The organism is Denitrobaculum tricleocarpae, assembly GCF_007004665.1.
In the GTDB taxonomy this organism is placed as follows: Bacteria; Pseudomonadota; Alphaproteobacteria; order Kiloniellales; family Kiloniellaceae; genus Denitrobaculum; species Denitrobaculum tricleocarpae.
Map to the genome: position 1 here is coordinate 57,019 of NZ_ML660062.1, position 57,671 is coordinate 114,689.

50 protein-coding genes and 1 riboswitch (1 of these 51 running past the window's edge) are annotated in these 57,671 nt (G+C 60.3%); of the genes, 27 read left to right on the top strand and 23 right to left on the bottom strand.

The window, feature by feature from the left end; translation table 11 throughout:
* Positions 1–126: 126 nt before the first annotated feature.
* A riboswitch (TPP riboswitch) is annotated at positions 127–265 on the top strand.
* Positions 266–393: 128 nt separating this feature from the next.
* Both FKG95_RS24915 and FKG95_RS24920 read left to right on the top strand, forming a co-directional pair.
* Positions 394–1,380: an ABC transporter substrate-binding protein gene (locus tag FKG95_RS24915; RefSeq protein ID WP_218940360.1), complete on the top strand. Its 987-nt coding sequence runs from the start codon at positions 394–396 to the stop codon at positions 1,378–1,380.
* A 198-nt stretch (positions 1,381–1,578) separates the two neighbouring features.
* On the top strand, positions 1,579–2,274 hold the full coding sequence (locus FKG95_RS24920) for a TenA family protein (protein ID WP_142899165.1): 696 nt from the start codon (positions 1,579–1,581) through the stop codon (positions 2,272–2,274).
* 544 nt (positions 2,275–2,818) lie between these two features.
* Here FKG95_RS24920 and FKG95_RS24925 read toward each other — a convergent pair.
* From FKG95_RS24925 to FKG95_RS24935, 3 genes are all read right to left on the bottom strand, one after another.
* Positions 2,819–4,195 (bottom strand): AAA family ATPase, encoded by a 1,377-nt coding sequence (locus FKG95_RS24925; RefSeq protein WP_142899166.1) that lies wholly within the window; start codon positions 4,193–4,195, stop codon positions 2,819–2,821.
* Positions 4,196–4,383: 188 nt separating this feature from the next.
* Positions 4,384–5,316: an alpha/beta fold hydrolase gene (locus FKG95_RS24930; RefSeq protein WP_142899167.1), complete on the bottom strand. Its 933-nt coding sequence runs from the start codon at positions 5,314–5,316 to the stop codon at positions 4,384–4,386.
* Positions 5,317–5,548: 232 nt separating this feature from the next.
* Positions 5,549–6,640 (bottom strand): glycerol dehydrogenase, encoded by a 1,092-nt coding sequence (locus FKG95_RS24935; protein WP_142899168.1) that lies wholly within the window; start codon positions 6,638–6,640, stop codon positions 5,549–5,551.
* Positions 6,641–7,304: 664 nt separating this feature from the next.
* On the opposite strand from FKG95_RS24935, the gene FKG95_RS24940 reads away from it, so the two are divergent.
* The 11 genes from FKG95_RS24940 to FKG95_RS24990 all read left to right on the top strand — a co-directional run bounded on the left by FKG95_RS24940 (position 7,305) and on the right by FKG95_RS24990 (position 19,420).
* Positions 7,305–8,297, top strand: coding sequence for a sodium-dependent bicarbonate transport family permease (locus FKG95_RS24940; protein ID WP_142899169.1), 993 nt, complete (start codon positions 7,305–7,307; stop codon positions 8,295–8,297).
* 1 nt (position 8,298) lies between these two features.
* Positions 8,299–8,610: a P-II family nitrogen regulator gene (locus FKG95_RS24945; RefSeq protein ID WP_142899170.1), complete on the top strand. Its 312-nt coding sequence runs from the start codon at positions 8,299–8,301 to the stop codon at positions 8,608–8,610.
* Between the two features lie 172 nt (positions 8,611–8,782).
* Positions 8,783–9,226, top strand: coding sequence for an SRPBCC domain-containing protein (locus FKG95_RS24950; protein ID WP_179954273.1), 444 nt, complete (start codon positions 8,783–8,785; stop codon positions 9,224–9,226).
* A gap of 273 nt (positions 9,227–9,499) precedes the next feature.
* Positions 9,500–10,183: a hypothetical protein gene (locus tag FKG95_RS24955; RefSeq protein WP_142899172.1), complete on the top strand. Its 684-nt coding sequence runs from the start codon at positions 9,500–9,502 to the stop codon at positions 10,181–10,183.
* Positions 10,184–10,624: 441 nt separating this feature from the next.
* Positions 10,625–12,721, top strand: a complete 2,097-nt coding sequence (locus FKG95_RS24960; RefSeq protein ID WP_179954274.1) for a calcium-binding protein — start codon at positions 10,625–10,627, stop codon at positions 12,719–12,721.
* Positions 12,722–12,875: 154 nt separating this feature from the next.
* Entirely contained in the window at positions 12,876–14,669 is a 1,794-nt protein-coding gene (locus FKG95_RS24965) for a type I secretion system permease/ATPase (RefSeq protein ID WP_142899174.1), read from the top strand.
* Positions 14,666–16,009, top strand: coding sequence for an HlyD family type I secretion periplasmic adaptor subunit (locus FKG95_RS24970; RefSeq protein ID WP_142899175.1), 1,344 nt, complete (start codon positions 14,666–14,668; stop codon positions 16,007–16,009). The genes FKG95_RS24965 and FKG95_RS24970 overlap by 4 nt, the downstream gene beginning before the upstream one ends.
* A gap of 199 nt (positions 16,010–16,208) precedes the next feature.
* Positions 16,209–17,195 (top strand): hypothetical protein, encoded by a 987-nt coding sequence (locus FKG95_RS24975; RefSeq protein ID WP_142899176.1) that lies wholly within the window; start codon positions 16,209–16,211, stop codon positions 17,193–17,195.
* 198 nt (positions 17,196–17,393) lie between these two features.
* Complete coding sequence (locus FKG95_RS24980; protein WP_142899177.1) at positions 17,394–17,996, top strand: LemA family protein; 603 nt, start codon at positions 17,394–17,396, stop codon at positions 17,994–17,996.
* 23 nt (positions 17,997–18,019) lie between these two features.
* Positions 18,020–18,784 carry a TPM domain-containing protein gene (locus FKG95_RS24985; protein WP_142899178.1) on the top strand — a complete coding sequence of 255 codons (765 nt, stop codon included), beginning with the start codon at positions 18,020–18,022 and terminating at the stop codon, positions 18,782–18,784.
* A gap of 18 nt (positions 18,785–18,802) precedes the next feature.
* A complete protein-coding gene (locus FKG95_RS24990; RefSeq protein WP_142899179.1) occupies positions 18,803–19,420 on the top strand; it encodes a TPM domain-containing protein in 618 nt (205 codons plus the stop codon).
* Between the two features lie 69 nt (positions 19,421–19,489).
* Here FKG95_RS24990 and FKG95_RS24995 read toward each other — a convergent pair whose 3' ends face one another.
* The 7 genes from FKG95_RS24995 to FKG95_RS29785 form a co-directional block, all read right to left on the bottom strand.
* Positions 19,490–21,880 (bottom strand): methyl-accepting chemotaxis protein, encoded by a 2,391-nt coding sequence (locus FKG95_RS24995; protein ID WP_142899180.1) that lies wholly within the window; start codon positions 21,878–21,880, stop codon positions 19,490–19,492.
* A gap of 416 nt (positions 21,881–22,296) precedes the next feature.
* Positions 22,297–22,815: a cytochrome c family protein gene (locus FKG95_RS25000; protein WP_142899181.1), complete on the bottom strand. Its 519-nt coding sequence runs from the start codon at positions 22,813–22,815 to the stop codon at positions 22,297–22,299.
* A gap of 224 nt (positions 22,816–23,039) precedes the next feature.
* Positions 23,040–23,597: a PEP-CTERM sorting domain-containing protein gene (locus FKG95_RS25005; protein WP_142899182.1), complete on the bottom strand. Its 558-nt coding sequence runs from the start codon at positions 23,595–23,597 to the stop codon at positions 23,040–23,042.
* 532 nt (positions 23,598–24,129) lie between these two features.
* Positions 24,130–25,110 (bottom strand): HpcH/HpaI aldolase/citrate lyase family protein, encoded by a 981-nt coding sequence (locus FKG95_RS25010; protein ID WP_142899183.1) that lies wholly within the window; start codon positions 25,108–25,110, stop codon positions 24,130–24,132.
* Between the two features lie 258 nt (positions 25,111–25,368).
* A complete protein-coding gene (locus FKG95_RS25015; RefSeq protein ID WP_142899184.1) occupies positions 25,369–26,385 on the bottom strand; it encodes a site-specific tyrosine recombinase XerD in 1,017 nt (338 codons plus the stop codon).
* 3 nt (positions 26,386–26,388) lie between these two features.
* The gene (locus FKG95_RS25020; RefSeq protein ID WP_142899185.1) at positions 26,389–28,551 is read right to left on the bottom strand and encodes a hypothetical protein; all 2,163 of its coding nucleotides are present in this window, start codon (positions 28,549–28,551) and stop codon (positions 26,389–26,391) included.
* Positions 28,532–28,672, bottom strand: coding sequence for a hypothetical protein (locus FKG95_RS29785; RefSeq protein ID WP_179954275.1), 141 nt, complete (start codon positions 28,670–28,672; stop codon positions 28,532–28,534). Before FKG95_RS29785 ends, FKG95_RS25020 begins: the two co-directional genes overlap by 20 nt.
* A 536-nt stretch (positions 28,673–29,208) precedes the next feature.
* Between FKG95_RS29785 and FKG95_RS25025 the strand changes: the two genes are divergently transcribed.
* The 4 genes from FKG95_RS25025 (at position 29,209) to FKG95_RS25040 (ending at position 33,324) form a co-directional block, all read left to right on the top strand.
* Positions 29,209–29,853: a shikimate kinase gene (locus FKG95_RS25025; RefSeq protein ID WP_142899186.1), complete on the top strand. Its 645-nt coding sequence runs from the start codon at positions 29,209–29,211 to the stop codon at positions 29,851–29,853.
* 5 nt (positions 29,854–29,858) lie between these two features.
* Positions 29,859–30,989: a 3-dehydroquinate synthase gene (gene aroB / locus FKG95_RS25030; protein WP_142899187.1), complete on the top strand. Its 1,131-nt coding sequence runs from the start codon at positions 29,859–29,861 to the stop codon at positions 30,987–30,989.
* Positions 30,990–31,103: 114 nt separating this feature from the next.
* The gene (locus FKG95_RS25035; RefSeq protein ID WP_142899188.1) at positions 31,104–32,414 is read left to right on the top strand and encodes an HlyC/CorC family transporter; all 1,311 of its coding nucleotides are present in this window, start codon (positions 31,104–31,106) and stop codon (positions 32,412–32,414) included.
* Between the two features lie 289 nt (positions 32,415–32,703).
* Positions 32,704–33,324, top strand: coding sequence for a DUF2889 domain-containing protein (locus FKG95_RS25040; protein ID WP_142899189.1), 621 nt, complete (start codon positions 32,704–32,706; stop codon positions 33,322–33,324).
* 162 nt (positions 33,325–33,486) lie between these two features.
* On the opposite strand, the gene FKG95_RS30370 is transcribed toward FKG95_RS25040, so the two are convergent.
* Both FKG95_RS30370 and FKG95_RS25050 read right to left on the bottom strand, forming a co-directional pair.
* Complete coding sequence (locus tag FKG95_RS30370; RefSeq protein ID WP_281281500.1) at positions 33,487–33,849, bottom strand: ribbon-helix-helix domain-containing protein; 363 nt, start codon at positions 33,847–33,849, stop codon at positions 33,487–33,489.
* A 142-nt stretch (positions 33,850–33,991) separates the two neighbouring features.
* Positions 33,992–34,270, bottom strand: coding sequence for a BolA family protein (locus FKG95_RS25050; RefSeq protein ID WP_142899190.1), 279 nt, complete (start codon positions 34,268–34,270; stop codon positions 33,992–33,994).
* Between the two features lie 462 nt (positions 34,271–34,732).
* Between FKG95_RS25050 and FKG95_RS25055 the strand changes: the two genes are divergently transcribed.
* The 3 genes from FKG95_RS25055 to cobT all read left to right on the top strand — a co-directional run bounded on the left by FKG95_RS25055 (position 34,733) and on the right by cobT (position 38,341).
* Positions 34,733–35,302 carry a J domain-containing protein gene (locus FKG95_RS25055; RefSeq protein WP_179954276.1) on the top strand — a complete coding sequence of 190 codons (570 nt, stop codon included), beginning with the start codon at positions 34,733–34,735 and terminating at the stop codon, positions 35,300–35,302.
* 48 nt (positions 35,303–35,350) lie between these two features.
* Positions 35,351–36,346: a cobaltochelatase subunit CobS gene (cobS, locus tag FKG95_RS25060; RefSeq protein ID WP_142899192.1), complete on the top strand. Its 996-nt coding sequence runs from the start codon at positions 35,351–35,353 to the stop codon at positions 36,344–36,346.
* 120 nt (positions 36,347–36,466) lie between these two features.
* The gene (gene cobT / locus FKG95_RS25065) at positions 36,467–38,341 is read left to right on the top strand and encodes a cobaltochelatase subunit CobT (RefSeq protein WP_142899193.1); all 1,875 of its coding nucleotides are present in this window, start codon (positions 36,467–36,469) and stop codon (positions 38,339–38,341) included.
* A gap of 103 nt (positions 38,342–38,444) precedes the next feature.
* Here cobT and FKG95_RS25070 read toward each other — a convergent pair whose 3' ends face one another.
* Positions 38,445–39,212: a dienelactone hydrolase family protein gene (locus FKG95_RS25070; protein WP_142899194.1), complete on the bottom strand. Its 768-nt coding sequence runs from the start codon at positions 39,210–39,212 to the stop codon at positions 38,445–38,447.
* 208 nt (positions 39,213–39,420) lie between these two features.
* Between FKG95_RS25070 and FKG95_RS25075 the strand changes: the two genes are divergently transcribed.
* Complete coding sequence (locus tag FKG95_RS25075; protein ID WP_179954277.1) at positions 39,421–40,440, top strand: esterase-like activity of phytase family protein; 1,020 nt, start codon at positions 39,421–39,423, stop codon at positions 40,438–40,440.
* 101 nt (positions 40,441–40,541) lie between these two features.
* Here FKG95_RS25075 and rpmB read toward each other — a convergent pair whose 3' ends face one another.
* The 7 genes from rpmB to FKG95_RS25110 form a co-directional block, all read right to left on the bottom strand.
* Positions 40,542–40,838: a 50S ribosomal protein L28 gene (rpmB, locus tag FKG95_RS25080; RefSeq protein WP_142899196.1), complete on the bottom strand. Its 297-nt coding sequence runs from the start codon at positions 40,836–40,838 to the stop codon at positions 40,542–40,544.
* Between the two features lie 209 nt (positions 40,839–41,047).
* Complete coding sequence (locus FKG95_RS25085) at positions 41,048–41,473, bottom strand: VOC family protein (RefSeq protein WP_142899197.1); 426 nt, start codon at positions 41,471–41,473, stop codon at positions 41,048–41,050.
* Between the two features lie 31 nt (positions 41,474–41,504).
* On the bottom strand, positions 41,505–43,421 hold the full coding sequence (locus FKG95_RS25090) for an ABCB family ABC transporter ATP-binding protein/permease (RefSeq protein ID WP_142899198.1): 1,917 nt from the start codon (positions 43,419–43,421) through the stop codon (positions 41,505–41,507).
* Between the two features lie 48 nt (positions 43,422–43,469).
* Complete coding sequence (locus FKG95_RS25095; RefSeq protein ID WP_142899199.1) at positions 43,470–45,836, bottom strand: coiled-coil domain-containing protein; 2,367 nt, start codon at positions 45,834–45,836, stop codon at positions 43,470–43,472.
* A 143-nt stretch (positions 45,837–45,979) separates the two neighbouring features.
* Positions 45,980–47,791, bottom strand: coding sequence for an adenylate/guanylate cyclase domain-containing protein (locus tag FKG95_RS25100; protein ID WP_142899200.1), 1,812 nt, complete (start codon positions 47,789–47,791; stop codon positions 45,980–45,982).
* Positions 47,792–47,905: 114 nt separating this feature from the next.
* Entirely contained in the window at positions 47,906–48,775 is an 870-nt protein-coding gene (locus FKG95_RS25105; protein WP_246116891.1) for a TIGR01459 family HAD-type hydrolase, read from the bottom strand.
* A 160-nt stretch (positions 48,776–48,935) separates the two neighbouring features.
* On the bottom strand, positions 48,936–50,366 hold the full coding sequence (locus FKG95_RS25110; RefSeq protein WP_142899201.1) for an EAL domain-containing protein: 1,431 nt from the start codon (positions 50,364–50,366) through the stop codon (positions 48,936–48,938).
* A gap of 212 nt (positions 50,367–50,578) precedes the next feature.
* On the opposite strand from FKG95_RS25110, the gene arsC reads away from it, so the two are divergent.
* A complete protein-coding gene (arsC, locus tag FKG95_RS25115) occupies positions 50,579–50,926 on the top strand; it encodes an arsenate reductase (glutaredoxin) (protein WP_142899202.1) in 348 nt (115 codons plus the stop codon).
* 61 nt (positions 50,927–50,987) lie between these two features.
* Here arsC and FKG95_RS25120 read toward each other — a convergent pair whose 3' ends face one another.
* Complete coding sequence (locus FKG95_RS25120) at positions 50,988–52,052, bottom strand: quinone-dependent dihydroorotate dehydrogenase (protein WP_142899203.1); 1,065 nt, start codon at positions 52,050–52,052, stop codon at positions 50,988–50,990.
* On the bottom strand, positions 52,045–52,458 hold the full coding sequence (locus FKG95_RS25125; protein WP_142899204.1) for a DUF952 domain-containing protein: 414 nt from the start codon (positions 52,456–52,458) through the stop codon (positions 52,045–52,047). The genes FKG95_RS25120 and FKG95_RS25125 overlap by 8 nt, the downstream gene beginning before the upstream one ends.
* 234 nt (positions 52,459–52,692) lie before the next feature.
* Between FKG95_RS25125 and FKG95_RS25130 the strand changes: the two genes are divergently transcribed.
* The 4 genes from FKG95_RS25130 (at position 52,693) to FKG95_RS25145 (ending at position 55,607) form a co-directional block, all read left to right on the top strand.
* Complete coding sequence (locus tag FKG95_RS25130; protein ID WP_142899205.1) at positions 52,693–52,911, top strand: hypothetical protein; 219 nt, start codon at positions 52,693–52,695, stop codon at positions 52,909–52,911.
* Positions 52,912–53,299: 388 nt separating this feature from the next.
* Positions 53,300–53,932 (top strand): S24 family peptidase, encoded by a 633-nt coding sequence (locus tag FKG95_RS25135; RefSeq protein WP_142899206.1) that lies wholly within the window; start codon positions 53,300–53,302, stop codon positions 53,930–53,932.
* Between the two features lie 220 nt (positions 53,933–54,152).
* A complete protein-coding gene (locus tag FKG95_RS25140; RefSeq protein WP_142899207.1) occupies positions 54,153–54,989 on the top strand; it encodes a branched-chain amino acid aminotransferase in 837 nt (278 codons plus the stop codon).
* A gap of 213 nt (positions 54,990–55,202) precedes the next feature.
* Positions 55,203–55,607 carry a hypothetical protein gene (locus tag FKG95_RS25145; RefSeq protein WP_142899208.1) on the top strand — a complete coding sequence of 135 codons (405 nt, stop codon included), beginning with the start codon at positions 55,203–55,205 and terminating at the stop codon, positions 55,605–55,607.
* Positions 55,608–55,658: 51 nt separating this feature from the next.
* On the opposite strand, the gene FKG95_RS25150 is transcribed toward FKG95_RS25145, so the two are convergent.
* Positions 55,659–57,239, bottom strand: a complete 1,581-nt coding sequence (locus FKG95_RS25150; RefSeq protein ID WP_142899209.1) for a lysine--tRNA ligase — start codon at positions 57,237–57,239, stop codon at positions 55,659–55,661.
* A 269-nt stretch (positions 57,240–57,508) separates the two neighbouring features.
* Between FKG95_RS25150 and FKG95_RS25155 the strand changes: the two genes are divergently transcribed.
* On the top strand, positions 57,509–57,671 hold the beginning of the coding sequence (locus FKG95_RS25155; RefSeq protein ID WP_342779275.1) for an ATP-dependent DNA helicase. Its footprint extends 2,693 nt past the window's final position; only the first 163 of its 2,856 coding nucleotides appear in the window; its start codon is at positions 57,509–57,511; its stop codon lies off the right edge, out of view.

The following is a 57,671-nucleotide window of genomic DNA, read 5'->3' on the forward strand; positions in this document are numbered from 1 at the left end:
ACCCATCGGAATGATCATGTGGGTGGCCGGGTGGGGGTGCGGGCCGGAACCGCATCTAGACCAACCTAACAAGGACCGGCACAAAAACCCAAGCTTGACGCAAGGCCGCGGGCGGCTGATGATCGGAGCCGTTCCTAGGGGGGCCTTTTATCAGCCTGCGGGTTGATATTGACGGGCTGAGATACTGGGCAGGCGGCAACGCCCCCAGTGACCCTTCGAACCTGATCCGGGTAATGCCGGCGCAGGGAAGGAAACCGGTTCTCACCACGAGAGAACACTCCGCAAAGACCCTCCGCTACTCACTCCCGGATCTCCTGGTGACTTTTCGAATGGAAAAGCACTGATCGTCTGAGTCTCGCACGCGAGGCGCATAACGGATTAAGGAGGTCCGCCATGTTGTTCCGTTTTTCATCCAAGCCGCTCTTGCGCGCTTTCCGCCCGACCCTCGCCGCCCTGGCGCTGGCGATGGTCTCAAGCCTTTCCATCACCCCGGCCCAGGCCGCCGAGAAGACCACGATCCTGCTGGACTGGTTCCTGAACCCGGACCACGGGCCGCTGGTGGTGGCGCAGCAGCGTGGTTACTTCGCCGAGGAAGGCCTGGAGGTCGAGCTGATCGAGCCCGCCGATCCCAACGATCCGCCCAAGCTGGTCGCCGCCGGCCGGGGGGATCTGGCCATTTCCTACCAGCCGCAGCTGCATCTGCAGATCGAGGCCGGCCTGCCCCTGACGCGCATCGGCACCCTGGTCGCCACACCGCTGAACACCCTGCTGGTGCTGGACGACGGCCCGATCAAATCCATCGCGGACCTGAAGGGCAAGAAGGTAGGCTTTTCCGTCGGCGGTTTCGAGGACGTGATGATGACCGCCATGCTGGCGCGCCACGGCCTGACCACCGACGACATCGAACTGATCAACGTGAACTTCTCGCTCAGCCCGGCGATCCTCTCCGGCCAGGTTGACGCGGTGATCGGCGCCTACCGCAACTTCGAGCTCAACCAGATGGACATCGAAGGCCACAAGGGCCGGGCCTTCTACGTCGAGGAGGAGGGTGTCGCCACCTACGACGAACTGATCATGGTCGCCAACAACGCCAAGCTCGACGACCCGCGCTTCCCGAAAGTCCTGCGCGCCATGGAGCGGGCCGTGACCTTCATGATCAACCACCCGGACGAAGCCTGGAACGACTTCATCAGCTACCGCAAGGAACTGGACGACGAGCTGAACCGCCGCGCCTGGCGCGACACGCTGCCGCGTTTTGCATTGCGCCCCGCCGCCCTGGACAAGGGCCGTTACGAGGCTTTCGCCGCGTTCCTGCAGGAGCACAAGATGATCGGCAAGCTGGTCCCCGTGGAGAGCTACGCGGTCGAGTTGGAGAGGTAGGCCCAGTTTTGGCTGACGCCTAGTTCGGTGCCGGCCCGCACCCCCTCCCGGCCACTTGGCGTGGTTTGATTAGGTTTCGACTGACGCCGAAACCGGCACCAGCCCGCTCCCCCTCCCAACCACCCAATGCGATTATCCTGTGGGTGGTTGGGAGGGGGAGCGGGCCGGCACCGAAACTCCATTCAAGAGTGAGAACCTATGAGCTCGTCAAACAACGAGAATGAATTAACCACCACCCGCTTTACCGACCGCCTCCGCGACGAATCAGAACCCTTCTGGACCCAGGCCACCACCCACCGCTTCACCCGGCAGCTCGCGGACGGGACCCTGCCGGACGAAGTTTTCATCCGCTATCTGATCCAGGACTATCACTACGTGGACTGTCTGGCGCAGGCGGTCGGCTTCGCGGTCGCGCTGGCCCCCGACATGGCCACCCGCCGCCCTCTGGCCGGTTTCCTCTCGGTCCTGACCAACGCCGAAAACGATTTCTTCCTGAAGTCCTTCGCGCGCCTGGGTGTGGATGAGGCCACCTGGCGCAACACCCCGCCCTCACCTGTTACGCAAGCCATCTCGGAGGCCATCGTCGGCGGCGCCAGCGGCCACGCTGGATCAGGCCAATACCCCGAAGCCATGACCGTCCTGCTCTGCTCCGAATGGGTCTACCAGGCCTGGGCCGAGCCGGTCGCCGACGCCCAGCCGCCCCAGCCACAATACCGGGAATGGATCGAACTGCATGCGACGGCCGAGTTCATCGGCTTCGTGGAGTGGCTACGGGAAGAGACCGACCGGGCCTGCGAGGGATTGGATGCAGAGCGGCAGGAGGCTCTGGTCGCGCTCTTCCGGAAGGTGACGGAGCTGGAAGCGGCGTTTTTTGAGGATGCTTTTGGAAGTTGAGTAAGCTTGGGACCCACTAGCCGGTGGCGGACCAGATCGGGTTTTGCTGCTTCAAAGGTCCCTCCCAGTCTCCGGAACGCCCCCATAACGTTTCTCGAATTATGCAGCCCTCATTTGCAGTATTTGCAGTTCGGGCACTTCAACAATCTGCGATGCTCTGGGCGCTGGTAAATATGTCCTCTAGGGTTATTTACAATTCTTGGATTTCGAAAATCATCGTGAAGATTAGTGTCTCTCGAAAAAAGCACTCTAGCGCCTGACACCAACGCAAGCGCAAGTATATGTTGGTCATCAGATTTTACGCCATCGGGAAGTGTATTTTTTTTGTTTTCCACCAAATCATCATTCACTTCTCTTAATCTTCCAGATTTCAAGAGTTGAATGTATAAACCTCTAAATTTGCACCTTAACATTTCCTTCTTATGATCATGTCCAGAAACACATCTTATTGTGTCTCTTTGTAGCGCCTCGATTATCGGCTTCGCTGCTTCGGAAGGCCTGATGCACTCATCTGCTACATTCGCATCAATAATCAGACACATATTTAAATTTCCAAGCCCAAAGATCGCATTTCCTCGTCAAGAAAAAACTGTCTATATCCTTTTGGGGCATTCACCAAATTTCCACTACTATCGATCGATATTTCATGAATAATTACATCGTGGCCAATTCGTTCAAAATACAGAATTCCAACGTCTTTCGGTGACAATACAACACCCTCCCTCACTTCCATTCTTATTCTGTCCAGCAAATGATCACTATGAGTTTCAATAAAAATACTGTGCCTTCTCGACTTAGCCATGTGTGAGAAGAAGCTACCTAATTCTGCCTGTGCTTTAGGATGTAAATGGACTTCAGGTTGCTGAAACAAAAATAACGTTTTTCGATTTGCTCTCAGTATATCGGTCAGAATGGGCAACGCTTGGCTAACACCGTAGCCCACATCTACGAGATTGGACGCACGTTTCTCCATTTTTACGATGATTTGAAATGGCCCACCTGTGGAAGCACCAACTTTCTTGACAACGACATCTTGAAACAAACCTGAAGCACGCCCAAACTCGATAAGGCTTTTTCTTATTCGCAGCCATTTGTCAGCATCAAAATAGTTTAGCTGAGCAAGCACGAAAGGCATGTGGCCGCCATCTGGCGTTTGAGAGATATCCGAAGGATTATAAGTTCTTTCGGGCCTAGAACGAACAGGAGCAGAGGAATAAACCCCCGACGGCAACAATCTAAGAGCACTTCTATACATACGACCAAGAACTGACATCTCGGATCGAAGCGCTCTTGCATGCCCTTGCGAAGACATCACGTCTTCATCGCTCAAGCTCTCAATCTCGTCATACAAAATATTTCTAAGAAAAAACTCTATTATAGACAAATCTAGGTTCCCATAATCTGACGACAAAATTGGAAACTCAGGCTCAAAGTCGACAATTTTAGCTGAAGGCAAATTCACCCTAAAATTTGTTCGCTCCTCTGACCGCAATTCAAATCCGTAAGACCCAGCGCTAAAAGACACTTCTCGCAAGTGCGGTTGAGATTTTTTATCTGAAAATTCAATAAATAGCTTAAATGGAATCTTCCTGTTTTCTCCATCCTCCTTGCCAAACAAGTCCGCCTCAACACCTCTACTCCTACTAGCCACTAAAACATCTTCAACTTCAAAAGAAAACGAATCTGCTCTACCGAATCTCCCACCTCTGTAGTGCGCAATATTTTCGTAGGCCCCCAAGTGGAAAGGCTCTTTATTGAAAGATGCTTTTGATTTTCGATCAAAGAGGTCAAATATAAATCGGGTCGCCGCCAAAAAGGATGTTTTGCCAGCGCTGTTTTCACCCACAAGCAGGTTAATTGGGCGAACCTCGACAACCTGCTGCTCATGAAAACACCGGAAGTCTGAAATTTTAATTTGCAATTTTTATCCTCTTACTTCATTCGCCGGGCATCGATGTATTTACACTGAGCACAATACACGACTCGTATCGTCAAATACACAAACAACCGGTGGCAGGTTGCGCTGACCCATTTACACTTGCTTGCCGCCTATGTAATGAGTGTCAGATTGAACTATCCCACCCGGCGCAGCCACGGAGCGATCAGAGGTCACTCCACCACATCACGAAAGAATTCGCTGCACACCAGGGCAACCTCTTTCGGGGCTTCGACCATGGGGACGTGACCGACTTTCTCCATGACGATCTTTCGGCTGTTGGTGATCTCTCGATGTAAAAATTCGGCGTTGTCGACGTGGAAAATTTTATCCATCGCGCCCCAGAGTATGAGAGTTGGTGTGGTGATTTTTGGAAGATGCGCCGTTTGATCCAAATCCTGCGCGATATCTTCGGCAATCTTGCGGTTGATGGCGGTGCGTTTGACAAACTCTCTGGCCAAGGCAGAGACCATAATGCCGGGGATATAGGGTGGAGCCTCCATACCAATGCGCATCATCGCCCGATAGTCTGAAGCATCGCGCACCTCAAGCATTGGATTGATGCCGGTCTTTTCCACATGCTGTCGTAACCAGCTCGGGGTTACGTCTGCCCCGGCGGTGTCGATCAGCACCAGGGATGCGACAAGAGCGGGTGATGTTGCGGCGAGCTGGATTGCAATGGCGCCGCCCATGGAATTGCCGATCAGATGTGCCCGCTTGATCCCGAGTGCAGCCAAAAACTCTTTGAGCCGCGCCGCCTGATACTGGATGCCATAGTCCAGCCCAATATCCGAGACGCTTTTGCCATGTCCCGGTAGATCCGGAATGATCAGAGGAAGGCCGCTTTTGAGGTGCTGCGCAAAACGAAGCCAGGATGTTTTGTCTGCAGCCGCGCCATGCAGCAGGACGAGGGCTTCCGATAAAGCGCCGGACGCGCTGTTCGCGCTGCGGAGGAATTCGACATCGCCAAAGGAAAGTTGAAGGGAGTCTCTCACCAGACCAGCGCGCCTGGACTCTGCCGCAATCGCTTTTTCCAGGAAAAAATCACCGATGGAATTTAAAAGGGTACCCATAGCCGCCAGGATGTTCGTTACTTCATCCCACATATCACAGTCTGGATGGATAGTAAGGCCCTGAATTTCGGGTCAGGAGTGCAATCGAACCAGGCGGCCTGACGCAGGCTCAAGGCGCCTGCGGCAGAGCGAAGCAAGCGCTATTCCAACGCCTAGCCGCTGTCAGAGTCAGGTCTCCGCTCGCACGTTATCGGCGATGACAGCAGACACACACACGACCCTGCGAACCTGTTCGGCGTACTCACCCCAAAAGAAATGACCACGCCTAACCCTTACGGCGCAGCCCTTCCGCGTTGGCGGCTTTCAAGGCCCAGAGAACAATCTGGGGCGAAACCTCGGTCGGTTCGTTGTGGATGGTCTCGCCGGAGGCACAGGCCGCTGTCGCGGCAATCATCAGTTGCTCGTCATCGGCACTTTCCAGGCCGATGTCGGCGAGAGTCGTCGGCAGGCCGATCGCCTCGCAGAAGCCGTAAACCTGATCGATCATGTCTCTTGGCTTATCGGTCAGGAACAGAGAGGCGAGAACGCCAATGGCCACTTTCTCCCCATGCCAGTAGCTGTGGGTTTCTTCCAACGCCGTCAGGCCGTTGTGGATGGCGTGACAGGCGGCCAGACCGCCGCTCTCGAAACCCAGGCCGCTGAGCAGTGTGTTCGCCTCAATCACATGCTCCAACGCCGGAGTCACGGCTTTCGCCTCACAGGCCGTCAGCGCCAGAGGGCCGTACTCCAGCAGGGTGTCGAAGCACAAACGGGCCAGGGCATTGGCGGTCATGGTCCCCGGGCGGCCCGTCATATTCGCGGCCATGCGAATCCGGCAGGATTCCGCTTCCAGCCAGGTTGCGAGCGCATCGCCCATGCCGGCGATCAGGAAACGCGGCGGGGCCTTTACGATGATCGTCGAGTCGACAATGACCACGTTCGGGTTCTGCGGCAGGACGAGATATCTGGCGAACGCGCCAGCCTCTGTGTAGATGACCGAGAGCGCACTGCAGGGCGCATCGGTCGAGGCTATGGTCGGGACAATGACGATCGGCAGGACCGCCTCATGGGCCACCGCCTTGGCGGTATCCAGGGTCTTGCCACCGCCAACACCCACAATCACGTTCGCCCCGGCCGACTCCGCCACAGCCTTGATCCGCGCAATTTCGGGATCACTGCACTCGCCGCCGAAGACATCGATGACGGCGTCCGGCACCCCTTTCAAACCGGCCGAGACCTCGTCGTTCAGGTTCGCCTGGACGAAGGGATCGACCAGAACGAGCGGCTTGGATCCCAATCGCTTTACTTCTTCGCCCAGCACGCCGAGAGCGTTGGCGCCCTGGACGTATCGCCCTGGAAAAATCGACGTGGTGATCATGTTCGACTTGTCTCCCAATTGTCAGCTGTTGCGTACCGGATGTGCTGCGTCCCCGATGTTCAGCGTCCCGGTACATCTTTGATATCGCTTATGCACAGGCATCTCCTTGCGGTAAATCAAGTGAAGCGGGCGCTCCAGCATCGCCTCGCCCGTTCCGCTTTGCGGCAGATCTTTGGTTGGGCGTCCTCAACGAGGATAAAGGTTACTTGGGGTCGGCTCCAAGTCTGTGCGCGGTACACAACGGCTCTCGTGCTCAAACCTTAGAACGCGTCAAACAACTCCGACCTGCGCTGATCCGGGGCGCCGCCGTGCCGCACCCGACCGATTACGGCCCGCCGGACTGAAGCTGCCGCGCTATGAACCTTCGAGTGCAGAAGTTCTTGACGCCGGGCGGGATTATGCCAAATGCTAGGTGCCGTCGCCCGGGCAGTTGCCGGGGATCGGCGAAACCGATTGAACTCCTGGGTAATGTATCGCGTCTGCTCCTCCCGCGGCGGCATCCGGCCGCGAGAAACCAAACCTGTCCTGAAGAGCCCCCCAGCCCCCGGAAGCGGGTGCAGGAACTTTGGCGGTGTCACGGTCTGGCGGTCTGGTGATCTGGCGGAATGATACCGATCCTTGGAACTTGAGCTGAAACCGACCGCAGACGACTGGGAAACTGAAAATGACCGAGGTGTTTTCCCTCGCCGCGGAGAATCTGGTCTCTCCGATGGTCCTCTCCTTCGCGCTCGGCCTCGCGGCTGCGCTGGCGCGATCCGACCTCTCCATACCGGAAGCCGCCGCCAAGACTCTCTCCGTCTATCTTCTCTTCGCCATCGGCTTCAAGGGAGGCGTCAGCGTCGCCGAACACGGGATCGATGCATCCCTCGTTCAGTCGCTGATCGCCGGTATGATGCTCTCGGCGGCGCTGCCCGTTCTCGCCTTCCTGCTGCTGCGCGTGCTCACGAAACTGGACCGTCTGAACGCCGCCGCGGTCGCGGGACACTACGGATCGATCTCGATCGTTACCTTCGTCGCGGCCACATCCGTGCTGGAAAGCCAGGGAATCATTGCCGAAGGCTATATGGTGGCGGTTGCGGCGGCCATGGAAGCGCCGGCGATCCTCTCGGCGCTCTGGCTCGCGTCAAGTGGCGGTAGTAAGGAGGGCGGCAGCAAAGGGCGCATGGACTCGGAGCTCTGGCGCGAAGTCCTGCTCAATAGCTCGATCGTTTTGCTGATCGGGGCATTCCTGATCGGCTGGATCACCGGCCCCAAGGGCCTGGAGGACATCGAAAGCTTTATCGTGGCCCCCTTCAAGGGCGTTCTCTGCCTCTTCCTCCTGGACATGGGGCTGCTTGCGGGACGCGGCATGAGGTCTGGCCATGGCGCGATCGGCATCGGCGCGATCGTCTTCGGCATCACCATGCCGGTGCTGGGCAGTGTCGCGGGTCTGTCCGCCGCTCTGCTGCTGGGCCTCTCGACCGGCGGAATGCTGCTGATGATGGTTCTTTCGGCCTCGGCCAGCTATATCGCCGTTCCGGCTGCCATGCGCGTGGCATTGCCGGAGGCGAACCCTTCCATATATCTCACGTTATCACTGGGCGTGACTTTCCCCTTCAATCTGATACTGGGGATCCCGCTTTACCTTGCCATGGCGCAGGCTACGACCGGAGGCTGATATGGATACGCACAAAGCCAGAAGGGTGGAAATCACCATCGAAAGAGTCATGCAGTCGCGGCTGACCGAAGCGCTAAAGTCCGCGGATGTCACCGGCTACTCGGTGCTGCCGGTCCTCGGCGGCTCGGGCCGGTCCGGGGAGTGGAGCCGTGCCGGACAGGTGAGCGAGGCGGGCGATATGGTGCATGTGGTCTGCATCGTCCGGCCGGACCGCCTTGACGCCCTGCTCGATGCCGCCTTCGCCGTGGTCGAGCGTCATATCGGGGTCGTCTGCGTCACCGATTGCGACGTCCTGCGCGCCGAGCGCTTTTAGCAGCGAAGCTCCGGACTTTCGGCGGTCGGTCGGACAATCCTGGATAAATTGCCGAACCTGCTGAGTGCCCGGCTGCATCCGCGACGTCCTCTGAGCCGCCATCCTCCCGGGTACCTGACCTCTCCCGCGCGGCGGCCTATTCTGGTAAGGTTCCGCCGCGGAGGGTATGGAAATGGCACGCGTCAGCCACAGAGTCGGTATTGCCGGTGAGATCGGGGAAATCTACCGCGCCATGCATGAGCCCGCTGGCCTGGACGGCTGGTGGTCGACACGGAGTGAGGGCACGCCGGAAATCGGGCGGGTTCTGGACCTGCACTTTTCCGATGTGGTCACCCTGTCGTTCAGGATCGAAGCATTGGAAGAAAATACGCGGATCCGCCTGCACTGCGTTTCCGGGCCAGGGCCGTGGCGGGACTGCAGGCTGGAGTTTTCCTTCGAGCAGGACGCCGGTCAGGTCTGGGTCAGGCTGGAGCATGAGAACGCAGCCGCGTCCGAGGAAGACTTTCTTTACTTCAGCACGAAGTGGACCTGCTACCTGCTGAGCCTTCGGGACTTCATCGAGACCGGAAGGGGCCGTCCCTATCCCAATGACGTCAAGATTCATCTTGGGGACTAACAGACTCATGGCATCAGGACCCAGCACGTGAGCTCGGCGCAAGAGTTCGGCGCAAGAACTCGGCAAAAAGCCGGAAAACCTAGCGCCTGAAGGCGGCAAACCGGCCGTTGACCTGCCTGAGAGAGGATGAAAGACCTCGTGCGGGCAAGTTTTCCCGCGAAACTGTCGTTTTTAACGGAATAAAACGAACGCGTGAGTTGTTGACCCTCTGTAACGGGCCCATTGCCCGTCCTCGAGCCGGCGCAAATGCCGGAGAGAAGAAGCAGGGATATCATGGCAACGCGTTTATTTGCATGGGTTTTGGCAGTCCTCGGGCTGTACGCACCTGTCACAGCCCAGGCTGCTTCCTTCGCAATTTCCAACATCGTGTTCAGCAACGAAGCCGGGAACGACCAGGGCTTCAAATGGTCTGTCGAGTGGGCCCCGGATTCCCGCTTCGATCTCGAGACGGGCGAAGAGGCGGTCGTTATCTATGGCGCGTTGATCATTCACGATCTTCGCCTGCCGCCCGCCCTTGCTCACGATAGCGGCGCTCACGATAGCGGCGCCCAATACAGCGATGCCCAATATAGCGGTGGCAGCTTCCAGGTCTCATTCGACATCTCCCCTGCGGATGGGACCGTTTCGATGCAGGGTTCTCCAGTGGCCCGGTTTTTACCGAACCCTCTCTCGGTCTCCGTGGATTTCGACAACACACCCCGTGCCTTTTCCTTCGGAGAGGGCGGCGTGTTTTTACTGACTTTCCTGGACAGCACCCGCGTTGAGAACAGCGGCCTCTTTTTGCTTTCGGCGAAAATCGAGCTCATCTCGGACAGCCGGCCTTCCAACCCGGCTAAAGACAAGGCGCCAGAGGCGCAGGTCACCAACATTCCGGAGCCGGCAAAACATGCGCGTCTCGAGTCAACACCCATCGGCACGGATGCCGCGAGGTTCCATAGTAGAACTCTTCCTTTCTAAAAAAGGGACAGCATAATAATATACCATTTCTGAGAAGTTTTTTTGCGTCACATGAATCATATTTTTGACTTTCCTGATTCAGATAAAGCTATCCATCAGCACAAAGCAGTCGCCTGAAGAAATAAGGTGACACTATGAAAATAAATTACAATCCGCGAGATAAAATTCTAAATATATTATATTTTTCAGTATTTTATAATTTTTTTCACAACACCGAACTTCAGCGCTTTGTGACTTACACCCAATCGAAATGATATTTTTCCAATCATTCGACACGTCTCCAGAACGCATCTCCAGGCCGAATCGAGAGCGCCCATTTCACTAAATAAAATTTATCGAAAATATTTCGGAATAAAGTTAACGGCTCGATTGTTCCATCACTACCAAGCGCTCGAGCCTAGCATGCGCTAGAGCATTAAGAGCCAAATTATGGAGTATGGAATGCCTTTCAAAATTAATTTCGTGATTGGTAGCAACAAAGACGACACGCTCAAGGGTGGAGAGGGCACAGACGTTATTTTTGGTCTGGGCGGAGACGACACCATCGAAGCCAATGGTGGAAATGACATCGTATTTGCCGGAAATGGCGACGACACTGTGAGCGGTGGCGACGGCGTCGACGCGATCTTCGGACAGTCGGGTGACGATGTGTTGATCGGTGACAAAGGCGACGACTTTGTCTTCGGCGGTTACGGCGACGACCGGATGATCTGGAACAACGGTGACGGCTCCGACTTGATGGACGGCGGTGCCGGATACGACACCACGGAAGTCAACGGCGCCGATGGTGCCGGAGACGAATTCGAAGTCGCAGCCAAGGGTTCCAATGTGGAATTCCAGCGTGTCAACCTGGGCCCGTTCAAGCTCGACATCAGGAACACCGAGGAACTGGACGTCAACGGCGGCGGCGGAGACGACAGCTTCAAGGTCGGCGATCTGGAAGGTACCGACCTGCAGGTCGTCAACTTCAACGGCGGCAAGGGTGACGACACCCTGGACGGAACCGAAGCCACACGCACCATCAACGCTGATGGCGGTGAGGGCGACGACCTTTTGAAAGGAAGCTCGGTTGCCGACCATCTGAAAGGCGGCAAGGGTGACGATGTCATCATCGGCAACAAAGGCGATGACACCATGGAAGGTGGTGAAGGCGACGACCTGATGATTTGGAACAACGGTGACGGTTCCGACTTCATGGACGGCGGCGAAGGCTACGACACCACGCAGGTCAATGGTGCCGACGGTGCCGGAGACAACTTCGAAGTGGCCGCCGGCGGGTCGGACGTCGAGTTCAAGCGCACCAACCTGGGTCAGTTCAAGCTCGACATCCAGAACACCGAGACCCTGGAAGTCAACGGCCAGGCCGGAGACGACACTTTCAAAGTCGGCGATCTCGAGGGCACCGACCTTGAGACCGTGATCTTCAACGGCGGCAAGGGCAACGACACCCTGGACGGCGACGAAGCCACCCGCAGCATCATCGCCGACGGCGGCGAAGGCGACGACCTTTTGAAAGGCAGTTCGGTTGCCGACCATCTGAAAGGCGGCGAAGGCGACGATGTCATCATCGGCAACAAAGGCGATGACACCATGGAAGGCGGTGAAGGCGACGACCGCATGATCTGGAACAACGGCGACGGCTCCGACTTCATGGATGGCGGTGCCGGGTTCGACACCGTGGAAGTCAACGGCGCGACCGCGGCCGGAGACAACTTCGAAGTCGCAGCCGGTGGCTCGGACGTCGAGTTCAAGCGCACCAACCTGGGCCTCTTCCAGCTCGACATCCAGAACACCGAGAGCCTGGAAGTCAACGGCGGTGGCGGTAACGACAACCTGAAAGTCGGGGACCTCTCCAAAACCGACCTGAAGACAGTCACCTTCGATGCTGGCGACGGCGACGACTTCCTCGACGGATCGGAAGCCACGACCCGCATCGAGGCCTTCGGCGGCAACGGCGACGACGTCCTGATCGGCGGCTCCGCGCAAGACCTCCTCAAAGGCGGTAAAGGCGACGACGTGCTTGAGGGCGGTGCCGGAAACGACGTGCTCGAAGGCGGCGCCGGAGACGACGTGCTTGAAGGCGGCCGTGGAAACGATCTCCTGAAAGGCGGTGCCGGAGACGACCAGCTCGAAGGCGGGCGTGGAAACGACATCCTGAAAGGTGGCCGCGGCGACGACCAGCTGGAAGGCGGACGTGGAAACGACGTGCTCGAGGGCGGTGCCGGAAACGACGTCCTCGACGGTGGTCGTGGCAACGACGTGCTCAACGGCGGTGCCGGCAATGACGAGCTTGAAGGCGGAAGTGGAAACGACGTCTTCATCTTCGAGCAGGGCACCGGCGACGACACCGTGCTCGACTTCGAGGTCGGCCGCGATGAGCTCGACCTCTCCGATTTCGGCTTCGAATCCTTCCAGGATGTTCTGGACGCAGCCGAAGACCAGGGCGACGACACGGTCATCGATCTTGGCAACGGTGACTCGGTCACCCTGGTCGGCGTGTCCGAAGCCGACCTGAGCGAGAACGACATCGCTATCTAGGCGACATGACGTGGGCCCGGTGTAACGCCGGGCCCACCCCCTTTTCCAAACATCAATCCATTCATTCGGCGCCGTGTTCCTTCGGCGCGTCTGCGGGCAAGTCCACGGGCGCGGCATTACCGCAGGCGCAGACTTAAAAGATCGGGAGTGTGACATGAGCAAGAAGCGAAGCGGTTTATCCGAACTCCAGGCCGCATTCCGAAGCTGCAACGGCGGCTTTTTCATGACCGGCACCTTCAGCCTGATCATCAATCTGCTGATGCTGAGCGGCCCGCTTTACATGATGCTGGTCTACGACCGCGTTCTGACCAGCCAGAGCACATCCACCCTGGTTTATCTTTCCCTCCTGATCGCGGGCCTCTTCGTCATCATGGGGCTGCTGTCGGCGGTGCGGTCCAAGATTCTCATCCGGATCGGCAGCCGGATCAACCTGCGCCTCAGCGAGCGGGTTTTCGAGGCGCAGATCAAAAAGTCCGCGGCCCGGAACAACAAGGGCCAGGACGGTGTGCGGGACCTGCAGACCCTGCGCGAGTTTCTGTCCGGCACCGGTCCCAGCACCCTCTTCGATGCCCCCTGGACGCCGGTTTACATCGCCGTCGTCTTTCTGCTGGACCCACTGCTGGGCTGGATTGCGACCGGCGGCGCGGTTTTGCTGCTGCTGCTGGCCCTGATCAACGAATTCATGACCCGCGGCAATCTGGCCAAGGCCACGCACGCCCTGGCTGAAAGCAATGAAATCGTCGCCGACAGCCGGAACAATGCCGAGGTCCTGGCCTCCATGCACATGCTGCCCGGCCTTTACCGTCAGTGGCAGAAGCTGCAGCACCGGGCGCTGCGTTTGCAGAACAAGGCCAGCGACCGCTCCGCGAGCCTTACCTCCATGACAAAGACGATCCGCCTGATGCTCCAGTCCGCGATCCTGGGCGCCGGTGCTTACCTCGCCATCAGTGGTGTCATCAGCCCGGGTGCCATGATCGCCGCGTCGCTGATCATGGGCCGTGGCCTCGCGCCGGTCGAGCAGGCCATCGGGTCCTGGCGCCATTTCATTGCGGCGCGCGGAGCCCACCGCCGGATCAGGCAACTGCTGGAAGACGTGCCCGCGGAGGAGCCGCGCACCTTGCTGCCGGCCCCCTCAGGCAGGCTGAGCGTGGAAAAGCTGTTCGCCGGTATTCCGGGCAAGGAAGGCAACAGCCTGATCCTCTCCAACATCTCCTTTTCTCTGAACGCCGGTGAGGTCCTGGCCGTGATCGGTCCGAGCGCTTCGGGGAAATCGACCCTCGCCCGTCTGCTGGTCGGTGCCTGGCCGCCGCACCACGGGCATGTCCGTCTGGACAGCGCCGATCTCTGGCAGTGGGACCGCGAGCAGCTCGGCCAATACATCGGCTATCTGCCGCAGGACGTGGAGCTGCTCAACGGCACGGTGAAGGAAAACATCGCGCGCTTCAGCGAAGAGATCGACGACAGCGCCGTCGTGGCGGCCGCCATGAACGCCGGTGCCCATGAAATGATCCTGGGACTGCCGGAGGGTTATAACACCACGATCGGCGCGGGCGGACGCCTGTTGTCCGGCGGTCAGCGGCAGCGGATCGGCCTGGCCCGCGCGCTCTACGGCGATCCGGCCCTGGTCGTGATGGACGAACCCAACGCCAGCCTCGACGCGGTCGGGGAGGAAGCGCTCAGCGAGGCCATCAAACACATGAAGACACGCGGACAGACCGTTGTGGTCGTCGCGCATCGTCCCTCGGCCGTGAAGCAGGCCGACAAGGTCCTGGTGCTCGACCGGGGCAGGGTTTCGGCCTTCGGGCCCAAGTCCGAGGTTTTCGCGGCCCTGTCCGAGCGCAACGCAGGCGATGGAAAAGCCGCCACTTCCACAAATGCCATCACAGGTCCCGGCGCAGGTCTCAGCACCGGCCCGAGGATCGTTGTTCAGCAAAGGAAAGCGTCATGACCCAACTGACCACAGAGCTTAAACCCGCCCCACGGTCAAACAAACCACCTGCCCCCTCCGACCGGATGACCGGACAGGTTGTTTTCGGACTGCTGGTCGTGGTCCTGATGTTCGGTGGCATCGCCGGCTGGACCATCGGCACCAGCATCGAAGGCGCGGTGGTCGCGCCGGGCATGGTGGCGGTCGAGAGCAACCGCAAAACCGTGCAGCATCTCGAGGGCGGCATCGTGGGTGAAATCTACGTCCAGGAAGGCGATTACGCGCAGGCAGGACAGCTGCTCATGCGGCTCGACGACACTCTGACCCAGGCAAACCTGTCGATCGTCGTCAATCAGCAGAACGATTTTCTGGCCCAGCGGGCGCGTCTGACCGCCGAGCTGACAGGCAGGGAGAGTATCGTCTACCCCACGCAGTTGCTGGACCGCAGTGCGGAGAGCGAAGTGGCGGAGATGATCGTGGCCCAGGATCAGCTCTTTACCGCGCGGCGCGAAGCCCGGGCGGCGGAAGCGGCCTCGGTACAGCAGCGTATCGCGGCCTTTAGCGAGCAGATCAAGGGCCTGAAGCAGCAGGGTAGTGCCGTGACCAAGGAACTCAAGCTCTCCCGTGACGAGCTGGAGGTCCTGGAGGGCCTGCTGCGCAAAGAGCTGGTGCCCGTGACCCGGGTTCTGGAACTGCGGCGCAGCCTTGCGCGGCTGGAAGGCCAACGGGCCGGCGGCCGGGCGCAGATCGCCAGCTTGAAAGCACAAATCCACGAAGCGGAAGCGCAGATCGCCCGCGCCGACAAGGATTTCCGGGAACAGGTGAGCCGGGACCTGACAACGGTTCAGGCGCAACTCTACACTGTGACCGAACAGCGGGCAGCCGCCGAAGACCGGCTGGAGCGCGGTGCAATCCGGGCACCGCAGGCCGGGCGGATCCTGGACCTGCGGGTCCACACCAGGGGCGGCGTGATCACGGCGGGCGATCCGATCATGAACATCATCCCCAGCGAAGACGAGCTGGTGCTGATGGCGCAGATCCCACCTGCGGACGTCGACCGGGTGAGCACGGGGCTCGACGCGACCATTCGCCTGACCGCTTTCAATCAGGACACGACCCCGGAAATCACCGGCAAAGTCCAGACGATCTCGGCGGATAGCGTGTACGACGAAGTCAAGCAGACCTCCTTCTTCCGGACCCAGATTTCCATATCCAAGGCCGAACTCAGCAAAATCGGCGGCCTGCAACTGGTGCCGGGTATGCCGGCGGAGATCCTGATCAAAACCGGCGAACGGCAGGTCATTTCCTACCTCATCAAACCCCTGCTCGACAGCTTCGCGCGCACATTCCGCGACGAGTGAGGATCCCCGGCGCCACGGCAAACAGGCCTGTCGTGGTGCCGGCCGGGTTACAAAGGCTTTTGTATCACCCGGATCCCGTCGGCTCTCTCCCATGGCAAATCAATACCCGGGATAGTAATTTTCCCTGCCGCTACACCAATTATTAAGCACTCTACTGTGTCATGACCTTGCAACCTGAGGTATCGACCGGAGTGATCTGATGAGAGGTTTGAAGACACTGGGCGCAATTGCGCTGGGGGTGTTACTGGCGGGCTGCGGCGACGACAATGCCAAGCCCGAGGGTTTCCCGGAATCCCGGGTACGTAACGACATTTACGGGGCGATATACAAACGCCCGGCGGTCACGACCGAGAATCGTGACGTGAGCTACTGGGCGCAGGATCTCGCGCTTGACTACAGCGCACCGCGTTTGAGTGATGCCCCGGCGCAGCTGGTGAAGGCCCGCAAATCAGCGGGCTGTTCGTTGCCGAAACCCTCTGCCGACGCCGAGGTGGTCTATGTGGAAATTTATTCGGGCCGGGATGATGCGCCGCTGTTTCTCGTCACCCCCAAGGACGTCGAAGGCGTTAAACGCTATATCGAGGCCAAGAATAAACGCCCCGATCTCGATCGCCTCTTGAGCTCCGGCAATGCCCGCCAGGTGGATGTTTTCGTCACAGAGGTGGAAAAGCCGGTCTATCTTGTCCTGGCCGCCTACGACACCACGATCTGGTCGCTTCAGCTTGCCGAGGGCGTCAAGCTCGACGGCGTCGCGGTTATCGCTTACGAAGCCCAGGCCCTCGCCCACGCCCCCAAACAGGCGCGTGTCAGCTATATCGTGCACGAGGATTCGCCGCAGTCACGCTGCATGACCGTTCCCCATCGCCCCGTCAATGAGAACTGGAAGGCGGTCGAGCGGGCGGCAAAGCAAAACCACGACCGGGGGTTCAATAAGATCCTCAAAGACGCCCGGCGGGACCATAGAAAATTCCGGAGCTGGATGCTCGGACGTGTCGGGCCGCCCGACCGGAACATCGATGCCTATCAGACGGCCCACGTCCTGATCGGCCCGAAACCGGCCACGCCCCTGCGCTATAAGCCTTTGACCGGCAGCGCGCTTGCCTACAGTGCGAATGCCATTGCGATCTGGGGAGACGAGAGCGATGCCGCCGCGGTCATCTACGACCTGGCGGAGAAGGGGAAGTAGGATCCTCGGAGATGTGCGAAGGAGCCGTGTGGAGGGGCCGGACAGATGGAAGCAGGCAGGTGTCGCAGTCTGTAGCGCTCCGGAAACCTGACCGCATCCGGCGATTCTACCTAAACGTGATCTGTCCTAGAACTCGGCCCAACCCAGTGATAGATTCGAGATCTGTTTGCACGACCGAGATTTACCGAAAGCCCCTCCATGCATGTTCTTCGCCGTTTCTTTCCGCGCCTGCTTGCCTGCGGGCTGCTGCTGTCCCTTCTGAGCGGTTGCGGGGTCAATGACATCCCGACCTACGACGAGGCGGTCAAGGCGGCCTGGGCCCAGGTGGACAATCAGTACAAGCGCCGGGCAGATCTGATTCCCAATCTGGTGGAGGTGGTCAAGGGCTTTGCGGCGCAGGAGAAAGATACCCTGACCGCTGTGGTCGAGGCACGGGCGAAAGCGACCCAGACGCAGCTCCCCAGCGATATCCTCTCCAACCCGGAGGCCTTCAGACAGTTCGAGGCGAACCAGGGCGCCATAGGCCAGGCGCTGTCCCGGCTTCTGGTGGTGGTGGAACGCTATCCTGATCTGAAATCAAATCAGAACTTTCTGAGCCTGCAGGCGCAGCTGGAAGGGACGGAAAACCGCATCGCCGTGGCGCGGCGCGATTACATTCAGGCGGTCCAGGTCTACAACACCGAGCTGCGCACCTTCCCGGGCCGGATCTGGGCCTCGCTGCTCTATTCCGAGATGGAAATCCGCGAGACCTTCACCCAGCCCGAGTCCCTGGCGGAACCGCCGCAAGTCACGTTCAACTGAGTGTCTTTGGTAAGTTGAACAGCATGCGTAACCTCAAGCCTTTTTCGCGCCCCCCGTTTCTGCTGCCGGCCCTGCTGATGCTTGCTGCCCTGCTTTTGCCGCCGGCTGCTGCTGAGGCTCTCGAATTCCCGGCGTTAACAGGGCGGGTCGTGGATAACGCCAATTTGCTGCCCCCCAACCAGGAACGCGGGCTGACCCGGCAGTTGGAACGGCACGAAGCGGAGACGTCCAATCAGGTCGTGGTCGTAACCCTCCCTTCCCTGCAGGGCACAACGATCGAAGACTACGGTTATCAGTTGGGCCGACACTGGGCGGTCGGACAGGCGGATCGCAACAACGGGGTGCTGCTGATCGTCGCCCCCGCATCGCGGAAGGTGCGCATCGAAGTCGGCTACGGACTGGAGGGGGACCTGCCCGATGCTATTACGAAGGCGATCATCGAACGGGAGATCCTGCCGGCCTTTCGGGACGGCGACTTTCCCCGTGGCATTGCGGCGGGCGTCAATGGAATCCTGGCCGCCATCGCGGGCAGCTACGCCCCGCAACCGCGATCCGCGTCGCCGCAGGAACGCTTCGGTCCGCTCATTCTCTTTTTGCTGGCCCTGGCGGTTATTCTTTTCGCCTATCTCGAAAAAGTCGGCGGCAGCAGCGGGACCGGAACCGGTTATCGCCGCAGCGGCTGGGGCGGCAGCAGCACCGGCGGCTTTGGCGGCGGCGGTGGCGGCGGTGGCGGCTTTAGTGGCGGTGGTGGAAGTTTCGGTGGCGGCGGATCGTCGGGAAGTTGGTGAGATGGGGGCGTTGGTGAGATGGCCTTTCTGAACGCGGAAGAGAAGCAGCGGCTGCGGGCTAAAATCAAGGAAGCCGAGCAGAAGACCAGCGGAGAGCTGGTGACGGTGATCGCGCGCGAGAGCGACCCTTACTCCTACATCCCGCTGCTTTGGGCCGCCGTGGTGGTCCTTGCTGTCCCGGTTATGGTCGTGGTTCTGGGTCTTTCCTGGTCGCTGTCACTGGTTTCGGTCCTTCAGATGGGGCTCTTTGTCGTCCTGGGCCTCGCCCTGCGGTGGCCACCGGTCAAGCTGCTGCTGATCCCGGCGAAAGTGAAACAACGCCGGGCCGCGCGCACAGCCCGTGAGGTTTTCCTGGAGCAGGGTCTCCACCACACCGAGGGGCGCTGCGGTCTTTTGCTCTTCGTTTCGGTCGGCGAACGCTATGTGGAGATTCTGGCCGACAAGGGAATAAGCGACAAAATCAAGCAAACCCAGTGGGATGCCATCGTCGCCGATTTTGTAAAGGCCGTGAAGGCGGGCCGCCACGCCGAAGGCTTCGAGCAGGCGGTGGAGGCTTGCGGGGCCCTGCTGGCCGAACACTTCCCAATCCAGCCCGGCGATAAGAACGAACTGCCAGACCATCTGATCGAGATCTAGGCCAGCTTTACAAGCATGATCAGCCGCCGCCAGCGATTCACCTTAAACCTGATCAGATCCCGGTGCTGATCAGGCCGCACTCTTCGCCTGCACCTTGAGGAACCTGCGGATTTCCTCCTTACAGCTCTCGCCGATATCGAACTGGATGTGCAGGCCTCTCGGCGACGAGGCGACGACGGAGGCGTCCAGTTCCGCGCGGAGGCCTTCGACGATCAAGGTCATTGTCTCGCCGGCTTCCTGAGCACCCATTCCCTCCAGCAGCGCGCCGCCAGCAGAGAGATTTGCAATTCGGCAGGTCTGCGCCGTGCCCTTGACGCGGGCATCTCCCTGCCAGGACCCCTCGATCCGCTCCTCCTTGCGGCGGTTTCCGGACTCGCGCAGGGACGACATGATCATCTCCATGCGCTGATCCAGCTGCGTGATGTTTTCCGAGGTTGAATTGGCGTTTTCCATCAGGCTGCCCGAATGTCCGCGTACCTGCTCGGTCTCACTGGCCACGTCGGAGATCTGATTCGAAATATCGTTCATATGTTGAACCGAAGACTGAACGCTCGCGCTGATCTCCTGTGTGGCCTGACTTTGCTGTCCGACCGCTTCGGTAATGGACTCCGAAATTTCGTTGATCTGTTTGATGGTCCCGCTGATCGAGCGGATTGCTTCAACCGCCCCTTCGGTTTCGTTGCGGATACTGCCGATCTGGCTGCTGATTTCCTCGGTGGCCTTGCCGGTCTGATTGGCGAGATTTTTCACCTCGGCGGCGACAACGGCAAAACCCTTGCCCATCTCGCCTGCGCGTGCCGCCTCGATGGTGGCGTTAAGCGCCAGCAGGTTGGTCTGCTCCGCGATGTCCTGGATCATGCTGATGACATCGCCGATCTTCTCGGCAGCTTCGGCCAGGCCGCCCACCGTCTGATCGGTGCGCGCCGCCTCTTCCGCCGCAGACTGGGCAATGCTGGAAGACTGATCAACCTGCCGCGTGATCTCGCTGATCGAGGCGGAGAGCTCTTCGGTGGCCGAGGCAACGGTCTGGATCGACCCATTGGCCTGCGTCGCGCCCTCGGAAACAACCGTCGTGCGCTCGTTCAAGCGGCTGATCACGTCGTTCATTTCAGAGGAGCTTCCCCGCATGTCTTCGGCTTGAGTGTTGATCTGCGAGACCGCCACCTGAACCTCGTCATTGAGTTCCCGGGCCAGCTCGTTCAGCTTTTGCTTGAGCTCCAGCTCCTGACGTGCCGCCCGCTCCTGTTCTTCGAGCTTCAAGCGCTCGACTTCACTGGCGTTTTCCTTGAAGACCTGGACTGCTTTCGCCATGACGCCGATTTCGTCGCCGCGGCCCTGGGCCGGAATCTCCGAGGTGATATCGCCGGCGGCAAGGCGCTCCATAGCCCCGGTCATTTGGATAATCGGACGCGAGATGGCCCGCCCGATAAATACCGCAAGAACCACGCCGAGCAGGATTGCGATGCCGGATACAACCTCGACCAATATCACGGCATCCTGCATATGGTTGGTCGCCAGCGGCCCCAGTTCGTCCTGCTTTCCCTTGTTGGAGAGTTTGATCTGCTCCATCTGATCGGCCAGCCTGGGACCGATGACGTCGAGGGTCCCCCGGATGATGTCGTTGCGTTCAAAGATCACATCGACAACCTGACCGAAAGTGCTCTGGTAACTTGTCGCCAGTTCGACGACCCTGGTCGCCAGCTCCCGGCGCGTCGGGTTCTGAAGTTCAGCAAGCATGTCCGTCGCAGAGTCTTTGAAGTCGCCGAGCTCCTGATTGGAACGGTCCGCGCTTGCCTGCTGGTTATCGACCAGGAAACGGTTCGAATAGAGCCGCGCCAACAGAAGATGACGCAAAGCAATGCCTGCACGATAGGCGGCCGTCGCATCGCCATCGTTGAAGGCGCTCTCCATGATCTTGGTCAGCGTGCGCTCGGATTCCGGACCGATGGTGTTGAGCTGGTCGACCAATTGATTCCGCTGAATGACCAGACCGGTCACCCCCTCAAAGGAAGAGCGGTAGTCCGCGATCTGCGCTGCCGCACCGACAATCGTCGGCAGATGCTGGCTGCCCTGGAACAGGGCTTGGGCGTCCTGGATGATTTGTTCGGTGGTCTCCGCCCGCTGGCGGACAGTATCCGCCGCTTCCTTGGTGTTCTTGAGGATATAGTCCTTCACACCCAGACGTGCCGACAAGAGGTTGGCCTGGATCCTGCCCATCTCATTGGTTTGCCGCGCCAGTAACCGGTAATCTCCGAACTCCTGGTTCGCACCGGAGAGGCCGAAATAGGACACGCCGCTCGCAATCGTCAGGAAAATCAGGATCGCGCCGAACCCAAGACCCACTTTCTTGCCGACCTTCAAATTGGAAAAGAGCCCATCGGCAGTGCCGCCGCGCGGCAACGCGGCCTCGGTTTCGGATGATGTTGTGGCACCTGCAGTGGTCTGATCATTAACAGCCATGATGGCCCCTCTTTGTGAATGAAGTTTTTCAACCCAGTTGTCCGTGGTTGAAACAAATAAACCGACAGTATAAAAACAGAGTTAAAATTCACGCGCATTGCGTTTATACTATGATTTCTCAGTGTTTTTCACATAACCATAGTAATCAAATAGAACAATAGCTGCGCATGTTTTCTAAAAATTGGATTCTGCACGCAACCTTGAAACGGCGCGCGCGACAAAAGCCCCTCTCGCCGCTTCATTGAAACAGGATGTGACCGAAGCACCTATGAGGTTGCACTATGATGAGGCCCGTTCATCTTCACGGCGGCGGCAGGAGCTTCCGGAACTCCGCACAGGGTTCGCGCGGGCGCAGCGGTCCCCTTCGGCTCCACATGAATTTCGGCGCGCTGCCGGATCAGGTTTAGGTTACGAGATCAATTGAGACGGTAGGTCTCGCCCGTCACCTGGTTGGACAGCGCTTTCACGACAGCCGAGATTTCGGATCCCTCCAAACGGCCGTGAGACTTCAAGAAGTCGTCCACCGCACGGTCCGAGTAGCGGCCAACCAGAACACCGTCCTTCATCCCCAGATGACTGCGCGCAAAAAGTACCGCACGCCCGTGACAGATAACGCAGTTGTCGCGGAACAGCGCGCCCGCATCGAGAATCTCATGAAAATGCGCCAGCACCACCTCGACCTGGGCAGGCGTAAGCTTACCGTGTCCGCGCGAGAGCAGGGCCCGAACACTCATGCCGCCATCGCGGCCCATGAGCTTTCCATCTTCACGCAGAACAGACTCCTGAACGAATTCACCGGCGTGTTCACTGTGGCAGCCGGCGCAGCGCTGTTCATAGAGATCATGTGGATCGGCCGACTGTGCCACGGCACTTGGGCCGGCAGCGGCCAAGAACGGGAAAAGCAAAGCAAGAACGATTGAAAACCGCGGTTTCATGATCACGCAACTCCAGTAGCGTATCCGGGAGATTAACGCGCTCCGGCCCGTGAGCTATTGACGGATGTCAACTGCCGGACCGTTTTTTGAAAAGAAACAGCGCAGGGTCTCTTCCTCAGGACGCGGGCAGTCACGGAAAGACAAAAAAGGGCCCCGCCAAGAATGGGACCCTTTTCACCTGGACTGCCCGCCGCTTGATACGGCGGCGCCTATGAGGCGTTTTATCAGGCGAGCTGCTTACGCCGCGCAAACCCGAAGGCGGCGAGGCCGAGACCGAACAGCGCCAGGGTACCGGGCTCGGGGATGGCCGGTGTGAAGACCGCAAAGGCGAAGCTGAGCCGGCCAAAGCCCGGATTATCCCGGCCGCCGGTAAGGGTCCCGCCCCGCACCCAAGGCAAGGGTTCGCTCAACTGCGTGATCGCCGCCAACATGTTCGTATCGAAGAAATAGGGCACAAAGACGACGTTACCCGTTGCGCCCGTCTCGTCAGCGACCAAGGGCGCAGCAGCGCCGTTCAGTTCCGCGACGATCGCCTCGATGGCCGTGAAGGGAGTCATGTTGTCACCGGCAAAGGTCGGCGTCAGAGCCGGCGCAGGGTCCGACCCGAAGACATCGTCGAACGAACCGATCTTGAAGGAAACGTTATAAAACCCACCCGAAATTTTAAGTCCTGTAATCCCAGTGGCATGCCCTGAAGCATTGGTAATAACGCCTGCCTGCGCAAACGATGCGCCTGATAGCAGCGCCACCGCAAGAACGAACGCCGAAAGAAACTTTTGCATGACTCATACATCCCCAATTCATGAGGCCGAACACGGCCCGATTTCAAGAACCCGGGGTTGTGCAATAACCATGCCGACGTGAAAGATCGTTAAGCCGCAAGGCGTTAGATCATGCGCGGATCGAGAGCCCGTATCAATTGTAAACAATTCCGACATTTTTGCGCGAAAATTCCTTTTCTTGAGAGCGTGAAAACATATTTTAATAATTGTTTTAATTTATTTTTCTTGAAATTATAATCTGTAAGATTTAACGACACTTTGTTGTGTAAAATAGAGCGGAAATAAACTCCTGCACACAAAAGAAACATTCTGTTCAGGAAACAATACAAAATACTCTTATGGTTGTTTTTTTATGTTTTAGCCGGCTCGACTAACCTTGCCGTCACTTCAACGAGAAAAGCGCTGCATTAAAAATCAAACCCGCTTCCCATGTCCGGCAAAGCCGCGGGACAAGACCCTACTCAGGGCTCCCGCCGAAACAAAAAGGGCCCTGCCTTCCGCAGAGCCCTTCTCCTGCTGATGTGCTGTGGCGTCACCCCGCGGCGGCGATCTGCTCGGCTTTCTTGACCATGACCTCGGCCTGTTTGATCGAGGCGATGTCGATCAGGCGGCCGTCGAGAGAGACGGCGCCCTTACCTTCCGCCTGGGCCTGTTTCATGGCGTCCAGGATACGCTGAGCCTGGGTGACCTCCTTCTCGGAAGGGGAGTTGACCTCGTTCGCAATGTCGATCTGACTGGGATGGATCGCCCACTTGCCCTCGCAGCCCAGCACCGCCGCACGGTAGGCCTGGGCCTTGAAGCCGTCCGGATCGGAGAAGTCGCCGAAGGGACCGTCGATGGGACGCAGGCCGTGGGCGCGGGCGGCAACCACCATGCGCGAGACCGCGTAGTGCCACATGTCACCCCAGTGATAATCGCGGGGCTTATCACCGTCCTTGTCGGTCAACACGCCATAGTTCGCGTTGGGGCCACCGATGACCGTGGTGCGGGCCTTGGTGGAGGCCGCGTAGTCGGCGACGCCGAAGTGCAGGCTTTCGTTGCGCCAGGATGCGGCGGCGATCTCTTCCACATTGGACATGCCCAGCGCGGTCTCGATGATCATTTCAAAGCCGATTTTCTTCTTCCGGCCCATGGCGTCTTCGGCCTGGGTGACCAGCATGTCGAGCGCATAGACGTCGGCGGCGGTGCCGACCTTGGGGATCATGATCATATCCAGGCGCTCGCCGCCCTGTTCGATCAGGTCCACCACATCGCGGTACATATAATGGGTATCCAGGCCGTTGATGCGCACGGACATGGTCTTCTCGCCCCAGTCCACATCGTTCAGGGCCTCGATGATGTTCTTGCGCGCCTGCACCTTGTCGTCCGGCGCCACCGCATCTTCCAGGTCCAGAAAGATCACGTCGGCAGCCGACTTCGCGGCTTTTTCGAAAAACGCGGGACTGCTGCCCGGCACGGCCAATTCACTGCGGTTCAGGCGGGCGGTGGCGGGCTCAACAATGGTGAAACTCATGATTTTCCTCGATCGCTCTGGAGCCATATCGGCTCTGTTGGGCCAACCGGATTGTGCTGCGCAGCATCCGGCATTCAAATTACGGGTTCGAAATGATCTCAATCGCGTGTCTACCGGGTAATTTCCGGCAAATGTTGCGGCGCAGTATAGACAGATTGTTTCGCGCCGCAAGGGAGCTTTTTGTGCGGCGCGCACCCGACTTAAGTCGGATCAGAAGACGGTCGCCCTCAACAGCGCCAAAACACCGCGTGACGCCCGTTAACGTCTCTTTTCGGCAGGCGCGCCCGAGAGCGGATGGTGGTTGAGGACCAGGGTCTTCATGCGTTCGCTGAGCACATGGGTGTAGATCTGGGTCGTGGAGATGTCGGCGTGACCGAGCATTTTCTGAACCGCGCGCAGGTCGGCGCCATGGTCGAGCAGGTGACTGGCAAAGGCATGCCGCATGACGTGGGGCGAAACCTTGGCCGGATCGATCCCGGCGGCAATCGCGAGGTCTTTCAGCAATTGCCCCACCCTGTGGCGGGTCAGATGCCCCGACTTGCCGCGCGAGGGAAAGAGCCAGGGAGAATCCGGCACGCGCAGCTTGAGGTTTTTTGCCTGCTTTGCGGACTGCTTGCTGATGAGAAAGCGCGCGCGGATCTCCCGGTAAGACGACAGGGCCTCGCGGGCCGGTCCGCTGAGAGGCACCAGACGTTCGCGCCCGCCCTTGCCCTGCACCAGCAGGACGCGGGGATCACGGGCGGTGGCGGAAAGCGGCAGGGACACCAGCTCGGAGACCCGCAGACCGGTGGCGTAGAGCAATTCAAGCAGGGTCACGAGCCTGATCCCCTCGGGTGAGCCGTCAGCGCGCGCCGCATCCAACAGGCGTTCAACCTCGGCCTCGTTGAGAATCTTGGGCAGGGCCCGCCCCTGACGCGGCGCCTCCAGACCGGTGGTGGGGTCGTCCGCGCGCAGGCGGTCTTCGTAGAGAAAGCGATAGAACTGCCGCAGGGCCGACAGCCGCCGCGCCGCCGTGCGCGGCGCCATGCCGCTGGCGGTCAGGAAACGCAGGTAGGCGCGCAGATCATCGGTCTGCGCATCGCCGAGGTCCCGGCCGCGCCCGGAGAGGAAATCCGCACAGTCTTCGAGGTCCCGGCGATAAGCATCGAGGGTATTGGCGGCGGCACCGCGCTCGGCCGCCAGCATTTCCAGAAAGGCGTCGCTGCCGGCGGGCAGACCTTTGGCCAGACCTGCGGACGGGCCCGCGGTCAAACCTGCGGAGCCCGCCTTGCCCATGGCTTAGAGCCCGCTGGCTTGGGCAGCTTCCATCGCCAGAGCGCGGGCCTCGCGGCTCAGCCCCAGGCGGCGAAGGCTTTCGATCGCCGTTACGATCGCGAGCAGGTCACCCTGGGCCAGGGACGGATCCCCGGCGCTCATGGCCGCCAGCAAAATGGTCTCACCCTTCCGGTTCGCCCGGCTGGCTTCCTCGAGTGCCAGAAGCAGAAGCGGGTCGCGGACCGCAGGCGTTTGTGTCTGAGTCCCGTCAATATCCGATCGCGCGGCGTCGAAGAGTGCGATCTCGGACCAGGAAGGGGTATCGCTCTCGCCCAATGCGCCCAGAAGCGCGCGCAGGAGGATAACCTGGCGTGCGGAGAGGCCCGGCGATGCAGCCACATCGCTCTCGCCGGATGCTCCGAGATCACGCAGATAACCGGCGCGCTGCGCGATCCAATCGGAAAAGCTTACGCCCGCAACGCTGTCCTGGGCAGCCGGGGACAGACCGGCCGCGCCCGGCTGTGCGGCTGCGATCCGGGTTGCGCCGCGCTTGCTGGCCTCGAGGTTCGAAAGATCTGCGCCCCCGCTCCCTCCTGCCTGTGCCGGACCCGTTGTGACAGCGCCGGAAAGCCGCCGGTATGGCCAGAGGCCGAGCGCAGCGCCCATGGCCTGGTCGTCGACCGGGGCGAGCCGGTCTGCCTGCGCGGCCCAGGCATCAGCCTGCTCCGTGCGGCCCGCGAGATAGAGCGCCCGTCCCGCCGTTTCGGCGAACCACACCAGGGCCCGGTTCGGCTCTATATCAGCCAGCAGCGGCAGCAGCAGTTTGTTTCCGACCGGCGCCAGCCCGTCTTTGCGCATCAGCGCAAAAGCTTCACTGAGAATTTCCGCGCGCGCGGCCGGCAGCTCCTGTTTGACCGCCGCCTGATAGAGCAGCGCACGGGCGCGGGCGCCGTCGATCACCGATGCCGCCTCAATCGGGGCGAAGAGTTCATCCGCGCCAAAGGTAAAGGTATTGTAGATTTCGCCCAAAGAAGAGGCGGGCAGGCTGCCGAACCTGACAGCCTGCTCGGCGGCAGCGGCCCGGTCCGGCAGCTCGTAAGCGGACGAAGCCGCCATCGCCGCCAGAACCGCCGGCTGCACCGACGTGATGTCCTCCGGTACGATCCGCTGATTGGTCGCGCGCGCCAGACTCATATGCAAAGTGGAGGGATCGGCAGCCGTCACGTCATTGACCGGACCGGCGATCGCAGCTTCAGCACCCTCGACCAGCATGAAGAACGTGGTGTCGTCTCCGCCCCCCTCGCGCAGGAGATCCAGCCCCAGGATCGCCCGTTTAAGATCGTCATCAAGGATCTGACAATACATCAGCGCCTTGGGCCAGAAGGGCTCTGCCGGATAGGACACAACCGCGTCACGCACGATTGCACAGGCGGACACATCCTCCTGCAGCCGCATGAGGGTTTCAACCTGCACCCGCGACATTGATTCGTTGACATCGCCGCGCGGCACCACGGCGAGCAGGTCCTTCAGCGCCTGAGTCTCGCCGAGCTCGGCAAGGGCCTCCGCGCGCAGCGACAGGAAGCCCGCATCTGAACCGCCATTGCTTCCGGCCAGAGTCAAACCTGTCTTCAGGCTTCCGGGTGGCAGGAGTTGTGCCAGCGCCGACGACGAGGGACTGTTCCCGCCCGTGGCAGATCTCGGCGCATCAGCCACCGAGAGAAGGGTACGGCGCAGGAGATCGCGCAGGGCGGTCGAGGATACGCCTTCGGGCGCAGTTCGCAAAAGACCCGCAATTGTCGCGCCGTCACTGCCGCGCCAGAGATCCGTGCCCAGTCCGCCACGCCCGGCATCGATCGCGCCGATAGAATTGGGATCAACGTCGGACAGCGAATCGATCTCGATGCCCTTCTTGCTCGGGATCGACGGCTGATTGCCGGGCTGTTTGACCGTCAGGCCTTCGATGGCCCTCGACGACGGCACATTCGGTGCCGGCGCGGAAGGCCGCTGGCCCGGCACCAGGGACACCGGCGGCGCCAGGCGCACGGGATTTCCGGGCTGTTGCGGAGCCGTCTCCTGCTGCGCCGTTACGGGAACGGCACCGAAACTCACACTCACGATCAGTGCGGCTGCAAAAGCAGCAAGGGCCGTAGACGGTGAAAGCCGGCGATCAGCGGGGAAAACGCTCATTGGAAATGACTTTTTCGACTGGGGCTGAGGGTGCCGGAATGTCCCAGGTCGTCAGGAACAGGGCACCCGCGCCGACCAAACCGAACAGCAGGACGACGGCGATTAGACTGACTTTTCTCATGGGCGGAACTGCGAGCTTTGGATTCGTGCAAAAACAAACAGTGGCATGCTTGGACTCTCTCGAAAAGAGCGGATCGCCGCTCGCGGTCATATTTCATGGAATACTTCAGCGTTCTAACCTCTCCACATCCGGTGATTCTATCGAACCGCGAAGGATCCGCAAGGATCCGGGATCGCAACAGAAGTGCCGTCGAGTAAGCCGCCGTCATCACCGGCCAAGTAACGCGCGAAGCTTGCATCACTCAGCCGAAATGACCATAACTTTGGAGTATGGCGACTTTACGGCAGTTTTCCTAGACTTTGGTCCAATTTGAGGGATCAGTGATAAGGGTGAATGACACCCCTTTATCGCACTCTGGGGTTAACGCGTGATTTACTATCCGCGACCCGACATACTATTGGTCCAGAGACCCTGGCGATGACACGGGTGATGGCGCTGGAGATGACGGGGGACAGGGCTTCCGCGGGAGCGCATCCGGTCCTTTGACACAAAGAGTTGATGCCAGGAACAGACGGTTCGAAGACGTGAAGACAGAGATGGCAGATCCGATACGCCAGGCGAGCGCGGCCAAAGGCGAGGCAGCAGCATTGCCCCTGCCAAGGGCGCTTGTCCTGGTTGGCCTGATGGGTGCGGGAAAGAGCTGTATCGGGCGACGCTTGTCCGACGCCCTCGGTTTACCCTTTGTCGATGCCGATACGGAAATCGAAACCGCAGCGGGCTGCACGGTGCAGGAGATCTTCGAACGGCACGGCGAAGCCGCCTTCCGCGATGGTGAGCGCAAGGTCATCGAGCGGCTTCTGGATGGTCAGCCTCAGATCCTGGCAACCGGCGGCGGCGCCTTCATGGACCCGCGAACCCGCGAAAGCATCCGCCGGCACGCGACCTCGCTCTGGCTGCGTGCGGACCTTGATCTGCTGGTGAAGCGCACCAGCCGCAGGAACCACCGGCCTCTGCTCAACAAGGGCAATCCGCGTCAAATTCTCGGCGCGTTGATCGATACGCGCTACCCCGTCTACGGTGAGGCCGACATCGTGATCGATTCCGTCGATGGCCCGGTCGAGAAAACCGTGCAGCGCGCGGTCGACGCCATTGCCGCCTTCCTGTCGGATCACCCGTCGGGACAGGCTGTCGCCCAAAGCGAAAGCAAAACACACCACACGGCGCGCAAGGCCGGGGAATAGCAGACATGACAACCATCGACACGCTCGAGGTCTCGCTCGGCGACAGGGCGTATGACATCAAAATCGGCAGCGGTCTGATCGCGCAGGCCGGTGGGCTGATCAAGCCGGTTCTGCGCCAGCCCTCGGCGGTCGTCGTTACCGACGAGAACCTCGCGGCACAGCATCTGCCAGCACTTGAAGCCTCCCTCACCGACGCCGGCATTGCCCATCGCAGCCTGGTGCTTCCCGCGGGTGAGGCGACCAAGTCCTTCGCCAAGCTGGAAGAGGTGATCGACCGCCTGCTGGAAGGCGGGATCGAGCGGGGCACGACCCTGGTCGCGCTGGGCGGCGGCGTGATCGGCGATCTGACCGGCTTCGCGGCGGCGGTGACCCTGCGCGGCCTCGACTTCATTCAGATTCCTACGACACTCCTAGCACAGGTCGACAGCTCGGTCGGCGGCAAAACCGGCATCAACACGGCACGCGGCAAGAACCTGGTCGGAAGTTTCCATCAGCCCCGCCTGGTGCTGGCGGATATGGATGTGCTGGAGACCCTGCCGCAACGCGAGTTCCTGGCCGGCTATGCCGAGGTGGTCAAGTACGGCCTGATCAATGACCCGGTCTTTTTCACCTGGCTCGAGGAAAAGGGTCCTGCCCTGATCGCCGGCGACCGGGACCTGCGGCGCGAAGCAGTGCTCGTCAGTTGCCGGGCGAAAGCAGATATCGTCGCCCAGGACGAGCGCGAGGCCGGATTGCGGGCTCTTCTGAACCTGGGCCACACCTTCGGGCACGCCTTTGAAGCCGAGGCCGGTTACGGAGGCGGTTTGATCCACGGCGAGGCCGTCGCGCTGGGCATGGTGATGGCCTTCGATCTCTCTGTCGAGATGGGGTTCTGCCCGCCGGACGACGCAGCGCGGGTCCGCGCGCATCTTCAGGCCTGCGGCCTGCCGGTCGCATTGACGGCCATCGGCGGAAACGCGCGCACCGGCGCCGGCTGGAACAGCGCGACACTGGTCTCGCACATGATGCGCGACAAGAAAGTCTCGGAAGGCCGGATCACCTTCGTGCTCGCACGCGGCATTGGCAAGGCCTTCCTGGAGCGCGACGTCGAACTGGAGAGAGTCGATGCGCTGCTCAAGACAAGCCTTGCGGCGTGATGTCCGGCTCAAAAAAGGCATAACCCGCAACAGATAAACTGCTGCCCAATCCACACTCACCCCGAGCCCTACTGCCAAGCACGCTCACGAAAAGGACGAAACAAAGCCCCGCTCATGGAAACTGAACTGATCATCATGTTGGCCGCCATCCTCGCCTTGTTGCTGATTTCGGCCTTCTTTTCGGGTTCTGAAACCTCCCTGACTGCGGCGTCACGGCCCCGCATGCACACCCTGGAGCAGGACGGCAACCCACGCGCAGGCGTGGTCAACCGTCTGTGGGACAGCAAGGAACGCCTGATCGGCGCCATCCTGCTGGGCAACAACCTGGTCAACATCTCGGCCTCGGCCTTGACCACCAGCCTGATGATCGGCTGGTTCGGCGAAGCCGGTGTGGCTTACGCGACCCTGGGCATGACCCTCCTGATCCTGATCTTCGCGGAGGTCCTGCCCAAGACCTATGCCTTGCACAACGCGGACAAGGCGGCCCTGACCGTCGCGCCGATCCTGCGCCCGGTCGTCCTGATCCTGGGACCGATCACGCTGACCATCCAGTGGATCGTCGGATCCACGCTGAAGATCTTCGGCATCGACCTCTCCGCCAGCCTTGCGCAGGACGTCGCGGAAGAAGAACTGCGCGGCGCCATCGATCTGCATTCAGGCATCGGCGAGGAAATCCGCCACGAACGCCAGATGCTGAGATCCATCCTCGACCTCGGCGATGTCGAAGTGGAAGAGATCATGACCCACCGGAAAAACGTGGTGGCCATCAATGTAGATCAGCCGGCTGCGAAAATCGTCGACGACATTCTTGCCAGTCCCTACACGCGGATTCCGCTGTGGCAGGGTGAAAGCGACAATGTCGTGGGCGTGCTGCACGCGAAAGCGCTGCTGCGGGCGGTCCAGGCAAGCTCCACCAACCTGGAGGGTCTTGATATTCTCTCCATTGCCGCCCAACCCTGGTTCATCCCGGAATCGACCGACCTGCTGTCACAGCTTCAAGCCTTCCGCAGCCGTCACGAACACTTCGCCATCGTCATCGACGAATACGGCGAGATGCTCGGGATCGTAACCCTGGAGGATATCCTCGAGGAAATCGTGGGCGACATTGCCGACGAGCACGACGTCGACATTGAAGGCGTCAAGGCCGACAAAGACGGTAGCCTGCTGGTCGACGGCGAGGTGACGATCCGGGACCTCAACCGCCAGTTCGAATGGTATCTTCCGGACGAGGAGGCCTCGACCATTGCCGGCCTGATCCTGCACGAGGCCCGGCGCATCCCCGACATCGGGCAGGTTTTCGTTTTCCACGGCTGCCGTTTCGAGATCGTCGGACGGATGCGCAACCAGATCACTTCGATCAAGATCGAACGTCTGGAGGATGAAGCAGATTCGGAAGGCGAGGAAGAGACAGCTGCTGCCGGTTGAGGTTACGCATACAAAAGACGGGCGCCGTCCGGTCCTTCCCGCCTCTTAAAGGAAATGTAATTTCTCTAACCATAACCTGGGCTCTGGGGAATGGCGCCAGGAAACGTCTCCGGCCTAGACATGAACTCAGCAGAGTGGCGGCAATGGCCCGGGTCAGTTGACGGCCCGCCAGACAGCACTATATTCCGCCCCTTAGACCAGGTTGCGCAAAAACGCGAGAGAAACCCGGCGCGACGCTGCGAAAACCTGCGAAACCCTGCGGCTCCAACAGTTACTTCGGAAGGATTACATGGCGCTCTCACCAGCAGTCGAACGCGAACTTCAGCACACACGGCGCTTCGACTTTAAGGGTTTCGCGCGCAAGGACGGTCTTTGGGATATAGAAGGTCATATGACCGATACCAAACCCTATGGCTTTCCCAATGACTTCCGCGGCTACATCGAAGCCGATGAGCCCCTGCACGACATGTGGATCCGCCTGACCATCGACGAGGAATTTCTGGTGCACGCCATCGAAGCGGTGACTGACGCCGGCCCCTACCAAATCTGCCCGGCAATAACGCCGAACTTTCAAAAGGTGGTTGGCTTGAGGATCGGGCCCGGATGGCGGCAGAAGCTGCGCGGCAAAGTCGGCGGCGTGGAAGGCTGCACCCATCTGGTCGAGATGCTGACGGCCATGGCGACAGTTGCCTACCAGACCCTCTATCCGACGCTCGCGAAAAAACGCCGGGAGTCGTCGCCTCCGGAGAAACCATCAAAGCCGCCGCTGCTCGACAGCTGTCATACCTTCCGAAGCGATGGCGAAGTCGCCCGCACGAGCTGGCCTGCCTTCTACACCGGCGACAAGAAAACTGGCGACAAGGAAACAGGCGACAAGGAAACAGGCAACAAAGAGACCGTGGGAGAGTAAGCGGCAAGGAAAGCAATCTGATCTCGCCCATTGAGCGGCGGTTGATCGTGCTTATGGGTCTGATCTAACTGTAAGATGTCGAATCGACCCTGTTTCGGTTTAGGAGCAGATTCACAAGAGTGACGGATCGCTTTTGGCAATTCTGTCCAAAACGCATCTACTCTAGGTTGGATCGCTATCAGAATCCGCGCCTTCGGACAACGTCCCATGTCCGGCGCTCACGTGCCCTTCCTCCGTCGCGGCAGCCATAAAATAGGCCAGAATAAAAACCCGGACCGCCGCCGTCAGACTCGATTCGTTCCGCCGAGCGTTGATCATGGTGCAGAGCTCGTTGGCATTCTTGGATTCACGTCGGCACACTTCCCCCAGTGCGTCCCACATAACCGGCTCAAGACGCAAGCTCGTCCTTCGGCCAGACACCAATATGTTCCGGCTTACCAGACTGCTCTCAGACCGCGCTTCCTGGTTCTGCCCGTCTCGTCCTTCCGCCCCTGACCGAGTCAGATTACTTCTCCTACCAACCACTCATACCGCCTGATACGCCGCCGCACTTATCCTTATGGGTGTATTTTACTTCAAATACACTATTATGAATGGATCATTTTTCGTCAATACCCACATTAGATGTATGATTAAAATCATAATACACTTTATTAGTGCAATTAAATTATCGCCTCGTGTATTCCGATGGCGCAAGCGTTTTTAACTGCAAGGCGTGAACAGTCTCGGCAAGCTCGTCCGCCAAAAGCGCATAAACCATGCGCTGCCGCTCGACCCTGGATTTACCGCTGAACTGCTCGGAGACGATTTCGACCCTGAAATGGGTCTGCCCGCCTTCCCGCCAGCCCGAATGGCCTTCATGTTTGTGGGAGTCGTCCACAATTGACAGATGCAAGGGAGAGAGCCCCGCCGTCAGTTTTTCGTTCATACGGTCAGTCACGGTCATTTTTGCCTACTCGTTAATTCAAGGTGGTTTGCCGTTAAGAGGGCCTTGCGGTCGGGAATGTCGGCTCTGCCGGTGCTTAATCTGTCTTTCGGGCCGAGGATCAGGCCCGGCGAAGGTCAAGACCAAGCCTTTCTATCAGTGCGACAGACGAACTGTATTTGATGCCGATCAATGCCACTAGAGCATATTCCGATCTTACGGACTCATCTGGTGGGTCAAAGGCGCTCAGTCGCACAGGCGTGTGCCCCGCGCGATGCGCGCGCACCGCTCTTCAAACCGCGCCGTGCCGGGAAATAAAATCACCCCGGTCAAATGAATCCGCGAGACCGGAACCTGCTCTGGCCGGGCGCCCTGTCGGAGCCCGGGTCCAGCGCGTGACCGGCATCGTGAATGTTAAGCGTAACATACGAATTTCGCGCTACAATCCTTGCCTCGCCCGGTTACCGCCTCCATAATTTACTGATGTCTCGTTCGACCCACAAATATCAGGGCACGCCTGACCCGCGGGCTGCCGCCGCCCAGTATGCCTGCCATTTTCCCGGCTGCGAGCTGGAAGGGCCTTACCGCGCGCCGAAGTCCCGGAACCAGCTGGACCGCTACCTTTGGTTCTGCCTGGAGCATATCCGCGAATACAATCAGGCCTGGGACTTTTTCAAGGGCATGAGCGAGCAGGAAATCGAACGGGAGCGCCGCGCCGATTCAGTCTGGCAGCGCGAAACCTGGCCCCTGGGCAAGGACAAGCCGCAGGCCAAGCGCTGGCGGGGCGAAAACCTGCATGACGATTTTGGAATTTTTGGCGACCAGGCGAAATCCGAAGCGCCAAAACAGCCCGTGAGTGAGGAAACCGAAGCTCTCCTGGCCCTCGGACTGAAACATCCCGTGACCTTTCAGGAAATCCGCACTAAGTACCGTGCATTGGCCAAAGAATTACATCCCGATGCCAACGGCGGTGATCCGGAGGCGGAGGAGCGACTTAAGGATGTCACACGGGCCTACGCCCTGCTTAAAGTATCTTTCCGCGAAAGCCCGTAGAAACCGGCTTCTATTCTTTTCGAACATCTCACCAACGGACCGTAACTTATGTCTTCAGCACCAGCCCTCGGCGGCTCAGAAATGCCCACTGCGGGACCGGATATCACTGTATCGGCACGTCAGACCTTCGGGATTGACAGCGACATGCAGATTCCAGCGTTCAGCCAACCCAACAGCTACGTCCCGGACACGGACGAGGCCTATCGGTTCGATCACGATACGACGCTTGCCATCCTGGCGGGTTTCGCCTTCAACCGCCGGGTTATGGTCCAGGGATATCACGGTACCGGTAAGTCGACCCATATCGAGCAGGTGGCATCGCGCCTGAACTGGCCCTGCATCCGGATCAACCTGGACAGCCACATCAGCCGTATCGATCTGATCGGCAAGGACGCGATTGTCCTGAAAGACGGCAAGCAGGTCACCGAGTTCCGCGAGGGGCTGCTGCCCTGGGCCCTGCAGCGCCCGACCGCTCTGGTCTTCGACGAGTACGACGCCGGCCGCCCGGACGTGATGTTCGTGATTCAGCGGGTTCTCGAAGTCGAAGGCCGGCTGACCCTGCTCGACCAGAACCAGGTCATCAAGCCGCATTCCGCCTTCCGGCTGTTCTCGACCGCCAACACGGTGGGACTGGGCGATACCACGGGCCTCTATCACGGCACGCAGCAGATCAACCAGGGCCAGATGGACCGCTGGAACATCGTGACCACGCTCAATTACCTGGAGCACGAAGAAGAAGAGAACATCGTTCTGGCCAAGTGCCCGGATTACGACAGCAAGGAAGGCCAGGAGACGATCGCGGCCATGGTCGCCCTGGCGGATCTGACCCGCAGCGGCTTCATCAACGGCGATATCTCGACGGTGATGAGCCCGCGGACCGTGATCACCTGGGCGCAGAACGCCAAGATTTTCGGCAACGTCGGTTTTGCTTTCCGCGTCACCTTCCTGAACAAGTGCGATGAGATCGAGCGCGGCGTCGTGACGGAATACTATCAGCGTTGCTTCGGCACCGAGCTTCAGGAAGGAAGTGCGTCGCTCGTTTAAGGAGAGACCGGTCAAGGTTAAGACCGCCGGACCCGCGAACGAAATCATCATCTGACTGCCGGAGGCGGCCAACAGCCGCCAAAGGACAGTCGGCAGGATGCAGAGCGCCAGGCAAAGACCATGGACAACAGCGAAAGCCCCATCGAGAAGTTCAAGCGCGTCACGGCGGCCACCATGCGCGCGATCTCGGAGCGTGAAGAAATCACCGCGGCCTTCACCCCGAGCGGCCAGGGCCTCTCGGGCACGGAGGTCAGGTTGCCGATGCCTGCGCGCGATCTGCCTGCCTCGGACGTTGCACAGGTACGTGGTCAGGCCGATGCGGTCGCCCTGCGCCTGAAGTACCACGATGAAAGTACGCACCGGGTCCAGCGGCCACAGCAGGATTCGGCCCGCGAGGTGTTCGATGCCGTCGAACAGGCCCGCTGCGAAGCCCTGGGCATGAAGCGCATGACCGGCGTCGCCTCGAATCTTGAAGCAACGCTCGCCGAACAATGCCACGCCAAGGGCCTGACCCGCGTGACAAGTCACGAGGACGTGCCTCTCTCAGAAGCCCTGCGGGTGCTGGCGCGAGAGGCCATCACAGGAACACCGCCTCCACCCGCTGCCCGTAACCTGGTCGACCTCTGGCGGCCGCATCTGCATGCGGATGTTCTGCGCGACCTGGCCGACATGGGCGCGAACGCGGAAGACCAGGAGTCCTTTGCCAAGGTGGTCAAGCAGATGCTGCGGCATCTGGATCTGGACGTGACCAGCGAGGACGATCTGGGCGACGATCAGGACGAGAACGAAGACGGCGACGGCTCCGAAGATGCGCCGTCGGATTCGCGGGGCGACGGAGAGGAACAGGAGTCGGCGGAAGACCAGGCCAGCATGGAAAGCCAACAGGGCGAAGCCATGGAGGACGATTCCGGCGAGGGCCAGGACGCAGACGCGGACGGCGAGATGATGGCCGACGCCGGCGAGGACCAGCCGGGTCAGCCGACGGAAACGCCGCAGCACCAGGATCGCCGGAACGCGCTGGATCAGGCGGCCTATCATCCCTACACCTCGGTCTTCGACGAAACCATCGATGCCGCCGAACTCTGCGATGCGGATGAACTGAACCGCCTGCGTCAGATGCTCGACCAGCAGCTCGCGCACCTGCAGGGCGTGATCGCGAAGCTCGCCAACCGCTTGCAACGCCGCCTGCTGGCCCAGCAGACCCGTAATTGGGACTTCAATCTCGAAGAAGGAATCCTGGACACCTCGCGCCTGACCCGTGTCGTGGTCAGCCCGACTCACTCGCTGAGTTACAAGCAGGAACAGGATATGGAGTTCCGCGACACGGTGGTCAGCCTGCTGATCGACAACTCAGGCTCCATGCGCGGACGGCCAATCACGGTCGCGGCCATGAGCGCCGATATCCTGGCGCGCACACTCGAGCGCTGCGGCGTGAAGGTGGAAATCCTGGGCTTTACCACGCGCATGTGGAAGGGCGGCCAGTCCCGCGAACGCTGGATCGCCGACGGGAAGCCCCCCAATCCGGGCCGGCTGAACGACGTTCGTCACATCATTTACAAGTCCGCCGATGCCCCCTGGCGCCGCGCGCGCAAGAACCTGGGGCTGATGCTGCGCGAGGGGATCCTGAAGGAAAACATCGACGGTGAAGCTCTGCTGTGGGCCCACAACCGGATCGTAACCCGTCCGGAGCAGCGGCGCGTTCTGATGGTCATCTCGGATGGCGCGCCGGTGGACGATTCGACCCTTTCGGTCAATCCCGGCAACTATCTCGAAAAACATCTGCGCGAAGTCATCTCTTACATCGAGAGCCGCTCGCCGGTCGAACTGCTGGCCATCGGGATCGGGCATGACGTGACCCGCTACTACAAGCGGGCGGTCACCATCGTCGACGCCGAGCAATTGGGCGGCACGGTGATGGAGAAGCTGGCAGAGCTCTTCGACGAGGGCGGCCCCAACGCCACCACGCATCATCATCGCCGGCGCAAGGTTTCCTGACCCGGGCCGGATCGGCCAAGAAACAGGCCCGTCAGACCTTTACCGATAGAGATCTGACGGGCTCTACATCTGTTAAAGCCGTCTCGCCCGGGTTAGCCCTGGCTCAACCAAGGTGTTCCTTGAAAAACGCCAGGGTACGTTCCCAGGCCAGCTTGGCATCGGCTTCGTCGTAACGGGCCGAGGTCGGATTGGCGAAGGCATGGTCGGCTTCATACCAGTAGGACTGGTTGGACTTTTCCGCCTTGGCCATTTCGGCTTCGAACTTGCTGACCATCTCCTGGTTGATCCATTGGTCCGCGGTGGCATAGTGGCCCAGCACCGGTGAGTTCAGAGCCTTGAGGTCTTCGGCGGAACGCTCCACCCGGCCGTAGTAGACCACCGTGGCCTCGACGGGCGCCGCGATGGAAGCATTCAAAGACCAGCCGCCGCCGAAACACCAGCCGACCGTGCCGATCTTTCCGGCAACCGCATCGTGGTCGCGCAGCCAGGCGACCCAGGACTGCAGCGTGTTGGTGGCCTGCCCCGGATCGACTGCCTGCATGAAGGCCCTGGCGTCATCCGGCTGGGTCGCGACCTTTTCATCGTAGAGATCGACCGCCAGGGCCACGTAGCCTTCTTTGGCCAGTTCAGCGGCCACGACCTTGATCTGGTCGTTCAGGCCCCACCACTCGTGGATCAGCAACACCGCGGGAGCGGGAAGCTTCGCTGGCATGGCGAGGGCAGCCTTTACCGAACGCCCGTCTTCGGTGGTAATGGAAACCGTCTTGAGCTCAGACGCCGCGGCCTTGGCCAGGCGCGGGTCAGCCAAGACAGCCGCGAACGACGTCGCGGCAATACCGCTAAGAACCTGTCTGCGTGCCAATGTCTGCATGGTAACCTCCTGTAGTTGCCAACCGCAAAGCTGTTTTGTGAAAAGCTGTTGTGTGTCTGGCAAGGTTTGACGAAAAGCGGATGTCAGTGATGAAATCGGAATACCGGGTTATAGTTAACCTGTAAGACGATGTTTTCAACTTGGCGCTGGGGAGCGGACCGCCGCGGAGCATCACAATCGCGTGCGTTTTCAGGAGAGTTTCAGGGAATTGACACAGACATTTTCGCGCCCGCTCGGCCTTCTGCTGGCGCTCGCGCTATGTGCCTGCTTCGGGACAGTCAGGAACGTCGCAGCGGACCCGGTTGCGGTCTCGTCCGCAGCCATCCCCTTCCACCCCACACTCCCCGACCGCCGGAAGGCCGGAAAGCTGATCTGGCGCGGCGGGCTGGAACTGAAGTCCCAGGTGTCGGCCTTCGGTGGACTCTCCAGCCTCCTGGTCTCCGACGACCTCTCGCGCCTAACCGCCGCAAGCGACGATGGTCAGTGGTTTCAGGCCAAACTGACCTATGACTCGAACGGCCGTCTGACCGGCCTGTCAGACGCCGCAATGATCCCGATCACCGGACTTAACGGCCAGCCGCTCCGCGACAAAGGCGAGCGCGACGCGGAATCCCTGACCCGTCACGCCAGCGGCGATTTGCTGGTGAGCTTCGAGCGGAACCATCGGGTCTGGCGCTATCCGGCGGATCCCTTCACGAACAAGAAAGCCCCGACCGCCCTGCCCACGCCGCTGCCGCTGACCACGACCTTCGGCAACGGGGGTATCGAATCGCTGGTCACCCTGAAGGACGGGCGTGTTCTGGCCATCACCGAGGCCCAGGAGCTTCGCGGCGGCGCCAACCAGGTGGCGGCCTATCTCTGGGATGGAAAAGTGCCAAAGAGCGATAAGACATGGGCCGTCCTGCGGTTTCAGCGCGAGGGCAAGTTCAAGCCCACCGGCGCGGCGCGGCTGCCCAACGGCGACATCCTAGTGCTCGAGCGCTCCTATACACCGATCATCGGGGTCGCCATGCGTCTGCGCCGGATCGCCGAGGCCGATATCGGGCCCGGCAAGACCTTGAAGGGCGAGGAACTGGCGGTGATCCGCCCGCCCCTGGCCGTGGACAATATGGAGGGGATCGATGTGAAGCGCGGTCCGGACGGCGAAACGCTGGTCTATCTGCTGTCCGACAACAACTTCAACATCATTCAGCGGAACCTTCTGCTGCTCTTCGAGCTTGAAGAGTGACTTTGCAAAGCCGGATCCGGACGGCAGGCACAAAAAAAGGCCCATCCGAAAACGGGCCTCTTCAAATCTGTCAGGCGTGAGCCTCAGTCATTAACCACCCCTTAGGCAGCAGCCTGGCTCTCGAGGACCTTCTTGACCCGGCGCTTGAGCTGCCGCGCGCGCTGGCCCAGCTTTGCGGACGGGGTCGAGAGAAGATAAGCATCGAGGCCGCCGCGCTTTTCGATGGTGCGGATGGTCTGCGTGCTCAGGCGGAACTGAACCGTCTGGCCAAGGGCGTCGCTCAGCATCGAGGTCTGCTGAAGATTCGGCAGAAAGCGGCGGCGAGTCCTGTTGTTCGCGTGACTTACGTTATTTCCGGTCTGAACACCTTTGCCGGAGAAGTCGCAACGACGAGCCATGATACCATTCCCAGTTAAGCTAAAAAGCAGGCATAAAACGATAATCCGGGCGAAAGCGCCCGGTGCGGGGCGGTTTTTACGGCAGCACCCCGGCGGCGTCAAGGTGAAAAAGGCGAATCCCGCCGGAACCCGCGCCGGAAGGGCGGGAATCGCACTCCAGAGGCAAATTCCGCGCATTTCTCCCGGCTTAGCCGCCTGTGGCAGAAGCTTTAGCTGCCAACATCGAGGGGTTTTGCGCCTGGCCCGAGCGGCTGGCCATAGCTGAATTCGACGAAATTACCGTCCGGATCCCGCAAACCGCAATAATAACCCACCGGATAGGGCTCGTCGCGCGGCGGACAGGCCAGATATCCGGCCTCTTCTGCCGCGGCCGCCACCCGGTCCACGGCGGCCCGGCTTTCGAGCGCGAAACCGAAGTGACTGAAATCCTTCTCAGCCTGATCCCGGCCCGGACCGCCGGGGAGCAGCACAAAGATAAAATCCGTCTCCCGGCCCGGTTCTGCCATCCAAACCACACGGGTGCCGCCGTCGTTGCGTTCATGCACGATCCGCATGCCGCAAATGTCGCGGTAAAAGGCAATCGAGGCTTCAAGATCCCGCAGATGCAGGGCAATGTGGGTCAGGCGGGGCGTCATCTCCTCCTCCGGGCACTGCAAGAGACAGGTTTCAGGGTACATCCAGAGGCAACTGAGGTGAAGCCGGTAAAGGCGGCTCCGCATCTGTCCGGCGCCGTTGCTGCGCGGATTCCTGCTGACGCCGCCACATGGTGGCGTAATGCCCTTCCCGGTCGAGGAGGTTCTCATGCTGGCCGCGCTCGACGATCCGGCCCGCCTCCAGGACGATAATCTCGTCCGCGTCCACGACCGTGGAGAGACGGTGCGCGATCACCAGAGTGGTGCGGTCCCGCGAGACCTCGTTCAAACTGTTCTGGATCGCCCTTTCAGTCCTGGTGTCCAGTGCTGAGGTGGCTTCGTCGAACAGCAGGATCGCCGGGCCCTTCAGAATGGTGCGCGCAATGGCCACGCGCTGTTTCTCACCACCGGAGAGCTTCAGGCCGCGCTCGCCGACGATGCTGTCGTAGCCATCGGGCAGGCCCCGGACGAATTCATGAATCCGGGCGAGCTTGGCGGCGGCCTCGACCTCTTCGCGGGTCGCGCTGGGGCGGCCATAGGCGATGTTGTAGTAGACCGTATCGTTAAAAAGAACCGTGTCCTGGGGCACGATCCCGATAGAGGCGCGCAGAGAATCCTGGGTCACGGCGCGCAGATCCTGGCCATCGATCAGGATCTGGCCTTCGGTGACATCGTAAAAACGGAAAAGAAGACGGCTGATGGTCGATTTGCCCGCGCCGCTGGGACCGACAATTGCAACGGTTTTCCCCGCGGGAACGGTGAAGTCGACGCCGCGCAGGATCGGGCGGCGGGCGTCATATCCGAAACTCACGTTGCGGAAGACCACCTCACCGCCTTCGGGCAGCAGGGGCTTTGCATCCGGACGGTCGAGGATTTCCGCGCCGGTGTGCAGCAGATTGAACATGACCTCCATGTCGATCAGGGACTGCTTGATCTCCCGATAGACCGTACCCAGCAGGTTAAGCGGCATGGCGAGCTGGATCAGGTAGGCATTCACCATGACGAAGTCGCCCAGGGTCATGACTCCGGCGACGACGCCCATGGCAGCCATGACCATGATCGCAACAACACCGATTGAAATGACGATGGCCTGGCCGCTGTTCAGGGCCGAGAGGCTGACCCGGCTGTCGACCGCCGCCTTCTCATAGCTTTGCAGCGCCGTATCGAAGCGGCGGGTTTCATGCCGCTCGTTGCCGAAATACTTGACCGTCTCGAAATTCAGCAAGCTGTCGATAGACTTGGTGTTGGCATCGTTGTCCGCATCGTTCATGCGCCGGCGCAGCTTGATCCGCCACTCGGTAATAACGAAGGTCAGGAAGACGTAGAGCAGGATGGTGACGAGCGTGACCGCCGCGAAGCGCCAGTCGAAAAGATACCAAAGGATGCCGCTGACAAAGAGGATCTCCAGGATGGTGGGCAGAATGTTGAAGAGAACAAAGAACAGCAGGAACTCGATGCCCTTGGTGCCCCGGTCGATGGCACGGGTCAGGCCGCCGGTCTGACGATCCAGATGAAAACGGAGAGACAAACGGTGCAGATGTTCGAACGTCTGCAGCGCGACCTGCCGGATGGCATGCTGGGCCACCTTGGAAAAGACCGCGTCGCGGACCTGCGCGAAGGCCACCCCGAGGATGCGTGCGAGACCGTATGCCAGCAGCAGGCCAAGCGGCAGGACGATCAGGGGTTCGCTCTCCACCAGGTTCGCGGCGGACGCACCGCCGCCGGGCGACAGTCTGTCGACGGCCGAGCGAAGGAGCAGCGGGACGTAAACTGTCGTGACCTTCGCCCCGACCATCAATCCCAGTGCGATCAGAACCCGGAGCCGCAGATCGTTTCGTCCCGCCGGCCAGAGATAGGGCAACAGATTGCGCAGCGTGGCCAGCTGCTCGCGGGTCGAGGTCTCACCGCTTGCGGCGTCGCTGGAGAGCGTTTTCGTCGACATACTCCGCATGGCTCAGAAGATCCTTATACCCGTCTTATCGCGTCTGACAGAGGCAGCTTAATGCTTGCGGCCAAGCGAGCGCGACAACAAGAGATATAGTTTACCCACGTCGGAGGTCATGAAGGCAGCGGAAAGAATATGTTCCGGATCACAGTCCGCCGACTGCTTGATCAGGGAATCGAACTGGTTCAGGTAACGGGTGACCTGATCCCGAAAGCGCTCGTCACTGTCGTAGCGCGCCTTGATTTCGGGCGAGGCGAAGCGGTCCGATTTACGCAGCAGGCGCCGCGCGAAAATCGACTTATCGCCGGAGCGGTAGGATTTCCAGAACTCGGGCGGCAGGTCTTCCTCGATGAACTTGTTCAGGTCGATGGCACTGGAGTTCAAATCCTCCATCATCACCGTTGCCGTGCGCAGGAAGACGTCGCGGCTGGCCTCGATGGACTTCTCCTTGAGATGCCGCGCCTGGATCGCGGCCTCGTCCGCCGCCGCCAGAATATCCTTGCCCTGGTCCCGGAAGATCTGTCCGGCATCCCGCGCCTGCTGAAAGGCCGTCTCAACCGTGCTGCCGAAATCGCTGGCCTGGGCCTCCAGATTGCCGCCGAGATCCTCGGCGCGGGAAATAGCCCGGTCGGCGGCAGTGCGGACCTGCAGCGAAATCCCATCGATCGTTTCGGCCATCTTGCGGAGGCGTTCAAGGTTGCTCGCAGCGACGTTGTCGACCTCTTGCGCCTGGGTCTTGAGTTGCTCCCCAATCTCACCCGAGGTGGTCTTGGACGCAGCGGACGCGGCCTTGATGGCCTCAGCCTGTTGCGCAAGCGTGTCCTTGACCTCTTGGAGAAGCCCTTTGAAGTCCTCGCTCATGGTCCCGAAGCCGCTGATCTCCTCGCGGACCTGGGCCCGCAGCTCACCGGCAGAGCTGCTGGCGTTTTCGGCAGCCTGGGTCAGGACCCGTCCCTGGCTGCGGAAAATCTCCACAACCTTGGCGCTTTGCGCGACCGCATTGTGCGCCGCCTCGTCGAAGTCGTTGGTGCCCTTCTTCAAGGTCTCGGCAATCCGGTCGACCCGCTCGCTGACCCGTTCGGCGTGCATGCCCAGGCTCTCCGAATGGGTCCCAAGCAACTTGGACACCTCACCCGCCTGGATCACGGCCCGTGCGCCTGCGGCCTCGATGGCGGAGACCATGGGCTCGATCTCAGCCCCCACTTCACTCAGGGATTCACGGGCCGCAGTGGCGGCATCCTGCAGGCGGTCAATCTGCTGCGTACCAGCCGCCTCGATCTCATCGGCGGCCCCCGCGGCGGCTTCACGCAGGCGATCCACGACCTGATCTGTTTCTGTGTGAAGCACACCGCCCTGTTCGCGCAGGATTTCGGTAATCAACTTGGCCCTGGTGGCCGCCAGTTCGAACGCGCTGCGCACGTCCCGTGCATCGTGTTTCAGGTCCTCGCCGATTTTCTGCGAAGTCTCCGCCAACTCCGTTGTCATGCTGCCGAACTGGGCGCGTTCCTCGGCTAACGCCGCACGCACGGAACCGACCTTATGCTCCGTATCGGTAAAGACCTGTCCCAGAAGCTCGATCTGCTGACGCATATTCTCGTTGAACTGCCGCGCATGGGCGGAAACCTTCTCACCCGCGCCCTCGAAGGCCTTCAGGTCCCGTTCGAGTTCGACATGCAGCGCATCGCCGCTGGCCTGCACGCCCTCGCGCGCCGTGGTCAACTCGGCACTGCGGCGCGCGAGATGGCTGGCGACATCTTCGGTCGCCGCAATGGTTTGCGCCGCCGCGGCCTGCAAATCGGCAACCGGCTGCTTCAGGCTGCTGGAAATCTGATGCACCATGGAGTCGACCCGATCGGCGGTATCTTCGAGAGCCTTGAGCTGGCTATCGACGGATTCCCGCGCCGCGGCCATCAGGCCATTGATCCGGGTCGAGGCGGCTTCGACCTCCTGGGTTTGCGCGGCAAGCGATTCTTTGAGCTGCTCGGCTTGGGACGCGGCCCGGACGGAGGCGCCGGCCAGCTCGCTGGTTTGCGATTTGAAGGAATGGCGCATGGCGTCCATGCGCTCGAAAATCTCGTCGGTCGTCTCGGTCAGCTCGCCGGCCTGCGCCTTGAGCGCTGCGCTGACCTGTTGAACCCGGGTTCTGGCTTCATCGTCCGGATAGGTCATGGCCTGGAAATGGCGCAGCAGTTTTTCCACGTCCTCGTTGACCATCTGGCCACGCATGAAATAGACCAGTGCCAGCCACAGCAGAGTGGGCGGCAGGCAAGCGCCGGCGACGCCCATGGCGAGTTCATGGGGCAACAGGCGCTGCAGCCCGTTCCAGCCGACAAAGGTCTCGACATAGTAGGCACAGGCACCAAGCCAGGCTGCCGTCAACAGCAGCCCAACGATCCCGGCAATGACCGAGCTCAGCCTCACAAGCCCCCCCGTTTCACTTCTGATTCAAACGCTAGAATGACGAATCACGCCCTATGTGCCTCGCCTTATTGAGCTTTTGCGCGTCAGTATAAGCCGCTCGAGCGGCGCAAGTCCAACCTGGAGGACGAAGCGGCCTGAGTAGATCAGACAGCCGGGTTTTGCGGGGCGATTCGGAGAAACTCGACCGGCGCATCGAAGCCTTTCAGATGCGTCGTTTCGACTTTGGGGTCCAAAGGCGCCAGCAGGGGGGCGACCGCCGGATCCTCCGCAAGGTTCGTGGAAATCACCACATCGCCGCCGCGCGACGTGCCCTGGAGCCGGGCCGCCATGTTCACAGTCGAGCCAAAATAATCCAGGCGGCCGTTCAAGGTGACGGCAATGGACGGGCCCTCGTGAATACCCACTTTAATCACAATCCCCTCACCCGGGCGGGTCGCGTTGAAACTCTCGACCTTGCTCTGGATCGCGAGGGCTGCGCGCACCGCATCGGCCGGGTCGGCGAAGGCGGCCATGATCGCGTCGCCGATCGTCTTGACCACGGCACCGTTGTTCTCGCGCACGATCGCCGCCAAGAACGCGAAATGATCGCGCACCAGATGATAGGCGCGGGCATCGCCGATGGCCCCATAGAGGGCGGTCGAGCCCTGCAGATCGCTGAAAAGCAGACAGATCCGCTTGACCTCCACCTCGTCGCCGGGGCGCAAAACCTGATCCGAAAAGAGGTCGCGGAAGGCTTGCATGGCCGTGACCCGGTCCGCGGTCAGGGCGTCCCGCACCCAGGGACGCTCCTCCAGCACCAGTGTCAGGGGACGTTGGCTGCGGTTATGCAGCGTGATGCTGTCCCTTTGGGATCCCGCCACAGCTTCGAAACACTCGCTGTCCGCGATCAGTTCAGGAAGCGCCTGGCCGTCCTCGAAGTCAAAATCCACCTCAGGCCCTGGTTCCAGACTGCGCAAACGGTAGTTTCCAGGCGCAAGTGCCATGGCCTCGGTCCGGGTCTCGCCTGCCTGAAGCGTCAACTGCAGCACGATATGGGGTGTGCTCATGGGCCCGAAGAGACAGTATTCTCCCGCCGAGATCGAGCGCAGGGCCGGCGCCGGATGGAAGCTCAGCTCCACGTTCCGTGAGAAATCGCCGTCATAATCAATGTTGCAGGTGTCGCAATGCGCGCCACGCGGCAAAGCGTCCAGGCTGGCCACGGATGCCTTGGGAACCCGGCAGCGCGGACAGAGGACATCCCAACGCAGAGCCAGCAATCCGGCACGGGCTGCCTCAAGGCAGAGCTCGATGACGTTACGCTCCTGCTCGCCCCATTCGCGCGCCAGTCCGACCGGCCGCAGATGAACGAGATCGACTTCCTGCGCGCTCTGCACCAGATCAGCCAGGCGCCTGGCAAGCCCGTGGCCGTGGCCCGACTCTTCAATGGTGGTGACAATTCCATCGATCCGGGCCTGCACATCCGGCTCCGGGGGCGGCGGCTGAAAACGAAAAGCCATGGGCATGTCGCCGACCGCAAAGCGTCCGGCATCCTCGGCCAATTCTCCAAAGGTCTTGCCCGCACCTTTGAAAAAACTGGTACTGAGAATCAGATGACCCAGCAGGTTTGCAGCCTCGGCCTCCAGATAATACTCGCAGCGGCAGCCCTCGCCCTCCGGGATAAACCGGAGCAGGGCGTTCAGCTTTTTCAGCGGCCCTTTCGAAAAATCCCGCCTGTGCTCGAACCACTCGCCCGTGACCCAGTTGACCGGCCAGTCGCGCCAGCTCATGGAGATGGGGCCCATGCGGACATGTCCCAGATAGACGACCGAACCGTCTTCCTGGGGAATTTCCTCGATGTCGTGCTTGGGAAGGCCTGCCGCCTCGTTGAAGCGGGCGGTATCGGCAAGGCTGGGCCAGAGTTTTTCGCGTGGCGCATCGAAGTGCCACTCGTACTTTCGGCTGTAACGCTTACCCATAAACCGGCTCCACCCCGGGCTTTGTTCCGCCAAAAGGCCTAACCTTCATCACCAGACCGGCAACGACAGGAAACGGCCGCCTGGCGCATAGTCAACGTTGCGCCGCCGGTAACTCTACCAACGGAGACGTGGCAAGGCTGCCACCGGTCTCGCCCGTGCCGCAGAAAACAGGTTTTTAAGCCTGTCCGGCTCGGGTATCCCCGAAGAGTCTACGTTCAGTTCCGCCCGATGGATGCCATCGGCCACAAAAATACTTGCGATTCCAACGGCCTCGGCGCCCGCAATATCCGTGCGCAGGGAATCGCCGATCCCGGCGATCCGGCTTCGGTCCGTCACGCCCATCATCGAAAAACAGCGATCGTAGACGCCGCGATGGGGTTTGCCGTGAGACCGCACCTGACCGCCAAGCTGCTCGTAGCGCTCGGCAACGCTGCCCGCGCAGTACTCCATGACGCCGCCGCGGATCACAACCAGATCCGGATTGGCGCAGACCATCGGCAGTTTCAAGGCCAGCGCCGCTTCCAGAAGTTCGCTGTAATCCTCCATCGTGTGGTCGAAGGCCAGGGTTCCGGTATTGAGAATGAAATCCGCCTTTTCCAGGCGCTCGACGAAATCGTAGTCGAGACCTTCGCGCATGCCGTGATCACGGTCCGGTCCCAGATGATAGCAACGCCGGCCCAGAGCCTGATACCAGGCGTCCGGGCGCTCATTGAGGTGCAGCCAGGTATCCTCGCCGGACGACATCACCACATCGGCCAGATCCGGCGCGATCCCCAGGTCCGCGTTGCGCGCGATCACCGCTTCGGCGCGGCGCGGCGCGTTAGAGAGAATCGCGATGCCTTTGCCCGCCTGCTTCAAGCGCGCAACGCAGTCGAGGGCTTCCGGAAAGGCCTGCACGCCGTCGTGCATGACGCCCCATAAATCGATGATGTAGCCGTCGTAATTGTCGGAGATGACCGAGAGGCCGTCGAGAAGCGAAACCACCTGAACCTAAAATCAATGCCAAAAGGAAAGATGCAGTCTTGTGCCACAGAGGATCGGGGATTGAAAGAAAGCTTCTTGCCGGAAGCCGGGCACGAGCGGCCTGCAAGGCGGCGTGATTACGCCATCGGTCTGATCAGGCGGGTCTGATTAGGCGGCGTGATTACGCCGCGGGGCGCGCCAGACGGGGCTCGCCAAAGAGATACCCCTGGCCGAAATCGATCTGCTTATCGAGCAGCTTGCGCAGCGTATCTTCTGCTTCGACCTTTTCCGCAACCAGCTTGACCGGGACATCCCTGAAAGCCGCGAGCAAGGCGTCGACTTCAGACGTTCCCGCCGTGAGCAGATCGGCCTGGATCTTGACGAAACGAATGTTGCTCGCGGCCAAGGCCGGCAGATCCATCCGCAGGTCCGTGACCTGATCCAGCGAAAGACGGCAGCCGACCCGCGCGAGGCGCTCCAGGTGCGCCATCTCCACCTCCCCGAAAGCGGCAAACTCGGACTGGGCAAACTCGAAAATCAGGTTCGGCCCTAGAATATCGTTGCTCTCCAGAAACTCCACGAAGTCGCCGAAGAAATCATCATCGCGCAGGGTGTGGGGCGAAATGTTGCAGAAAAAGTCGAGGTTATCGCTGCGGCGCTGAATCTTGCGGACCAGTTGAACACAGCGAAACAGCAGCATGTTGTCGATGGCCGTGATCAGGCCCTCGCGCTCGGCAACGCCGATGTATTCCTCGGGCAGGATCATCTGATCCTCTTCGGTGCGGACCCGCGAGAAACACTCGTAGAAGCGGCGCTTGCGCTGCGGGAGGCTGACAATCGGCTGCAGCACAAAACTGATCCGGTCATCCCGGAGGGCGTTCTGGACCTGCTTTAAAATTTCGTCTTCGCTGAGATTGCGAATCACCTCGGGCAGGATGTAATCCCCAGCTCCGGTTTTCTCGCTGGTGGATTTCTCATTGCCGGTTTTTTCACTGCCAGCTTTTTCATTGGGTGCGGTCTTCAATCCTGCTTCGATGGATGTTTTCGTGACGGGCACATGGGCATCGGCGGCCTTTGGATTGGAGTGCAGCGGACTGGAGAGAACCTGCTCGCCCTGCGTTGAATGAGCCGCTGAGGCCCGGGCGCTGATGGGGCCGAAGCCGTCCGGATCGGCAACCAGTGTGATGGCAGGCTCGGCGACCACTTTCTGCTGAGCGTCAGGCCTCGGCTGTGAGGCGCCAAGGGACTTGATCACGCGCACTTCGGTGATGGCTTCATCGACCGTGCCGGGCTCGCTCGGCAGTCGTCCCGAACGGACCACCGCTTGAACGGCTTCGGCCAAAGCCTTGTTCTCGCGCCGGGACCAGTTGAGCTGCTCATAGAGTTCCGACTGCGCGTGCCGGAGGGCCAGTATCTGCCGGCCGAGAAAAGATTCGCGCGAGAGCCGCTGATACATCTCGTGAACCAGGGCCCCGGCGAGGAAAATCAGCAGGCCGATCATCACCGCAACGGATTGGTCCAGACGAGGCACGCGCAAGGGCGCCTCGACGGCCACGGCAATCGCCAGTGCCGTATAGATGATGAACAGCAGAATGTTGCGGGCCACGGACATGCCTGCGCGAAGTTCCCCAGGGTTTGATGATCCAGTGACAACAGTTTGCCCCGCGAGGTCTTGAAAGATGGTTAACCAAGGGTTTCCAGCTCAAAAAGGACCCTGCCGAGCGTTCACGGATAACGATGGCCTTGACCTCTATGCGCGGGCGCGGCATGGAATTGAGCAGCGGTCACCCAAGCAAAAACGAATGACGCAATCCGGAGGCGGGAATGTCGATCAAGATCTATCATAATCCGAGGTGCAGCAAATCACGGCAAACGCTCGCGCTGCTGCAGGAGAAAGGCATCGAGCCCGAGGTCGTCGAATACCTGAAAAGTCCGCCCAGCAGAGAAACGCTCACTGAGCTTCTCACACAGCTGGGCCTGGAGCCCCGGAAACTGATGCGGCGTGGCGAAGCAGTTTATAAGGAACTGAATCTGGCCGATCCGGCGCTGAGCAATGATCAGCTGATCGCGGCCATGGTCGAAAACCCGATCCTGATCGAACGGCCGATTGTCAGCAGCGGCAGTAAAGCCGCGCTGGGACGGCCACCGGAAGCCGTGCTCGAAATCCTGTAACCGTAGGACGGATCATGTTGAGACGGAAAGACCTCGCGATTCCACTTAACCTTGATCTTATCTAGCGGTGTGCCGCGCCGACCGCATCCTTGAGCGTTTCGAAACCATCGCGCCGCAAAAGCCGGGCAAGCTCGCGCTTTATCAGCTCGACCAGATCCGGTCCCTCATAAACCAGGGCGGAGTAGAGTTGAACCAGCGATGCTCCGGCACGGATCTTGGCGTAGGCATCGGCGCCGCTGCCGACACCACCCACGCCGATCAACGGGATCCTGCCCCCGGTCAGGCGGTAGAAATCCCCAAGCACTCTGGTCGAGAGATCGAACAACGGCCGGCCGCTCAGTCCGCCGGTTTCGCTGCGATCATCTGCCGTCAAGGACTCGGGCCGGGTGATTGTGGTGTTTGAAACCGTCAAACCATCCAGATCCCGTTCCAGCGCGACCTGGGCGATATCCTGCCTGTCATCCTCGGTCAGATCCGGTGCGACCTTCAAGATCAGCGGCGGCGCTTTTTCGGCGAAGTTCTCCTGCAGTGCGGCCTGAACGGCGGAGATCAGCCGATCGACCTCTGCCCGTCCCTGCAAGGCCCGCAGTCCGGGCGTGTTGGGCGAAGAAACATTGATCACCAAGTAGTCGGCGAAGCCCCCCAATGCCGCGGCGCCGGCGAGATAGTCGGTCACGGCCTCCCCGGTATCCTTGTTCTTACCCAGATTGACACCGAGAAGACCCGGCAAGGGGGCCGCGCGCCATTTCCGCAGGTTCCGCGCGGCGGCCTCCACACCCAGATTGTTGAATCCCAGCCGGTTGATGACGCCCCGGTCTTCGCTCAGACGAAAGATGCGGGGCTTGGGATTGCCCGGCTGCGGGCGAGGGGTGACGCTGCCGATCTCGACAAAACCGAAACCCAGGCCCAAAGCGGGTCCGACCACGGCCGCGTTCTTGTCGAACCCTGCGGCAAGACCGATCGGATTGCGAAAGGACCGGCCCCAAAGATCGATGGAAAGGAGCGGATCGTTCTCGCTGGCTACTCTGGGCGCCAGGCCGCGCGCCATTGCCCAGAGTGTCAGATCGTGTGCTTGTTCCGGGTTTAAGAGCCTCAGCAAGGGCCCCAGGATCTGGTAACTATTCACTCAGCGGGTTCCTGCCGGCCGGCTGCTCCGGCAGCGGGTCGCCATCATTGTGGCCGATGTTCAAAGACGCGGGGAAAACATGCCGTCCATCGGGTCCCAGTGGCAAGTCGTCGACCCGCTCCACCGCATCAGCAGGCAATTCACCGTAAAGATGAGGAAACAAAGCGCCCTCGCGGGATGCTTCCCACTTCAGCGCTGTCCCGAGCTTCGCGCTGTCGACGGTCAAGAGAACCAACCCATCCTGACCTCGGCGGTGTTTTGCGGCAGAGACCTCAAGCTGTAGCCCCGTCGAGAAATGAATGAAACCATCCGCGAGATCCTGAGACGATCCAGCGTAGCTGCCGGACGCCTGCGCTGCGGTCCATTCGTCACGCCGGCACATATGGAAAATCAGAGTATCGTGCATAATTCAGAATCTGCCTCGCCACACTTATCGCCTCACAGTTGCATAACTTCGATCGCATTTTGCAACTATCGGTGAATTCTGCGTTGCAAAATGCGATAGCCTGTGATCCAAAGCCTGCGTGGCCGTGACGTTTAACACTGGGGGCAGCGAAAACAAGACGAATTTTGAGCTGGCACGTAGCTTGCACAAGCATAGCGAGCAGTGCGCTCACAAAAAACCGCTATTGAGGGGACTATGGTAGTCAAAAGTGAAGAAAAAAATGATATCCGGGGCAGCCGCGCGCTTGAGAAAGCGCTCGACGCGGTGGGTGCCGTCGGCGACTCCGGCTTTATTCTTGTACCGAGTGCGCCTACTCGTGAAATGATGATGGCAGGCGCCAAAGCAGGTCATGTCAGCCCCGATCTTGCCCGTGTCATTTACCGGGCCATGCTCGGCGAGACGACCGAGCCGTAAAATCTACGACCCGAAATGCGAGTCCGGACACTGACCGTACCGCCGCAGCATGGTCCGAACCTCCTCTGTGCGTGACGCGGTCAGACATGACCCGCTGACTTCTTATAAGCGCCGGTGAGCCTCTCGCCCGTTGCTGCAATCTACCGCCGGTCTTCTCTCGCTTGCGAAAAAGCTGTGCGGGCGGTCTCTCGCCGCACCTGCACAAACACACAGCCCATGTCGGTGAGAGATCGTCTCGTTACCCGGCAAAAGCCAACAAAGCCGCGATTTGAAGGTCCAGCTTCGAGTTTCTCCTGGACTCACCCTCCAAGAGTTCCCACATCTTCGGTGGGACGAGGTGTTATTTATTCCTAATGCACGCAAACGGTTTTTATAAGATAATCTTCCCATGTTGAAGCATGACGACGTCTGGCGGGCCATCGACATTCTGGCGAGACAGTACAATCTCTCGCCATCGGGACTTGCGCGTCAAGCCGGTCTGGATCCAACCACATTCAACAAGAGCAAGCGCATCACACCGCAAGGGAAAATGCGTTGGCCAAGTACGGAATCAATCGCAAAAATCCTTGCGGCAACCGGAGCGTCTTTTGCCGAGTTCGTCAATATCGTCGGTGAGGAAAACGCCAGCGCAATCGCGCAACGGATCCCCAGTCTGGACATCTCGCAATCTGCCAAAGACGGCTTCTTCGACGCCCATGGAACGCCGTCAGGTGACGATTGGGACGAAGTTCTTGCACCGCATATCGAAGACCGGAATGCCTTTGCCCTGGAGATCAACGGCAACCGCTACGAGCCTGTCTACCGCGATGGTGATCTGATCGTCGTATCGCCGAGCGCGAGTATCCGGCGCGGCGACCGCGTGCTGGTCAAACAGCAGGATGGCAGCATCATGATCTGCCAACTCATCCGCGAGAGCGCCCGCCGCATCGAACTGGCGCAGGTCGGCAATGCGGCCGCTTCGAGTGATCTGCAGAACCGCGATGTTGCCTGGATGTCGCGCATCATCTGGGCGAGCCAGTAGATAGAATAGACCGGCCAGGTATTCCCCACCGGTCAGCCGCGTGTCGTCTGAGCCGTATCCTCCCTTGCCGAGCAGACCAGCTTAATATCACCAACATCGGATTGCCGCTGTGGGAACAGGGCTTGGCAAGAGGTTATAATGTGATAGCGTTTGCGGACGTGATCCACCCAATCCCAGGGGTCAGATCAGACCCCGGTACCCCCGAACGAAGGAAGAGCGTATGAGGGCCGTGCATTTCATTGACGGAAGCTGGCAAGAGGGCAATCCCGCCATCTTTGGTCCCATGACACACGCAACCTGGATGGCATCGGTCGTTTTTGACGGTGCGCGGGCTTTCGAGGGTGTCACGCCGGATCTGGACCTGCACTGCGAGCGGACGATCGCGTCGGGCCTCGCCTTCGGACTTCAACCGCCCATCGCGGCAGGCGAGATCCTCGAAATCGCCCGGGAAGGCGTTTCAAAGTTCGCAAACGATGCCGAGCTCTACATCCGACCCATGCTCTGGGCTGAGACAGGCTTTGTCGCGCCGGACCCGGACAGCACGCGCTTTTGCCTCAGCGTGTTTGACGCGGCGATGCCCAAGCCCACGGGGATGTCGGTTCAGCTCTCATCCTTCCGGCGCCCCCTAGCGAGCATGGCCCCGACCCAGGCCAAGGCCGCTTGCCTTTATCCCAATTCGGGCCGTGCTCTGCGCGAAGCGATCGACAATGGTTTCGACAATGCCGTTGTGCTGGACGGGCTCGGGAACGTGGCGGAACTGGCCACGGCAAATATCTGGATCGCCAAGGACGGCGCCGCGCACACACCCGCCCCGAACGGGACATTTCTGAACGGCATCACCCGCCAGCGGGTCGGTAAACTCCTGAAGGATGCAGGCATTCCCGTCTACGAGCGCTGCATCACTTGGGACGACGTCATGGATGCAGATGAGGCTTTCAGCACCGGCAACCATGCCAAGGTCGTGCCCATCACGAAGATCGGCGACAGAAACCTTCAAACCGGCCCGATATATCAAAAAGCGCGAGAACTCTACTGGAATTGGGCCCACGGAGGTTGAATTTGGCGGGATTTCTCTCGAGTTGACATGGCTTTTTCTGTGCGATTAACCGAACCCTAAGCTTTTTTACTCAGGTTTCACTCATAAGAATGCAGACAAGCCAAGCTGTTAGCCGTCTGCTGGAGCGCGATTCATCTTGAGATCAAGACTCAGGATTTTTGATCACGCTCCCGAGAAAGCCTCCGCCCCGGGGGATGAAACAGGAGCAAGTAAGTGGCATCACTCGACATGGATGGCCCTTTCGCCTTAGAGCGCAAAGTCATTCAAAACACGGTCGGCGACAATCCGGGCAACTTCGCACTGGGCACAATGTCGGAGAACAAGCGCTTCGCGGTTCGCATTGTCGGGCGTAGCGACGGCAATCTGCAGCAGACACTCCTGCAAGAATTGAAGCGCGGCACCGGGCAGCCGGGCTTTTTCGCGCGGGTCTTCGGGGGCAAGAAGCGCATTAACGCTTTCAAATTCAGTCTGGCCCGTGACGCGGAAGCCGCCTATTCCAAGGAATGCCGCAACTTTCATAACTTCGGCGGCGCAAGCAAGCTGGCCAACAAAGAGCATCCCAAACCGCCGCCCGGCGTGACCACGCCTTGCGAACACTGCAAGACCAAGGGTGGCTGACACCGCGCGATTTACGCCTTGCGACCGGTGCGCCCCGGCTTCTCGGTGAGCTTAAGCGAGATCCTCGCCGTCAAGCGCGCGCTGGACCAGCCGGCAACTCTCTTCCAAGCCATACAAGGCGAAAAAGGAGCCCAGGCGCGGACCCTGCGACTGCCCCAGCAGCACCTCATAGAGCGCCTTGAACCAATCCCGAAGGTTTTCAAAACTGTGCGTCTTGCCAACCTCGTAAACCTGGGTCTGGATGTCCTCGGCAGGAGTTTCCGCAGGCAAGGCCTTCAGCTTCGCCAGAAGATCTTCCATGGCCGCACGCTCTTTTTCGTCCGGCGCCCGGTAGCTCTTCGAAGGCTTGACGAAATCCTGATAATAGCGGATCGCGTAACCGATCATGGAATCCAGGAAGGGCGTCTTCTCGGGTGACGCCTCCGGAACGTAACGGCCGACAAAGCCCCAGAGAACCGATCTGTCTTCAGTGTTACAGACACCCGCGAGGTTGAGCAGAATTCCGAAGCTCAGCGGCGAGTCGGCGGACGGAACCTGACCGCCGTGAATATGCCAGGCCGGATTCTCGAGTTTCCGCGCGGGCTCTTCATCGGGAAGTTTCCCGGCGAAGGTCAGATAGTCATCCACCATACGCGGAATGGCATCGAAGTAGAGGCGCTTCGCCGTCTTGGGCTTCTGGTACATGAAAAGCGCAAGGCTCTCCTGCGGCGCATACTGCAGCCACTCCTCGACCGACAGGCCATTGCCCTTGGACTTTGAGATCTTCTCGCCCTTTTCGTCCAGGAAGAGTTCGTAGGTGAAACCACCCGGCGGCTTGCCGCCGAGCGCCTTGGTGATCCGCGCGCCCAGCTTGACGGAATCCATCAGGTCCTTGCCCGACATCTCGTAGTCGACATCGAGCGCGTACCAGCGCATCGCCCAGTCCGGCTTCCACTGCAGTTTGCACTGTCCGCCGGTGACCGGCACCTCGACCAGCTCACCGTCAGTATCCCTGTAGACGACGGTGCCCTGGTTGGCGTGGCGCTCCAGGATCGGAACCTGGAGGACCTGTCCGGTCTTGGGACACACCGGCATGAAGGGACTGTAGGTCTCCCGGCGCTCCGGACCGAGGGACGGCAGCATGATCTTCTGGATGTCATCGTACTGATGCAGGATCTTGCGCAGCGCGTCGTCAAACCGCCCGGACTTGTAGAGCTCCGTCGAGGACTGGAATTCGTAGTCGAAGCCAAAACTGTCCAGGAAGCCGCGCAGACGCGCGTTGTTGTGGTGGCCGAAACTCTCGTACTCGCCGAAGGGATCGGGAATGGAGGTCAGCGCCCGGCCCAGGTTCGCCTCCAGCATCTCTTTGTTGGGAACATTATCCGGCACCTTGCGCAGGCCGTCCATATCGTCCGAAAAGCAGTAGAGCTTGGTCGGAATGTCCGAAATCTCCTGGAAGGCCCGGCGCACCATCGAGGTCCTAACGACCTCGCCAAAGGTGCCTATGTGCGGCAAGCCCGAAGGGCCATAGCCGGTCTCAAAGAGAACGTAGCCTTTTTCCGGCGTTTTCCCACCGATGCGCGCCAGTAGATTGCGGGCTTCATCGAAGGGCCAGGCCTTTGCCTGGAGGGCCAGTTCTCTCTCGCTCGACATGGGTTCCGTCACTTATTTCTGTTGGGAAAAGGCCGGCCGTTTCCGGGAAACAACCGCAGAAGTCGGAGGCGAACCTAGGCGTGCAACGGCGAGAGGTCAACGTTGCATGAACAGGTGCAGCCTATCCGGCTTGAGGAAGCCGTCACCGCATCGGCCCTGATCGCCGCGATTGGTTCCTAAAGGCAGACGGCAGGCGTCTTCCGCCGTGACCTTCGTTGCCTTCTGTCGATATACTCCGCCCCATGTCACACAGCCATGAGCCCCCTCAGGTGCGCGCCCCTGATTTCGACGCGGCCCCGATCAGCGACCGTAGCCTGCAACTGCCGGGCGCGCCGATGCTCGCGGTCGGCCTGACCCGGGCCGTCTGGCTCGACCAGGACGGGGAATTGAACGAGCTCTCTCTGCGTGACGCAAGCGAACGCGCCCGCCGGG

Bases quoted from the DNA above. Each gene is read 5' to 3' on its own strand.
- FKG95_RS25055 (WP_179954276.1), top strand. From the start codon at position 34,733: ATGTCTCGTTCGACCCACAAATATCAGGGCACGCCTGACCCGCGGGCT.
- FKG95_RS24945 (WP_142899170.1), top strand. From the start codon at position 8,299: ATGGATACGCACAAAGCCAGAAGGGTGGAAATCACCATCGAAAGAGTC.
- arsC (WP_142899202.1), top strand. From the start codon at position 50,579: ATGTCGATCAAGATCTATCATAATCCGAGGTGCAGCAAATCACGGCAA.
- FKG95_RS25040 (WP_142899189.1), top strand. From the start codon at position 32,704: ATGGCGCTCTCACCAGCAGTCGAACGCGAACTTCAGCACACACGGCGC.
- FKG95_RS24985 (WP_142899178.1), top strand. From the start codon at position 18,020: ATGCGTAACCTCAAGCCTTTTTCGCGCCCCCCGTTTCTGCTGCCGGCC.
- rpmB (WP_142899196.1), bottom strand. From the start codon at position 40,838: ATGGCTCGTCGTTGCGACTTCTCCGGCAAAGGTGTTCAGACCGGAAAT.
- FKG95_RS25020 (WP_142899185.1), bottom strand. From the start codon at position 28,551: ATGAGCGTTTTCCCCGCTGATCGCCGGCTTTCACCGTCTACGGCCCTT.
- FKG95_RS24915 (WP_218940360.1), top strand. From the start codon at position 394: ATGTTGTTCCGTTTTTCATCCAAGCCGCTCTTGCGCGCTTTCCGCCCG.
- FKG95_RS25135 (WP_142899206.1), top strand. From the start codon at position 53,300: ATGTTGAAGCATGACGACGTCTGGCGGGCCATCGACATTCTGGCGAGA.
- FKG95_RS25070 (WP_142899194.1), bottom strand. From the start codon at position 39,212: ATGCAGACATTGGCACGCAGACAGGTTCTTAGCGGTATTGCCGCGACG.
- FKG95_RS25150 (WP_142899209.1), bottom strand. From the start codon at position 57,239: ATGTCGAGCGAGAGAGAACTGGCCCTCCAGGCAAAGGCCTGGCCCTTC.
- FKG95_RS25050 (WP_142899190.1), bottom strand. From the start codon at position 34,270: ATGACCGTGACTGACCGTATGAACGAAAAACTGACGGCGGGGCTCTCT.
- FKG95_RS24970 (WP_142899175.1), top strand. From the start codon at position 14,666: ATGACCCAACTGACCACAGAGCTTAAACCCGCCCCACGGTCAAACAAA.
- FKG95_RS24935 (WP_142899168.1), bottom strand. From the start codon at position 6,640: ATGATCACCACGTCGATTTTTCCAGGGCGATACGTCCAGGGCGCCAAC.
- FKG95_RS24980 (WP_142899177.1), top strand. From the start codon at position 17,394: ATGCATGTTCTTCGCCGTTTCTTTCCGCGCCTGCTTGCCTGCGGGCTG.
- FKG95_RS25025 (WP_142899186.1), top strand. From the start codon at position 29,209: ATGGCAGATCCGATACGCCAGGCGAGCGCGGCCAAAGGCGAGGCAGCA.
- FKG95_RS25100 (WP_142899200.1), bottom strand. From the start codon at position 47,791: ATGGGTAAGCGTTACAGCCGAAAGTACGAGTGGCACTTCGATGCGCCA.
- FKG95_RS25110 (WP_142899201.1), bottom strand. From the start codon at position 50,366: ATGTCCGTGGCCCGCAACATTCTGCTGTTCATCATCTATACGGCACTG.
- FKG95_RS25085 (WP_142899197.1), bottom strand. From the start codon at position 41,473: ATGACGCCCCGCCTGACCCACATTGCCCTGCATCTGCGGGATCTTGAA.
- FKG95_RS29785 (WP_179954275.1), bottom strand. From the start codon at position 28,672: ATGAGAAAAGTCAGTCTAATCGCCGTCGTCCTGCTGTTCGGTTTGGTC.
- FKG95_RS24975 (WP_142899176.1), top strand. From the start codon at position 16,209: ATGAGAGGTTTGAAGACACTGGGCGCAATTGCGCTGGGGGTGTTACTG.
- FKG95_RS24920 (WP_142899165.1), top strand. From the start codon at position 1,579: ATGAGCTCGTCAAACAACGAGAATGAATTAACCACCACCCGCTTTACC.
- FKG95_RS25125 (WP_142899204.1), bottom strand. From the start codon at position 52,458: ATGCACGATACTCTGATTTTCCATATGTGCCGGCGTGACGAATGGACC.
- cobT (WP_142899193.1), top strand. From the start codon at position 36,467: ATGGACAACAGCGAAAGCCCCATCGAGAAGTTCAAGCGCGTCACGGCG.
- FKG95_RS25090 (WP_142899198.1), bottom strand. From the start codon at position 43,421: ATGCGGAGTATGTCGACGAAAACGCTCTCCAGCGACGCCGCAAGCGGT.
- FKG95_RS24965 (WP_142899174.1), top strand. From the start codon at position 12,876: ATGAGCAAGAAGCGAAGCGGTTTATCCGAACTCCAGGCCGCATTCCGA.
- FKG95_RS25005 (WP_142899182.1), bottom strand. From the start codon at position 23,597: ATGCAAAAGTTTCTTTCGGCGTTCGTTCTTGCGGTGGCGCTGCTATCA.
- FKG95_RS24990 (WP_142899179.1), top strand. From the start codon at position 18,803: ATGGCCTTTCTGAACGCGGAAGAGAAGCAGCGGCTGCGGGCTAAAATC.
- cobS (WP_142899192.1), top strand. From the start codon at position 35,351: ATGTCTTCAGCACCAGCCCTCGGCGGCTCAGAAATGCCCACTGCGGGA.
- FKG95_RS25035 (WP_142899188.1), top strand. From the start codon at position 31,104: ATGGAAACTGAACTGATCATCATGTTGGCCGCCATCCTCGCCTTGTTG.
- FKG95_RS25140 (WP_142899207.1), top strand. From the start codon at position 54,153: ATGAGGGCCGTGCATTTCATTGACGGAAGCTGGCAAGAGGGCAATCCC.
- FKG95_RS24960 (WP_179954274.1), top strand. From the start codon at position 10,625: ATGCCTTTCAAAATTAATTTCGTGATTGGTAGCAACAAAGACGACACG.
- FKG95_RS24955 (WP_142899172.1), top strand. From the start codon at position 9,500: ATGGCAACGCGTTTATTTGCATGGGTTTTGGCAGTCCTCGGGCTGTAC.
- FKG95_RS25010 (WP_142899183.1), bottom strand. From the start codon at position 25,110: ATGAGTTTCACCATTGTTGAGCCCGCCACCGCCCGCCTGAACCGCAGT.
- FKG95_RS25000 (WP_142899181.1), bottom strand. From the start codon at position 22,815: ATGAAACCGCGGTTTTCAATCGTTCTTGCTTTGCTTTTCCCGTTCTTG.
- FKG95_RS24950 (WP_179954273.1), top strand. From the start codon at position 8,783: ATGGCACGCGTCAGCCACAGAGTCGGTATTGCCGGTGAGATCGGGGAA.
- FKG95_RS24940 (WP_142899169.1), top strand. From the start codon at position 7,305: ATGACCGAGGTGTTTTCCCTCGCCGCGGAGAATCTGGTCTCTCCGATG.
- aroB (WP_142899187.1), top strand. From the start codon at position 29,859: ATGACAACCATCGACACGCTCGAGGTCTCGCTCGGCGACAGGGCGTAT.
- FKG95_RS24930 (WP_142899167.1), bottom strand. From the start codon at position 5,316: ATGTGGGATGAAGTAACGAACATCCTGGCGGCTATGGGTACCCTTTTA.
- FKG95_RS24995 (WP_142899180.1), bottom strand. From the start codon at position 21,880: ATGGCTGTTAATGATCAGACCACTGCAGGTGCCACAACATCATCCGAA.
- FKG95_RS25015 (WP_142899184.1), bottom strand. From the start codon at position 26,385: ATGGGCAAGGCGGGCTCCGCAGGTTTGACCGCGGGCCCGTCCGCAGGT.
- FKG95_RS25130 (WP_142899205.1), top strand. From the start codon at position 52,693: ATGGTAGTCAAAAGTGAAGAAAAAAATGATATCCGGGGCAGCCGCGCG.